At 60.5% G+C, this 52,345-nt stretch carries 66 protein-coding genes and 1 pseudogene; 10 read left to right on the forward strand and 57 right to left on the reverse strand.

Features of this window, described 5'->3' with window-relative positions:
* The 6 genes and pseudogenes from ACIQUI_RS09665 to ACIQUI_RS09690 form a co-directional block, all read right to left on the reverse strand.
* Positions 1 to 249 (reverse strand): transposase (locus ACIQUI_RS09665; protein ID WP_403197563.1); only part of this gene is annotated, 249 nt, incomplete at its 3' end.
* A gap of 256 nt (positions 250 to 505) precedes the next feature.
* Positions 506 to 1,936 (reverse strand): efflux transporter outer membrane subunit, encoded by a 1,431-nt coding sequence (locus tag ACIQUI_RS09670; protein ID WP_403197565.1) that lies wholly within the window; start codon positions 1,934 to 1,936, stop codon positions 506 to 508.
* Positions 1,920 to 3,086, reverse strand: a complete 1,167-nt coding sequence (locus tag ACIQUI_RS09675) for an efflux RND transporter periplasmic adaptor subunit (protein ID WP_403197568.1) — start codon at positions 3,084 to 3,086, stop codon at positions 1,920 to 1,922. Before ACIQUI_RS09675 ends, ACIQUI_RS09670 begins: the two co-directional genes overlap by 17 nt.
* Entirely contained in the window at positions 3,079 to 6,276 is a 3,198-nt protein-coding gene (locus ACIQUI_RS09680; RefSeq protein ID WP_403197571.1) for an efflux RND transporter permease subunit, read from the reverse strand. Before ACIQUI_RS09680 ends, ACIQUI_RS09675 begins: the two co-directional genes overlap by 8 nt.
* 982 nt (positions 6,277 to 7,258) lie before the next feature.
* Complete coding sequence (locus tag ACIQUI_RS09685; RefSeq protein WP_403197573.1) at positions 7,259 to 7,465, reverse strand: hypothetical protein; 207 nt, start codon at positions 7,463 to 7,465, stop codon at positions 7,259 to 7,261.
* Between the two features lie 131 nt (positions 7,466 to 7,596).
* A pseudogene (locus ACIQUI_RS09690) lies at positions 7,597 to 7,979 on the reverse strand (helix-turn-helix transcriptional regulator); the annotation flags it as partial.
* A 504-nt stretch (positions 7,980 to 8,483) separates the two neighbouring features.
* Here ACIQUI_RS09690 and ACIQUI_RS09695 point away from each other — a divergent pair.
* Entirely contained in the window at positions 8,484 to 8,669 is a 186-nt protein-coding gene (locus ACIQUI_RS09695; RefSeq protein ID WP_403197575.1) for a hypothetical protein, read from the forward strand.
* A gap of 389 nt (positions 8,670 to 9,058) precedes the next feature.
* On the opposite strand, the gene ACIQUI_RS09700 is transcribed toward ACIQUI_RS09695, so the two are convergent.
* From ACIQUI_RS09700 to ACIQUI_RS09805, 22 genes are all read right to left on the reverse strand, one after another.
* Positions 9,059 to 9,331: a hypothetical protein gene (locus tag ACIQUI_RS09700; protein WP_403197578.1), complete on the reverse strand. Its 273-nt coding sequence runs from the start codon at positions 9,329 to 9,331 to the stop codon at positions 9,059 to 9,061.
* Positions 9,332 to 9,412: 81 nt separating this feature from the next.
* Complete coding sequence (locus tag ACIQUI_RS09705; RefSeq protein WP_403197581.1) at positions 9,413 to 9,955, reverse strand: DUF2514 family protein; 543 nt, start codon at positions 9,953 to 9,955, stop codon at positions 9,413 to 9,415.
* A complete protein-coding gene (locus ACIQUI_RS09710) occupies positions 9,952 to 10,440 on the reverse strand; it encodes a glycoside hydrolase (RefSeq protein WP_403197583.1) in 489 nt (162 codons plus the stop codon). The genes ACIQUI_RS09705 and ACIQUI_RS09710 overlap by 4 nt, the downstream gene beginning before the upstream one ends.
* A 58-nt stretch (positions 10,441 to 10,498) precedes the next feature.
* Positions 10,499 to 10,729, reverse strand: a complete 231-nt coding sequence (locus ACIQUI_RS09715; protein ID WP_403197585.1) for a hypothetical protein — start codon at positions 10,727 to 10,729, stop codon at positions 10,499 to 10,501.
* Between the two features lie 63 nt (positions 10,730 to 10,792).
* Complete coding sequence (locus tag ACIQUI_RS09720; protein ID WP_403197588.1) at positions 10,793 to 11,398, reverse strand: tail fiber assembly protein; 606 nt, start codon at positions 11,396 to 11,398, stop codon at positions 10,793 to 10,795.
* The gene (locus ACIQUI_RS09725) at positions 11,398 to 11,898 is read right to left on the reverse strand and encodes a hypothetical protein (RefSeq protein ID WP_403197591.1); all 501 of its coding nucleotides are present in this window, start codon (positions 11,896 to 11,898) and stop codon (positions 11,398 to 11,400) included. Before ACIQUI_RS09725 ends, ACIQUI_RS09720 begins: the two co-directional genes overlap by 1 nt.
* An 8-nt stretch (positions 11,899 to 11,906) precedes the next feature.
* Entirely contained in the window at positions 11,907 to 12,638 is a 732-nt protein-coding gene (locus ACIQUI_RS09730) for a hypothetical protein (protein WP_403197593.1), read from the reverse strand.
* A gap of 439 nt (positions 12,639 to 13,077) precedes the next feature.
* Entirely contained in the window at positions 13,078 to 20,253 is a 7,176-nt protein-coding gene (locus ACIQUI_RS09735) for a DUF1983 domain-containing protein (RefSeq protein WP_403197595.1), read from the reverse strand.
* Positions 20,253 to 20,651 (reverse strand): DUF6950 family protein, encoded by a 399-nt coding sequence (locus ACIQUI_RS09740; RefSeq protein WP_403197597.1) that lies wholly within the window; start codon positions 20,649 to 20,651, stop codon positions 20,253 to 20,255. Before ACIQUI_RS09740 ends, ACIQUI_RS09735 begins: the two co-directional genes overlap by 1 nt.
* 2 nt (positions 20,652 to 20,653) lie before the next feature.
* Positions 20,654 to 21,256: a hypothetical protein gene (locus ACIQUI_RS09745; protein WP_403197600.1), complete on the reverse strand. Its 603-nt coding sequence runs from the start codon at positions 21,254 to 21,256 to the stop codon at positions 20,654 to 20,656.
* Positions 21,256 to 21,840 carry a hypothetical protein gene (locus tag ACIQUI_RS09750; RefSeq protein WP_403197602.1) on the reverse strand — a complete coding sequence of 195 codons (585 nt, stop codon included), beginning with the start codon at positions 21,838 to 21,840 and terminating at the stop codon, positions 21,256 to 21,258. Before ACIQUI_RS09750 ends, ACIQUI_RS09745 begins: the two co-directional genes overlap by 1 nt.
* Before the next feature lie 16 nt (positions 21,841 to 21,856).
* Complete coding sequence (locus ACIQUI_RS09755) at positions 21,857 to 25,156, reverse strand: phage tail tape measure protein (RefSeq protein ID WP_403197605.1); 3,300 nt, start codon at positions 25,154 to 25,156, stop codon at positions 21,857 to 21,859.
* Between the two features lie 57 nt (positions 25,157 to 25,213).
* A complete protein-coding gene (locus ACIQUI_RS09760) occupies positions 25,214 to 25,636 on the reverse strand; it encodes a superinfection immunity protein (RefSeq protein ID WP_403197608.1) in 423 nt (140 codons plus the stop codon).
* A 20-nt stretch (positions 25,637 to 25,656) separates the two neighbouring features.
* Entirely contained in the window at positions 25,657 to 26,094 is a 438-nt protein-coding gene (locus ACIQUI_RS09765) for a hypothetical protein (protein WP_403197611.1), read from the reverse strand.
* A 110-nt stretch (positions 26,095 to 26,204) separates the two neighbouring features.
* On the reverse strand, positions 26,205 to 26,525 hold the full coding sequence (locus tag ACIQUI_RS09770; RefSeq protein WP_403197613.1) for a hypothetical protein: 321 nt from the start codon (positions 26,523 to 26,525) through the stop codon (positions 26,205 to 26,207).
* Positions 26,526 to 26,693 (reverse strand): hypothetical protein, encoded by a 168-nt coding sequence (locus ACIQUI_RS09775; RefSeq protein ID WP_403197616.1) that lies wholly within the window; start codon positions 26,691 to 26,693, stop codon positions 26,526 to 26,528.
* Positions 26,694 to 26,846: 153 nt separating this feature from the next.
* On the reverse strand, positions 26,847 to 27,092 hold the full coding sequence (locus ACIQUI_RS09780) for a DUF1799 domain-containing protein (RefSeq protein WP_403197618.1): 246 nt from the start codon (positions 27,090 to 27,092) through the stop codon (positions 26,847 to 26,849).
* 68 nt (positions 27,093 to 27,160) lie between these two features.
* Positions 27,161 to 27,544, reverse strand: coding sequence for a phage tail assembly chaperone (locus ACIQUI_RS09785; RefSeq protein ID WP_403197621.1), 384 nt, complete (start codon positions 27,542 to 27,544; stop codon positions 27,161 to 27,163).
* Positions 27,545 to 27,553: 9 nt separating this feature from the next.
* Positions 27,554 to 28,213 carry a phage tail protein gene (locus ACIQUI_RS09790; protein WP_403197624.1) on the reverse strand — a complete coding sequence of 220 codons (660 nt, stop codon included), beginning with the start codon at positions 28,211 to 28,213 and terminating at the stop codon, positions 27,554 to 27,556.
* Between the two features lie 39 nt (positions 28,214 to 28,252).
* Positions 28,253 to 28,681 carry a phage tail terminator-like protein gene (locus tag ACIQUI_RS09795; protein ID WP_403197627.1) on the reverse strand — a complete coding sequence of 143 codons (429 nt, stop codon included), beginning with the start codon at positions 28,679 to 28,681 and terminating at the stop codon, positions 28,253 to 28,255.
* A complete protein-coding gene (locus ACIQUI_RS09800; RefSeq protein WP_403197630.1) occupies positions 28,678 to 29,352 on the reverse strand; it encodes a hypothetical protein in 675 nt (224 codons plus the stop codon). Before ACIQUI_RS09800 ends, ACIQUI_RS09795 begins: the two co-directional genes overlap by 4 nt.
* 1 nt (position 29,353) lies before the next feature.
* Positions 29,354 to 29,746, reverse strand: coding sequence for a hypothetical protein (locus ACIQUI_RS09805; protein WP_403197631.1), 393 nt, complete (start codon positions 29,744 to 29,746; stop codon positions 29,354 to 29,356).
* A gap of 40 nt (positions 29,747 to 29,786) precedes the next feature.
* Between ACIQUI_RS09805 and ACIQUI_RS09810 the strand changes: the two genes are divergently transcribed.
* Positions 29,787 to 30,011, forward strand: a complete 225-nt coding sequence (locus ACIQUI_RS09810) for a hypothetical protein (protein WP_403197632.1) — start codon at positions 29,787 to 29,789, stop codon at positions 30,009 to 30,011.
* Positions 30,012 to 30,017: 6 nt separating this feature from the next.
* Here the strand turns inward: ACIQUI_RS09810 and ACIQUI_RS09815 are convergent, their stop codons facing one another.
* The 9 genes from ACIQUI_RS09815 to ACIQUI_RS09855 form a co-directional block, all read right to left on the reverse strand.
* Positions 30,018 to 30,395, reverse strand: a complete 378-nt coding sequence (locus ACIQUI_RS09815; protein WP_403197634.1) for a hypothetical protein — start codon at positions 30,393 to 30,395, stop codon at positions 30,018 to 30,020.
* A 3-nt stretch (positions 30,396 to 30,398) separates the two neighbouring features.
* Positions 30,399 to 30,839, reverse strand: a complete 441-nt coding sequence (locus tag ACIQUI_RS09820; protein ID WP_403197636.1) for a hypothetical protein — start codon at positions 30,837 to 30,839, stop codon at positions 30,399 to 30,401.
* Positions 30,840 to 30,886: 47 nt separating this feature from the next.
* Entirely contained in the window at positions 30,887 to 31,864 is a 978-nt protein-coding gene (locus tag ACIQUI_RS09825; RefSeq protein WP_403197637.1) for a major capsid protein, read from the reverse strand.
* Positions 31,865 to 31,867: 3 nt separating this feature from the next.
* Positions 31,868 to 32,641 carry a hypothetical protein gene (locus ACIQUI_RS09830; protein ID WP_403197639.1) on the reverse strand — a complete coding sequence of 258 codons (774 nt, stop codon included), beginning with the start codon at positions 32,639 to 32,641 and terminating at the stop codon, positions 31,868 to 31,870.
* A 90-nt stretch (positions 32,642 to 32,731) separates the two neighbouring features.
* Positions 32,732 to 33,211 (reverse strand): hypothetical protein, encoded by a 480-nt coding sequence (locus ACIQUI_RS09835; protein WP_403197641.1) that lies wholly within the window; start codon positions 33,209 to 33,211, stop codon positions 32,732 to 32,734.
* Positions 33,192 to 34,283 carry a minor capsid protein gene (locus ACIQUI_RS09840; protein WP_403197644.1) on the reverse strand — a complete coding sequence of 364 codons (1,092 nt, stop codon included), beginning with the start codon at positions 34,281 to 34,283 and terminating at the stop codon, positions 33,192 to 33,194. The genes ACIQUI_RS09835 and ACIQUI_RS09840 overlap by 20 nt, the downstream gene beginning before the upstream one ends.
* Positions 34,210 to 35,661, reverse strand: coding sequence for a DUF4055 domain-containing protein (locus ACIQUI_RS09845; protein ID WP_403197646.1), 1,452 nt, complete (start codon positions 35,659 to 35,661; stop codon positions 34,210 to 34,212). The genes ACIQUI_RS09840 and ACIQUI_RS09845 overlap by 74 nt, the downstream gene beginning before the upstream one ends.
* A complete protein-coding gene (locus ACIQUI_RS09850) occupies positions 35,661 to 37,151 on the reverse strand; it encodes a terminase (protein ID WP_403197648.1) in 1,491 nt (496 codons plus the stop codon). The genes ACIQUI_RS09845 and ACIQUI_RS09850 overlap by 1 nt, the downstream gene beginning before the upstream one ends.
* Before the next feature lie 2 nt (positions 37,152 to 37,153).
* A complete protein-coding gene (locus ACIQUI_RS09855) occupies positions 37,154 to 37,753 on the reverse strand; it encodes a hypothetical protein (RefSeq protein WP_167055728.1) in 600 nt (199 codons plus the stop codon).
* Positions 37,754 to 37,821: 68 nt separating this feature from the next.
* Between ACIQUI_RS09855 and ACIQUI_RS09860 the strand changes: the two genes are divergently transcribed.
* Together ACIQUI_RS09860 and ACIQUI_RS09865 are read left to right on the forward strand one after the other, a co-directional pair.
* Positions 37,822 to 38,013 carry a hypothetical protein gene (locus ACIQUI_RS09860; protein WP_403197651.1) on the forward strand — a complete coding sequence of 64 codons (192 nt, stop codon included), beginning with the start codon at positions 37,822 to 37,824 and terminating at the stop codon, positions 38,011 to 38,013.
* 324 nt (positions 38,014 to 38,337) lie between these two features.
* Positions 38,338 to 38,568, forward strand: a complete 231-nt coding sequence (locus ACIQUI_RS09865) for a hypothetical protein (RefSeq protein WP_403197654.1) — start codon at positions 38,338 to 38,340, stop codon at positions 38,566 to 38,568.
* Between the two features lie 47 nt (positions 38,569 to 38,615).
* Here ACIQUI_RS09865 and ACIQUI_RS09870 read toward each other — a convergent pair whose 3' ends face one another.
* Together ACIQUI_RS09870 and ACIQUI_RS09875 are read right to left on the reverse strand one after the other, a co-directional pair.
* Positions 38,616 to 38,933 (reverse strand): hypothetical protein, encoded by a 318-nt coding sequence (locus ACIQUI_RS09870; protein WP_403197657.1) that lies wholly within the window; start codon positions 38,931 to 38,933, stop codon positions 38,616 to 38,618.
* On the reverse strand, positions 38,933 to 39,304 hold the full coding sequence (locus ACIQUI_RS09875; protein WP_403197659.1) for a chemotaxis protein: 372 nt from the start codon (positions 39,302 to 39,304) through the stop codon (positions 38,933 to 38,935). Before ACIQUI_RS09875 ends, ACIQUI_RS09870 begins: the two co-directional genes overlap by 1 nt.
* A 102-nt stretch (positions 39,305 to 39,406) precedes the next feature.
* On the opposite strand from ACIQUI_RS09875, the gene ACIQUI_RS09880 reads away from it, so the two are divergent.
* Together ACIQUI_RS09880 and ACIQUI_RS09885 are read left to right on the forward strand one after the other, a co-directional pair.
* Positions 39,407 to 39,586, forward strand: a complete 180-nt coding sequence (locus tag ACIQUI_RS09880; RefSeq protein WP_060507189.1) for a type II toxin-antitoxin system HicA family toxin — start codon at positions 39,407 to 39,409, stop codon at positions 39,584 to 39,586.
* A gap of 53 nt (positions 39,587 to 39,639) precedes the next feature.
* Complete coding sequence (locus ACIQUI_RS09885; protein ID WP_403197662.1) at positions 39,640 to 40,113, forward strand: type II toxin-antitoxin system HicB family antitoxin; 474 nt, start codon at positions 39,640 to 39,642, stop codon at positions 40,111 to 40,113.
* A gap of 81 nt (positions 40,114 to 40,194) precedes the next feature.
* On the opposite strand, the gene ACIQUI_RS09890 is transcribed toward ACIQUI_RS09885, so the two are convergent.
* The 17 genes from ACIQUI_RS09890 to ACIQUI_RS09970 all read right to left on the reverse strand — a co-directional run bounded on the left by ACIQUI_RS09890 (position 40,195) and on the right by ACIQUI_RS09970 (position 47,512).
* Entirely contained in the window at positions 40,195 to 40,407 is a 213-nt protein-coding gene (locus tag ACIQUI_RS09890; protein WP_403197663.1) for a hypothetical protein, read from the reverse strand.
* 118 nt (positions 40,408 to 40,525) lie between these two features.
* Complete coding sequence (locus ACIQUI_RS09895; RefSeq protein ID WP_403197665.1) at positions 40,526 to 41,062, reverse strand: hypothetical protein; 537 nt, start codon at positions 41,060 to 41,062, stop codon at positions 40,526 to 40,528.
* Entirely contained in the window at positions 41,059 to 41,181 is a 123-nt protein-coding gene (locus ACIQUI_RS09900; protein ID WP_403197668.1) for a hypothetical protein, read from the reverse strand. The genes ACIQUI_RS09895 and ACIQUI_RS09900 overlap by 4 nt, the downstream gene beginning before the upstream one ends.
* On the reverse strand, positions 41,178 to 41,756 hold the full coding sequence (locus ACIQUI_RS09905) for a recombination protein NinG (protein WP_403198090.1): 579 nt from the start codon (positions 41,754 to 41,756) through the stop codon (positions 41,178 to 41,180). The genes ACIQUI_RS09900 and ACIQUI_RS09905 overlap by 4 nt, the downstream gene beginning before the upstream one ends.
* Before the next feature lie 5 nt (positions 41,757 to 41,761).
* Positions 41,762 to 41,992: a hypothetical protein gene (locus ACIQUI_RS09910; protein ID WP_403197669.1), complete on the reverse strand. Its 231-nt coding sequence runs from the start codon at positions 41,990 to 41,992 to the stop codon at positions 41,762 to 41,764.
* Positions 41,989 to 42,459: a hypothetical protein gene (locus ACIQUI_RS09915; protein WP_403197672.1), complete on the reverse strand. Its 471-nt coding sequence runs from the start codon at positions 42,457 to 42,459 to the stop codon at positions 41,989 to 41,991. Before ACIQUI_RS09915 ends, ACIQUI_RS09910 begins: the two co-directional genes overlap by 4 nt.
* The gene (locus tag ACIQUI_RS09920; RefSeq protein ID WP_403197675.1) at positions 42,456 to 42,926 is read right to left on the reverse strand and encodes a hypothetical protein; all 471 of its coding nucleotides are present in this window, start codon (positions 42,924 to 42,926) and stop codon (positions 42,456 to 42,458) included. Before ACIQUI_RS09920 ends, ACIQUI_RS09915 begins: the two co-directional genes overlap by 4 nt.
* A complete protein-coding gene (locus ACIQUI_RS09925; protein ID WP_403197677.1) occupies positions 42,926 to 43,732 on the reverse strand; it encodes a hypothetical protein in 807 nt (268 codons plus the stop codon). Before ACIQUI_RS09925 ends, ACIQUI_RS09920 begins: the two co-directional genes overlap by 1 nt.
* Complete coding sequence (locus ACIQUI_RS09930) at positions 43,719 to 44,702, reverse strand: phage replication protein (protein ID WP_403197679.1); 984 nt, start codon at positions 44,700 to 44,702, stop codon at positions 43,719 to 43,721. Before ACIQUI_RS09930 ends, ACIQUI_RS09925 begins: the two co-directional genes overlap by 14 nt.
* A gap of 1 nt (position 44,703) precedes the next feature.
* Positions 44,704 to 45,177, reverse strand: coding sequence for an ead/Ea22-like family protein (locus tag ACIQUI_RS09935; protein WP_403197682.1), 474 nt, complete (start codon positions 45,175 to 45,177; stop codon positions 44,704 to 44,706).
* The gene (locus ACIQUI_RS09940) at positions 45,174 to 45,425 is read right to left on the reverse strand and encodes a hypothetical protein (protein WP_403197685.1); all 252 of its coding nucleotides are present in this window, start codon (positions 45,423 to 45,425) and stop codon (positions 45,174 to 45,176) included. The genes ACIQUI_RS09935 and ACIQUI_RS09940 overlap by 4 nt, the downstream gene beginning before the upstream one ends.
* Positions 45,422 to 46,216: a Rha family transcriptional regulator gene (locus ACIQUI_RS09945; RefSeq protein ID WP_403197687.1), complete on the reverse strand. Its 795-nt coding sequence runs from the start codon at positions 46,214 to 46,216 to the stop codon at positions 45,422 to 45,424. The genes ACIQUI_RS09940 and ACIQUI_RS09945 overlap by 4 nt, the downstream gene beginning before the upstream one ends.
* A 127-nt stretch (positions 46,217 to 46,343) precedes the next feature.
* A complete protein-coding gene (locus ACIQUI_RS09950) occupies positions 46,344 to 46,556 on the reverse strand; it encodes a hypothetical protein (protein ID WP_403197690.1) in 213 nt (70 codons plus the stop codon).
* A gap of 19 nt (positions 46,557 to 46,575) precedes the next feature.
* Positions 46,576 to 46,782: a hypothetical protein gene (locus ACIQUI_RS09955; RefSeq protein WP_027907143.1), complete on the reverse strand. Its 207-nt coding sequence runs from the start codon at positions 46,780 to 46,782 to the stop codon at positions 46,576 to 46,578.
* Positions 46,783 to 46,844: 62 nt separating this feature from the next.
* Complete coding sequence (locus ACIQUI_RS09960) at positions 46,845 to 47,024, reverse strand: hypothetical protein (RefSeq protein WP_403197694.1); 180 nt, start codon at positions 47,022 to 47,024, stop codon at positions 46,845 to 46,847.
* A gap of 18 nt (positions 47,025 to 47,042) precedes the next feature.
* A complete protein-coding gene (locus ACIQUI_RS09965) occupies positions 47,043 to 47,231 on the reverse strand; it encodes a hypothetical protein (protein WP_027919780.1) in 189 nt (62 codons plus the stop codon).
* Positions 47,232 to 47,263: 32 nt separating this feature from the next.
* Positions 47,264 to 47,512: a transcriptional regulator gene (locus tag ACIQUI_RS09970; RefSeq protein WP_403197697.1), complete on the reverse strand. Its 249-nt coding sequence runs from the start codon at positions 47,510 to 47,512 to the stop codon at positions 47,264 to 47,266.
* Between the two features lie 96 nt (positions 47,513 to 47,608).
* Between ACIQUI_RS09970 and ACIQUI_RS09975 the strand changes: the two genes are divergently transcribed.
* Together ACIQUI_RS09975 and ACIQUI_RS09980 are read left to right on the forward strand one after the other, a co-directional pair.
* A complete protein-coding gene (locus ACIQUI_RS09975; RefSeq protein ID WP_403197700.1) occupies positions 47,609 to 48,451 on the forward strand; it encodes a helix-turn-helix transcriptional regulator in 843 nt (280 codons plus the stop codon).
* 51 nt (positions 48,452 to 48,502) lie between these two features.
* Positions 48,503 to 49,897 carry an ATP-binding protein gene (locus ACIQUI_RS09980; protein WP_403197703.1) on the forward strand — a complete coding sequence of 465 codons (1,395 nt, stop codon included), beginning with the start codon at positions 48,503 to 48,505 and terminating at the stop codon, positions 49,895 to 49,897.
* Positions 49,898 to 49,965: 68 nt separating this feature from the next.
* Here ACIQUI_RS09980 and ACIQUI_RS09985 read toward each other — a convergent pair whose 3' ends face one another.
* Positions 49,966 to 50,292: a DUF1654 domain-containing protein gene (locus ACIQUI_RS09985; RefSeq protein WP_403197706.1), complete on the reverse strand. Its 327-nt coding sequence runs from the start codon at positions 50,290 to 50,292 to the stop codon at positions 49,966 to 49,968.
* 445 nt (positions 50,293 to 50,737) lie between these two features.
* Here ACIQUI_RS09985 and ACIQUI_RS09990 point away from each other — a divergent pair, with 445 nt between their 5' ends.
* On the forward strand, positions 50,738 to 50,923 hold the full coding sequence (locus ACIQUI_RS09990) for a hypothetical protein (RefSeq protein WP_403197708.1): 186 nt from the start codon (positions 50,738 to 50,740) through the stop codon (positions 50,921 to 50,923).
* A 70-nt stretch (positions 50,924 to 50,993) separates the two neighbouring features.
* A complete protein-coding gene (locus ACIQUI_RS09995) occupies positions 50,994 to 51,773 on the forward strand; it encodes a hypothetical protein (protein ID WP_403197711.1) in 780 nt (259 codons plus the stop codon).
* The last annotated feature ends 572 nt before the right edge of the window (positions 51,774 to 52,345 follow it).

Genomic DNA, 52,345 nt, shown 5'->3' on the forward strand with positions numbered 1-52,345 from the left:
CTGCAAGCGTTTGAGCATCTGATCGAATGTCCCCTGGTTTCGCCAACCTCGGAACCGTTGATACACCGTTGACCACGGGCCAAATCGATCTGGCAAATCTCGCCACGCAGCACCCGAGCAGAGCACCCAGAGTACGCCATCGAGCATCAGGCGGTCGCTCAGGCGCGGCCGGCCCCGGCCATGGGTTTCGATGAAGAGATCGGAGACCACATCCCAGGCCTCGTCCGAGAGTTCATAACGCTTTGCCATCACAGAATTCCTTTCCGTAGATGGCGGGCACTCTACAAAATCTCAGCTCCCGAGGCGCGGCGATCGGGTTTCTCGGGATTTCGTACAGAGCCTAGGGTATGGGCTGAAAGCTATCAGACACAACGAAGCCCTGAAAAGCCAGGGCTTTAATGAAATATTATGGCGGAAGCGTAGCAATTTTAGCTCAGTGAGAATTCGCTGACTGCAGCTTATCCTCCGGCTTCCGCCCGCTTGCTGTGGGATAAGCAGGGTTGAGTCATCCTCGGTGAAGTCGCCCCTCTGGAATACTCCAACCACCGCCAAGCGCCACCATCAACCCTATGCGTGCCTCAAGCTGCCGTGTTTGCAGCTCCTGCAACTTCTGCTTCTCCTGCAACGCATCAATCTGCGCCGTCAGCACATCGAGCAAACTCACCGCCCCCTGACGATAGCTCTCAAGGGCAATCTGCTCGGCACGCCCCGACACCTGCGCCGCCTGCCCCACATCACCCGCCTCCTGCGCCAGGTCACGCACCTGCGCCAGGCTGTCCTCGACCTCGCGCACGGCCAGCAGCACCTTGCCGTGGTACTCGGCCGCCGCTGCCTCGAATTCGGCCTTGGCCCGGCGCTCGTCCGCCGAGCGTCGTCCACCGTCGAACAGCGGCAGCTGCAGCACCGGGCCAATCGCCCAGTAGCGGTTGGCCGCCGCCAGCAGATTGCCGGTGCCCTGGGTCTGCCCGCCGAGCATGCCGGTCAGGCTGAAGTCCGGGTACCAGGCGGCCCGCGCCACACCAATATTGGCGTTGGCGGCAAATACCCGGCGCTCGGCCGCGGCGACGTCCGGGCGCTGCAACAGCAGCTTGCCGGGCAGGTCGGTCGGCACCTCTGGCGCAGTGACCGGTGTCGGGTCCGGCGCCAACGAAAAATCACCGGGCAATGCGCCTACCAGCTCGGCCAGCGCATGCTGTGCCAGGGTGCGCTGGGCAACCACATCGTCCCGCGCGGCCTTTGCCTCCGACAGCCTGGCCGCCGCCCGGTCCAGGTCCAGCTCGGAGGCGATGTTGCCCTCGAAGCGCTGCTGGATCAGTGCCAGCAGCTGGGCACGGTCGTTCACCGCGCTGTCGAGCAACTGCCGTTGGGCATCCAGGCCGCGGGCCCTCACGTACAGCACCGCCAGCTGCCGTTGCAGGCTCAGCCGCGCGCCGGCCAGCTCATCCGCCGAGGCCTGCGCCGTGGCGTCGCCGGCTGCCACCTGGTTGCGCAGTTTGCCCCACAGGTCGAGGTCGAAGCTCAGGCTCAGGCTGGCGGTATCGCTGTTGTAGATTGACGGCTGGGTATCACCGCGCAATGGCCGGTGGTCCGACTGGCGCTGGCGCAGCGGCGTGGCACTCGCGCCGGCCTGCGGCCATAGCCCGCCGTGCAGGCCCTGGGCATAGGCCGCCGCCGCGTCGTTATGGGCCACTGCCGCAGCAAGGTTCGGGTTCGAGGCCAGCAGTCGTGCCTGGAGTGCATCGAGGCGCTTATCGGCGAACAGGGTCCACCACTGCTCGGGCAGATGCCCTTTGCCATCGATCATTTGCCAATCGCCTACCCGCTCACCGTAATGGGCCGGCAAGCCGACCACAGGCGCTTGGTAATGCGGCGCCAGCGAGCAACCTTGCAACATCAGGCACAGCGCCAGCCCGGCGCGCTTAAACCGAGGGCGCATGGGCACCTCCCGGGGTCACGCTGCGCACCGCCTCGTTGTCACGCAGGGCGTCGGGCGGGTTGTCCACCACCTGGTCCTTCAGGCCCAGGCCACGGTCGACGATCAATGTGCTGCCCAGGTCCTGGGCAATATGGATGCTGCGCAGGTGCGCGCGGCTCTGGGTGTCGAGCACCGCCACCTGCGGACCCTGCGCGCGGAAAATCAACGCGCTGGACGGGATGCTTACCGCCGTAGCATCGCTGCGCAGCGTGATGCGGGCGCTGGCGTAGTCACCTGGCAGCAAGGCGCCGCTGGCGTTCTCCACCGCGTACTGGGCCAGCAGCGTGCCCGAGGTCTGGTCGACCGCTGTCGAAGTGCCCATCAAGGCCGCCATGTAATGCTGGCCGGGGTGCTCCGGCACCGACAGTTGCACCTGCATGCCGGGCAAAATCTGGCTGGCGTAGTTTTGCGGCACCGGCACGTAGAGGCGCAGGCGGCGGGTGTCGGCGATGTCGAACAGCGAGGTGGCGTTGTCGCTGTCGGCCTTGATCAGCTGGCCGATCTGCGCGTGGCGGGCAGTGATGGTGCCGGTGAACGGGGCACGGATGACCTTGTACGCGGCCAGGTCCTTGAGCCGCGCGTAGTTGGCTTGCGCCGCCTCGGCATCGGCACTGGCCACGGCTGCCGCGGCGACCTTCTCGTCGACCTCCTGGCGCGACACCGAGTGGCTGGCGAACAGGTGCTGCCAGCGCGCGGCGGTGCTCTGCGCCAGCGACGCGCTGGCCTGGTGCTGGGCCAGCGTGGCCTTGGCCTGGGCCAGTTGCTGGTCGAGCTCAGGGCTGTCGATCTCCGCCAGCGGTTGGCCGGCCTTGACCGGGGTGCCGATGTCCGCCTGCCAGCTCTTCAGGTAACCGCTGACCCGGGCGTTGACCCGGGCCATGTTCCAGGCTTGCAGGTGGGCGGGCAGGCTCAGGGTTTCGCCGGCGGCATTCATCGAGGGGTTGAAGGTCACCACCGCCGGGGTCGCCCTGCTTTCGGTCCAGGCCTGCACGGCTGCGGCCTGGTGGTGACGGGCATTCACCCCCAGCGCGACGACCAGGACCGCCAGGCCCAGGCCGGCGCCTCCCATGAGCTTCAGGCGCCGACGATCAGCTACGGAACGGCTAGGCATGCAGGTTTTCTCCAACGACAGCGTGAGGGGTAGAGCGGCGGTGGGCCAGGCTGAACACGACGGGGACGAACAACAAGGTGGCGCAGGTGGCGACGATCAGGCCGCCGATCACCGCACGGCCCAAGGGGGCGTTCTGCTCCTGGGACAGGGCCAGCGGCAGCATGCCGATGATCATCGCCAGGGCGGTCATGAGCACCGGCCGGAATCGCGTGAAGCCGGCCTCCATGGCGGCCTTCAGGGCATCGCCGTGCTCGGCCAGGCGCTCGCGGCAGAAGCTGACAACCAGCACCGAGTTGGCCGTGGCCACGCCCATGCACAGGATCGCCCCGGTGAGCGCCGGCACCGACAGCGTGGTGCCGGTGACGAACAGCATCCAGACGATGCCAGCCAGCGCGGCGGGCAGCGCGGTGATGATCACGAACGGGTCGACCCAGGACTGGAAGTTGACCACGATCAGCAGGTAGATCAGCACCACCGCGCCCAGCAGGCCGAGGCCCAGGCCGTGGAAGGCTTCGTGCAGCGCGGTGATCTGGCCGTGCAGGCTCACGGTCGCGCCTTTCGGGCGCAGCTGCGCGGTGTCGTCGATGGCGTGCTGGATGTCCGCCGCAATGCCGCCCAGGTCACGGCCCTGGACGTTGGCGTACAGGTCCAGGGTCGGGGTGATGTTGTAATGGCTGACCACGTCGGCGGTGTCGGTCCGCGCCAGGCTGGCGATGCCGCCGAGCACGGCGGTGTGGCCGTTGCTGCCGGTGATCGGCAGCGCCTCCAGCTGGGCGATGCTGCTCATGCGGTACTGCGGGGTCGAGCCGACCACCGAATAGGACACGCCGTTGGCCGGGTTCAGCCAGTAGGTCGGCGCGGTCTGCGAGGTACCGGCCAACGAGGCACCGAGGCTGCTGGTGACGTCACGCTCGGTGATGCCCAGTTCGGCGGCGCGCTTTCGGTCGACGTTGACCTGCAACGACGGGTAGCTTTCCGATTGCTGCAGGCGCAGGTCGGCGATGCCCGGTATGTGCTGCAGGCGGCGCATCAGCTCGGCGGCATAGGCGCGGTTGGCGGCATCATTCGGGCCGGAGACTTTCACATCCAGCGGCGCCGGCGAGCCGAAGTTGAGGATCTGGCTGCTGATGTCCGCGGGCAGGAAGGCGAAGGTGGTGCCGGGGAAGCTGTCCGGCAGCACCTCGCGCAGGCGCTTCACGTAATCGGCGGTCGGGCCGTGGCCGGGTTTGAGCGAGACCTGGATGTCGCCATCCTGGGGGCCGACCGTGCCGCTGGTGTTGTAGGCCATGTCGATGCCACTGATGGGCAGGCCGATGTTGTCGATGATCGAGTCCACCTGGTCGGCCGGCAGCACCTCGCGGATACGGCTTTCGATACGGTCGAAGGCCGCCGCGCTTTCCTCGATGCGCGTGCCCAGCGGCAGGCGTACATGCAGGGCCATGGCCCCGGCGTCGGTCTCGGGGAAGAAGTCCTCACCCAAGGTCGGCAGCAGCGCGAAGCTGGCCAGCACGCAGGCGAGAAAGCCCAGCAGGAAGCGCTTGCGCTTGGCCAGGGCCAGTTCCAGCAGGCCCTGGTAGCCATCGCGCAGGCGCGAGAAGCCCGCCTCGAAACCGGCCTGCAGGCGCACCAGCGGGTTGGCCGACTTGTCGCCTTCGTAGTGGTTGAGGTACGCGTCCTCCGGGTGCCGCCCCTCGCCCTGCTCCACCCGGTGCGGCTTGAGCAGGAACATGGCCAGGGTCGGCACCAAAGTGCGCGACAGAATAAAAGAGCTCCCCATGGCGAACATCACTGCCAATGCCATGGGCCGGAACAAGTACCCGGCGATGCCCTGGAGCATGAACATCGGAACAAATACAACGCAGATGCACAACAGCGCCACGAACGCAGGGCCGACGATCTGCTTGGCGCCATCAAGGATCGCATGCCTGACCGTCTTGCCTTGTTCGAGGTGCCAGTTGATGTTTTCGATGGTCACTGTCGCGTCGTCGACCAGGATGCCCACCGCCAGCGCCAGGCCCCCCAGGGTCATCACGTTGAGGGTCTGCCCGCTGACCGCCAGCAAGGCGATCGCCGACAGCACTGCCAGCGGGATCGAGGCGGCGATGATCAGTGTCGAGCGCCAGCTGCCGAGGAACAGCAGGATCATGGCGCTGGTCAGCAGCGCGGCGATGATGCCCTCCCGGGCGACGCTGTCGACCGACGCCTTGACCACCGTCGAGGCATCGCCGAGCAGCGAGGTCTTGAGCTCAGGCGGCAGGGTTTCGTTGATGCGCGGCAGCATGCTGCGAATGCCGTCGACGATCGACAGGGTCGAGTTGTTGCCGTTCTTCAGCGCCGGCATCAGCACCGCGCGGCGGCCATCGACGCGCACGATGTTGGTCTGCGGCGGTGCGCCGTCACGCACGTGGGCCACCTGGCCAATGGTGATCTGCGCGCCGTCGACCACCTTGACCGGCAGGTCGTTGAGTTCATCGATGGCGCGGGGGCTGTTGTTCAGCAGCACGGTGAATTCGTTGCGGCCGATCTTCGCCGTGCCCACCGGAATGATCTGGTTCTGCGCGGCCAGCGCGTTGGCCACGTCCTGGGCCGACAGCCCCTTGGCGGCCAGGGCCTGGGGGTCGAGGTCGAGGGTGATCTGGCGCTGCTTGCCACCCATGGGGGTCGGCATCGACAGGCCCGGCACCGAAGTCAGTGGCAAGCGGATGCTGTTCTGCACCAGGTCGCGGATGCGTGCCTCGGACAGCGTCGGGCTGGAGAACGCCATCTGCAGAATGGGCACGGTCGAGGCGCTGTAGTTGAGGATCAACGGCGGCGTGATGCCCGCCGGCATCTGCTTGAGCACGGTCTGCGAAACGGCGGTGACCTGGGCATTAGCCGTGCGGATGTCGACGCTGGGCTGGAAGAAGATCTTGACGATGCCCATGCCCGGCAAGGACTGCGACTCGATGTGTTCGATGTCGTTGACCGTGGTGCTCAAGGCACGTTCGTAGGTGTAGATGACCCGGCCCGACATGGCATCCGGCGCCAGCCCTGCGTATTGCCACACCACAGCAATGACCGGTATGCCGATGTCCGGGAAAACATCACTCGGCGTGCGCACGGCCGCCAATGGACCGACGATGCAAATCACGATCGCCAGCACCAGGAAAGTGTATGGTTTGTGCAGTGCCGTTTTGACCAGCGCGAGCATGCTATGCTCCTGAAAGTTGAACGGTGCGCAGTCTTCCACGGACTTACTAGGGGGTCGGTTAAACCTCCATTAAAGTATTTTAAGGAAAAGCATCTAGCGTCTTCACTTGCAGCCAAGCGGGTTGCTGGCATCCTATGCGAATCATTCACAGCTGCAATCAAAGGTGTTTTATGCGGACTAATATGAGTACTAAGTGGAAGTTGATGTTACCGTTTCTCGGAGTACTCGGAGTGCTTAGCGGCTGCGCCGGACCAATGCCTAAAGCCAGTTCGGACGCGGCCTGGGTAAGCCTGAAAGAGGAACCAACAACTACCTTGATGGCGGAAAGTCTGGATGGCAAGCGGCTCAACGACGGGCGCTACTTCGAAGTACCCACAGGAAAACATACGTTGGGTGCGACGCTATTCGTTGAAGGGGATGGTGACAGTAACGGATCTACATGCAACGCTGACATCAGCTACAACGATTTCAAACCAGGAAGACGCTATACGTTAGATGAGAGCAGTCTCGGCCACTCATATACACTGAACCTTTATAACGCAAACGAGAAGCTGCTAGCACATGTAGACAACATAACTTGCCCACTGGGATAAAAATTCGGAACTCTTCATAATTAGCCTCCACAATAATCATAAAAGGGGCGACCCCTAACCTCCAGTTCAACGAAGTTCAGACTATTTCCCTATCCGCATCACAAAAAACTAAAACTTAAATCCAGACCTCGATGCTCCAGAAGCTACGAACGAAAACATTGTGCTTTTCATCTAGCTGTGACTGGCAGGTCAAAATCTTCCCATTCTCACAGCGACTGAGTAGACGTTGCGAGGGTTGTAATCGATGTTGCCGGGGTTCTCGTTGCGGACGCCGCATGGTGTAGTCATAGGTTTCCTCCAGGCACAAAATAGCCCGCACTGGGCGGGCTGGCATAGACGAATGGTGTAAAAAAGCCCGCTCGCGGCGGGCATAAGTCAGGCTCAAAGCATTAATTCGGCTGGATGCCTTTAATCAGCTGTAGCCGCATCGGGTAGCCTTGTGCAGGCTGTACGACGGTCTCGGTTTCAACGGTCTGCAGCACTTTGCCTTCAGCATCTTTGGTAACGGCTATTGTCTTGCTGTAGGTGCTTTGAACAACGCAACCCGTCAACGTAGCGCTCGCAGTGATAAGCGCCAGGAAAAGCATATGTTTCATTGTGGCTTTTGCCCCTTGGGAATTTGCGAGGCGTAATGTAGCAATATGCCACTACTCAGGGAAGGGCAATCCGTTGTATTGCGTAGTTACGCATCCCCGTGGGGCAGGGCTGATCCTGGCTTGGCACATGGCTAGACCAGGTAAGCATTCCACACCAGCAGCACCCGAGCCTGGATGTATGTCATGTCCCTGCGGATCAGCCGATCCTTGTGCCTGGCATTGTCCGAAATCATCTCGTAGTGCTCCTCATCGGCGACCTGTAGGCGCTTGATGTAGAGGATATCATCCCACACGAATAAGTAGATCCCGTCGCCTACAAACTCGCGTACGTGAATATTCACGATCAGCAGGTCTCGGTGCTTGATAGTGGGCTCCATGGACTGGCCCCAACCTGTCACCACATTCAGGTGATAGTGCTCTTCAAACTCGACCCCGATCACGCGCAAATGGGTCGGGTTAAGCGGATGTGTTTTAGCATCTGCGGGTAGTCGTGCGGGAGCTGGCCGTCACCCATTGGAGGCTGTGGCGGCTCAAAACCCAGTACGGTCTTGGCTTCGATCCGCGAGACGACGAGATCGTGGTGGACTTCTTCTGCGATGGCGGCGGTGCCGGTAACCCCTTTCCCTACAACTCAACCCCGCCGGCGTGCCGACCAGAAGTGCGTCACTGCTAGCAATGCACCCGGTATGGCCATGCCAAGTCCGCTGTAGACGAAGGCAGGCTGGCTTGTCATCAGCCCACTGAAAGCGAACCCGACGCCAGTTGGTATCAGGGTGACAGCTGCGTAGCCCCACGGCTTTCTTGTTTCGTTGGCCATATCGATTCTCCTGTTGAACACCGATTAAATCACACGAGCCCGCCGCCATGCGCGGGCATGGAGAGCTATTGCCATGACTAAAGAAGAACTGGCTGCCCAGCTGAACGGCCTCGAATACTCAACTCGCTGCGGCCCAGAGTTCGGGCCTGGTGATCCTCTGTGGCGCAATACGGCGGGACCGCCTTTGTCGACGCAGATGGCGTGCTTCCTAACCGCGACTGCCTTGATGACGACGAGGAGATCGCCGAGTACGTGCACCGCCAGAAATCAGCCAAGCCCATCGAGGCGCACTGGTGCAAAGAGGACGGCTACAGCTGGACCTACAAGACCGACATTCCTGACGCAACCTTTGATGTGGTCGACGATGGCGAGCCCTACTGTTGTTAGAGGCGGCAAACAAGGTATCGCCTACCGATTCACGAGGGCCGGTGCTTACGATTCTGAAGAGGAGGATCGGATGACGAAAAAGGCTGAGTCACTCGAAAAGTCACTAGCCCGAGGAAATATGAGAACCCATAAAAAAATCCAGTCACCGCTAAGTGACTGGATTTCTTGGAGTTTTTTGGTCGGGACGGAGTGATTCGAACACTCGACCCCTTGCACCCCATGCGTGCAGCAGACCAAAAACCCCTGTAAACGTTGGATAAACCTTGGCGCTCGCTGCAATCGACTGCTCATAGGTGTTTTCAAGTGTTTCCAAGAGTCACGCAAATCTCACGCAGCATTGATCTGCCCATCCACGGCGTTCTGCCGGCAACTTCCCTTCCTTTATATAGCTACTCACAGGCCGGACTCCGTCCGCTGCCCTTTATCACCTGCGCGCCGCCTGGATGATCCACTGGGTAGTCGCCAAACAGGCCAATCGCCCAGGCCTCCTCATGTTCCATACGCGCCCAGTCCAAGGCCGCATCAGCCAGTTCAAGCATGTCGCCCATATCCTCGAACGACACCTCGCGCCGTCGGTAGCAGTCATAGGCCATCTGCCTGAGCACGACGATGCGCGCATCTGGATCGGTGATCAGAGGCTCGCGGTCTTCGAGGGCGTCCACCCAGGCTTTCGGGTATGGGAGTGGCATGGCCTGTACTGTATGTAAAACCAGTATCGTATATGCCGTAATGCCCTCAGGCAATCACCGGTCAGCGTCTCGATTCATGCCATCCACAATCGACTCGCACGCCAGCCCAGCTATTCGGCTTCGCTCAAGCGCTGCCGAGCAACTTCCCGCCATTCGGTCAGCGTCTTCAAGCAATCCCCCGAGCACCACGACGGCAGAGGTTCCTGCCTGGCGCTGCTGGGCAGCGATGGCACCGCATGTTGCTGATCGGCCGGCACGCAGTCGGGCGATTTCGCCCCGCAGCCCACCAGCAGCAGACTCAGCAGCAGCGGCGCGACCTTGGGCCAGTTCCAGTTGTTGTCGTGCATTCTCACCCTCCTCGTCCGCCACGGCCTGGCGTCGCTGTTCTTCGGTCCTAGCCTGGGCGGAGGCTCGCCGGTCGCGTTCGGCGACCTCCAGTCGGTAGTCGGCCAGGGCCTTGTCAGCTGTGGCGGTTTCCGCCCGGGCATCAGCCGCCGCACCGTCGGCAAGCACGACCCTGTACTGCTGGCCGCCGGCTACCAACACCAGCGCGATCAGCCACCAGCACCAGGCCGGAACCGCGCCGAGCCAGGTCACGCCAGAACCCCACCGAGCTTCTGCCACTCAGCCAGCAGCGCACTCATGGCTTTGGGATTCTGGTCATAGTTGTTTCCCGGGAAACTTGCCCATTCGTTGGCGCACTTGGCTATCGCCTCACGGATCTTTCCATCCTTGATCAAATGAAGCGCGCCGCGTTCTCCCAACCGCTTGATGGCTGCCAAATCCTGTGCCTCAGGCGTAAAGCGCCCCTTGAATCCGTAGCGCTTTACCAGTTCGTCCCACGTGCCGGCGAGAAACTGGTAGCGACCAGCAGCGCTACTGGTGATCGGCTTGCCGTTGGAGAGCCGGGTGATCTTCTGACGAGGGTGATCGGCATACCCCTGAAACAGGCCTTTGCCGTACAGGACGTTGTAGCCGTCGTCGCTACCCTTCACGGATTGGGTGCCCTCGGCGAAGGCGATCAGATCCAGAAACCGGAGCACATTCATGCCTCCGGCCTGGGCTTCGGTGAGTCTTGCCATGTTTTCTCCAGGCACAAAAAAGCCCGCACTGGGCGGGCTTGGGTTGGTTGCAGAGGGGTTAGGCGGTAGGTTCTTCAGGCGCCGGCGCGGTCTCGAGTTCAGCCGGCTCTTTCGCGGTGATCGAAACCTTGGCGCTGTAATCCTTCAGCACCTGAGCGGTGAATACCTGCGCAGTAGGGAACTGGTTCAGGACCGCCCGGGCGCGGGCGTCCGCTTCTTCCACAGTGGCGTATCGGGTGTTGTTCTCGGCGTCGTAGGCGTTGCTGAGATTGATGGCGATGAAAGGCATGGTTTTCTCCAGCCAAAAAAATACCGCCAGGTGGCGGTTGGATTGGGGGGGTGAGGTGGTGGATCAGGCCGGCAGCGCTGGCCAGTCGATCGCGTTGGGGTAGTCGGGTTGATCCTGCAGGCGGTTGAGCGCTACGCGGTAGCGCTTCCAAGCTATTAGGGCCTCCGCCTCGGCCGGGGTAGCGTCGTCCAGGTCCACTGCATCCTGCAGCGGAGCGATAGCCACATCGGCCGTCCCGCGGCGTTGGGCAATCTCAGCCATGGCCGTCGCCTGCAACTGTTCGATAGTGGCTTGAGCCTTGTCCTCAGCAGTGACAACCTGGCTCCAGTCGATAGCCGCGTAGCCCTGAGCAGGCGCAGGCTGTTCAGCATCAGGGATCGGCAGCGCGACTACGCCATCAGCCGGCGAAACGATGTCGCGCCGGAAGCAGGCATCTACCGACGCATCTATCGAAATTGGCAACAGCAGGACAACGGTCAACTGCCCGGCCACGCGCTCAACTGTTTCAATAACCCAAGGGCAGTGGGCAGCCTCACCGGGCAGCGTGGCACCGTCCGGCAACTTCGAGAAATCCAGTGTCAAACCATTGATGGTCAAACTGTCGCCCTGCTTGTAGACAGTCAACGATTGAGGAGCTATCGGAATGATTGGGCTGAGTTTAATGAGCATCAGTACCACCGTCCGATTGCGAGCATACCGCAGGCAAAAGACTGAGCTCCCGCCGCACCATTTCTAACACGGAAAGTAACGCCGGTTGCGGTCTGCGTCCAAACCCCTAGACATCCGTAATAGTCCCAATGATTTACGGGTGTCGCTTGGCAGGTTGCTGTGTACACCGACGAGGCGAAAGCTATCGGTAAGGTAAATGACACATCGGCATAGCCACCTGCTGCAGCTGACGCGCTCGATCTGGAAGCCCAGCAGATCTGCGTTCCGTCAGCGTATCGAACATATTCACCATTCGCATTGCTGCCACGTTGAATGATTGCACCTGTTGGTACTCCCGCACTTTGACCCACCGCGCCGAGAATATTTGCTCTGTTGAATGCGGTGGCAATGAAGTTGTAGAGCTCATCAAAGTTGGCGATCGCCTTGAGCCAGGCGCTTCGACGGTCGTCGCCACCGGCGCCAGCAGGCGCAGTGCCGAGATTGATCACTTGCTTTGCCATTATCCCTCCTAATTCGTGTAGCGACTGGGCGGAAACTTGCAGACCGGAACGGTGAAATTAGTATCGTTCGTACCCTGCCAATACCAATACCCACCCGCAGTAATCCTCTGTACATAGGTGTTAAGGTTAGGCGCCCAGCCAAGCCAAATATTGAATGAAGAGAACTGACTGTTACCGGTAGCCCAGTTAACCCCACGATCAAACGCAGACACACAGACAAAATCATCTTGCTCAATACTGACGTTTGGCACAAACACCCTGTAATCATCAGCATTCGTCACCATAGTCCAGCTGGTTGCAAACTTCGAGTACCTGACAATTTTGTCCTGCGCCGAGAATACAGGCAGGCCTCCTTCATCCCAGATATTCATACCATAGCCGTTAGTTTGCACGCTGTCTGCAAATTTGCAGGCCACATATTCGAGTGTAAAATTCTGCAGCGGAGAACTACCCGGAGCTGCTGAAAATGTCCTGAAGCCGGTCCAGCCCCCTGGCGACCCCAGCATACTTATGTATATACCGAGGTTGGCATGCGATGCCGTAGCCACTCTAACAAATACCTGCGGCGCTTCCTTTGTAGTTATTGGCTTTACGAACGAAACTGATCCTTCACCCCCGCGATCAGTATATTGCGAGGTTACCTGATAGCTCCCCCGCTCAGAAAACACTAGCACCTTATAAGCACTGGATATGGTTACAGACCCAAAATCATTGATAGCTCTAAATCCGTACTCAGCCATTGGATGATCTTATCGCCTCAAGAATGCACGCTACCGAATTGGAGACCCACTCATCTTGATAGTTACTACCCACCCCTGTAGGCCGGCGTCGGTTGACGTAGTTATAGATGGCAATGGAACTGCCGCCGAGGTTTCGGTAAGTAGGCAACATGGGATATGTGCCCCTCCCGTCTTGCGGGTCTTGAATGTAGATTTTTGGAGTGATCAAGACAAAGCAATTGGCCGGATCATAGCCAGGAATCGTCCAAGTTATGTAGTCCGTGCGAGTGCCGGAGCCATAGAGATTCCCCGACGCGGGAATCTCCATTGACCCGATTCTAGAGATCGTAAAGTCCTGCATCCCTAGCGTCTCAACGTTATTGGCATTACGTATTTCTACGCCATATATAGACATACGAACCTCAAAATAATCAGCACCTCAAAGAGGTGCCGAAAAAATTCACCCAAGGCGACCAAGAGCAGTACGGCGAGTACCATTTGCGTCGTACGCGTATACGCCACCGTTATTGATCGCCAGACTTCCGTCTGCATCCTGCCCGCGCAGACTGAACGCCCCGGTAACCATATTGAGTTCGATCAGCGGCAAACCTTGAGCGTTAACCGCCTGGGACTTCAGCGTCATGCCCACGATCAAATTCTGGATGAACGCCTGGTTGATCAATGCCGAGTTCAAGAACAGCTGGCCATCCTGGAACACGAACAAGTTCGCCTCAGGCCCATTCAACCCGTTGATGATCGCCACGCGGTCAGCCGACAGCAGGATCTCGCCAACCGACCCATCACTTCCTTGAATGATGCCGGTGGCCACCTTCCTGCCATTGGCATTGGTCTCGGTCTTCCAGGAAGACATGGCAGACACTTTGCCATCGACACCCGCGACCACCTCGCTGACCTGCTGTACCGAAGCGTTGGTCTGCCCCATCTGCGCCTGGACCGTTTCGACCTGCCGCCCCATGGCAATGCCGTCCTCGATCCGAGCCGATTGCTCAGTCCATACCCCCACCAGACCACCCGTGGCGCCGGCCAGGCCGGTGCTGTCGCCCTCCATTTCCGGGTTCACCTGGACATACAGCCCGTCCAGACGCGTGGCTGCCGCAGTGATCGCCGTGCCCTGCTGCTTGACCGTGGTGTCCATCTGACTGATGGCCGTGGCCTGGGCGCTGTTCACCCCTTCGGCATCGGTCATGCGGTTGGTCAGACTCAGCAGCGATTGCCCTTGGCTGGTAAGCGTCGTGCCTTGCTGCGTAACCGTGGTGCCCAGGGTGCTGATCGCTTCGCCGTTGGCCGCATCCGCTGCGGTGACCCGGCGGGCAACGATGTTGCACCACAGCGAACGTCCGGTGCCGTCTGCCGGCTGGATCCGCGTGACAAAGCGCGCCGATACAGCAGCAGCCGGCGCCGTGAGCCGCCCGCTGAACGTCTGGAATCCACCGCCCGCCGAGAAGGTGAAGGCGTTGAAGTAGCCCAGGCTGGTGTCCGTCTTGTCGAAGTACTGCACCTGGAAGTTGCCGGTCTGCCCTGCCGTCATGTAGGCGCGATACACATCCGCCGACAAGTCCAGCTGCTCGCCTCCCGAGATGATGAATCGCCCGGTGCCGCAGAAGCTGTTGGCATAGAAAGCGATCGCCTTGCCGGCGGACGGGTGGGCGGTCAGTCCTGCAATGCCCGGGTTGCCCGTCCATGGGTCAACCAGGCCATCTTCAAACGTACCGCGCAGCACCAGGTTGTCCGGCTGCTGGCTTAGGGAAGCCTTCAGCTGGGTCAGCGCAGTGCCCTGGCTGTTGATCGTGGTGCCCTGGCTGGTGACGGTCGACTGCAGCGTCTGCAGTGCCGATGCATCTGCCTTTGAGGACAGTTGCGTCAGCGCTGACTGTGCTGCTGCGGCGGCATCCGTGGCCACCTTGTCGGTCACCGCCACCCACGCCGAACCATTCCAACGCTTCGGGGTGTTGGCAGCGCCTGTCGTGTCGATCCACAGGTTCTCGGCCTGACGGTCAGCAACGGCCGGCGTGGCAGTCTGGTAAAGCACCTTGCCCTTGCTACCCGCCAGGTCAGCAGCCGCCTGCGCCGCCTGTTGGGCGGTAGTGACGTTGCCGTTGGTGGTTTGCAGGCTGTTGCCCAAGGTCGTTACAGCCGCGCTGGCCGAGGACAATCCGCTCTCGGTTTGCGTAACACGCACATCCAGGGCCTGTTGGGCAGCCGCCAATGCACCTGCTGCCCGCGCCGTTGGCCCCGCCACGAATGGCGACGGGACGTTGCTCTCGCCCACTCGCTTCTCGACCATGACCGAGTCGACCACAATCGCAGCACCAGAAGCACCATGGCGGTTGGGATATACGTACAGTGCGGCCTTGGTGGAAATGGGTACCGCGATAACGAACGTCAAGCGAGTGCGAGTCGTCGTGTAGCTAAGGGTCGCAGTTCGAGAAGTCGCAGCGTCGTATAGGTTAGCCATGGCCTGCCCTGCCGCATCCCCCTTGATGTACATCGACACCAAGTACGTGCCTGGCTCCAGTGCCAAGTTGAAGCTTGCGGGCTGGTTACCCGGGGCCAAAATCGCATATGAGAAAATGTTGGTGTCGGTGGCGACCAGACGATAACCGTAGCCCGAATCAGCCTCCGCTACCGCTACCGAGGACCTAACCAGCAGAGAGGACAGCATGGTCGGTAGAGTGCTGCCGAGCCAGCTGTACGCGCTGTCGAGCAGGTTTGCCCCGTTCCCAGCAAGGCTGCCGATTGATGCCTGCAGCCCGGTGAGCGCATTACCCTGGCTGGTCAGGGTATTGCCCTGACTGGTCACGGTGTTGCTCAACGTCTGCAGCGCGGCTGCCTCAGCCTTGGTGGCCACCTGCGCCAAGGCGCTGGCAGCCGCCGCGGCAGCGTCCGTTGCAGCCTTGTCCGTTACGGCTACCCAGGCCGATCCCGTCCAGCGCTTGGGTGTATTCGCCCCTCCCGTGGTGTCGATCCAAAGGTTCTGCGCCAGGCGCTTGTCAGTGGCCGGCGCCGCGGTGCCATAAATCACCTCACCCTTGGCGCCAGCCTTGTCCGACGCAGCCTGGGCAGCCTGCTGCGCTGTCGTCACGTTACCGTTGGTGGTCTGAAGGCCACTGTTCAGCTGGGTGATGCTCGCGCCCTGGCTGCTCAGGGTGTTGCCCTGGCTGGTGACCGTGTTGCTCAGCGTCTGCAAGGCCGAGGCGTCTGCCTTACCCTGCGCAACGCTCTGCAGGTCGTTGTTCAGCTGGGTCAGGGCCTGGCCATGACTGGTCAGCGTGGTGCCCTGCTGGGTGACCGTGCTGGTGAGGTTGCTCACCGCTTCAGCGTTGGCCGCGTCAGCCGCCGTCACCCGGCGTGCCAGGATGTTGCACCACAGCGAGCGGCCGGTACCGTCTGCCGGCTCAGTCCGGGTCACGAACCGGGCCGAAACGGCTCCCTCCGGTGCAGTGATGCGACCGGTTTGCGTTTTGAAACCCGTGGTTGCCGCCGGCACCGTAAACGCAGTGAAGTAGCCCAGGTTGATGTTGTTCTTGTCGTAGAACTGCATCTGCAAGCGGGTAGTCTGCCCCGCCGTCATGTAGTTCGGCCAGATATCGGCCGCCAGGTCGAATTGCTCACCGCCCTTGGTCAGGACGTTGAAGCCCACACCGCAGAAGCTGTTGCTATAGAACGCGATGCCTTTGCCAGCCGACGGGTGCGCCGAGATGTTGTTGATCACCGGGTCGGCCGTCCAAGGCTCGACCAGACCATCCTCGAAGCTACCCCGAAGGATCAGGTTGTCAGGCTGCTGCCCGATCGAGGCCTTGAGTTGGGTGAGCGCCGTACCTTGACTGGTCAGGGTGGTGCCCTGACTGGTCACGGTCGAGTTCAGCGCCTGAAGCGCCGAGGCATCGGCCTTGTTTGCTACCTGCGCCAGCGCGCTGGCAGCCGCGGCAGCTGCATCGGTCGCCACCTTGTCGGTGACGGCCACCCAGGCACTGCCGTTCCAGCGCTTGGGCGTGTTCGCGGCGCCGGTCGTATCGATCCACAGGTCCTCGGCCTGACGGTCGGCCACTGCTGGAGCAGCCGACTGATACAGCACCTTGCCCTTGCTCCCGGCCAGCGTGCTCGCCGCCTGGGCTGCCTGCTGCGCCGTGGCAACGTTGCCGTTGGTGGTCTGCAGGCTGCTGTTGAGCTCGGTGAGGCTGTTGCCCTGGCTCGACAGCGTGTTGCCCTGGTTCGTCACCGTGGTGCTGAGGGCCTGCAGCGCCGAAGCATCGGCCTTGCCGGCCAGCTGCGACAATGCCGACTGCGCAGCCGCAGCGGCATCGGTGGCCACTTTGTCCGTTACAGCCGCCCAGGTGGTACCGTTCCAGCGTTTCGGGGTATTGGCATTCCCGGTTGTGTCGATCCACAAGTTCTGCGCCAGGCGGTCGGCAACGGCCGGAGCAGTTGCCTGCACCAGCACCTTGCCCTTTCCACCCGCCAGCGTGGCCGCGTCCTGTGCAGCCTGCTGGGCAGCGGTGACGTTCTGGTTGGTGGTGGTCAGGCTGCTGCCCAGCGCGGTGACAGCCGAGGCGTTCGCCTCATCACCACTGATCCGGGCAGTGCGCTCATCCACCACCGAAGCCACCGACGCCGACGGTGCGATCTGGCCGACGGCAATCCAGTCGATTTCGAACACATCACCCGCAGTGCCGCTGATCCACAGGTAGAACCTGGTGATCGTGCTGTCCGACCAGTCGCTGCCGCCATTGGTCAACTGCGACATGTCCCACTCGAACACCATGGTCTGGCCAACCGCCAGACCCGGGTTGGGCAGGATCTTGTTGTAGGAGGTCGACGAGCCGTGCGCCGCCGTAGTGTAGGTCACCTGGCCGGTCCAGCCGCTACCCGCCCGACGGGTGATACGGCAGCGGATGCGGTCATGGTCGCGCCCCTTGATCGCGACCAACGGCGCACTCAGGTAAGCCCCAGCGGCGTCATTGGTCACGACCAATCGGCCGTTCTCGACGGTCAGCGTGCAGCGAGTGCCCACCCAGCCCTCAACGGTCGAGGCAAAGCCGTAGTTCAGCGTCGAGTCAAACCCGCCAGACTCGGCGCGCAGAGTGGCGATCTGCGAAGCCAGCGCATTGTCGGCGGTCGTTCGAGCAGTAACCTCGTTACCGATCGCGGCCGAGTTCGATGCGGTGCTGGCAGCTACGGTGTCGATTCGCTGGCCAAGGGCATTGTCCGCATTGGTGCGAGCAGTGACCTCGGTCTGAATCGCCGACGCGTTGTCGCCGGTCGATGCGGTGACTGTATCGATGCGCTGGCCAAGTGCACTATCTGCGGACTGACGGGCTTGGGCCTCGCTGGTAATCGCCGCACCGCGCGCTTGGGCCTCGGACAGCAAGCCTTGGGCACGGGCCGCAGACTCGTCGCTGATGGCCTGGGTCCGCGCCTGCGTTTCGACGGCGATCGCCTTGTTGCGGTCCACCACCTCCGTGGCGATCGCCTGGTTGCGCGCGGATGTTTCAGCGGCAATGGCCTGGCCCCGGGCCGTCGTCTCAGCTGCGATCTGCTGGCCACGCGCCGTCGCTTCAGTAGCTATGCGCTGGGCAACCGAGCCGGACTGAGTCGGTGGTCCGGAGATCAGCGAAATCTCTTGGCGCAGCGCGGGCGCCAACTGGCCACCTTCAATCTTGTCCTTCAGCGCATCAAGCATGGTCTTCACGTCGGTCGACGTGGAGGCCACCACTTTCAGGAAGGCGCTGACGCCGTAGGCGTTCTTCGAGCGGATGAAGTAGGCGTAGTTGGTAGCAAATGCCAGTCCAGTGTGGGTCAGGGACAAGCCCTGGCCAACATAATCACCCGACGCAGCCTGGGGGTTGGTCGAGAAAAAGTACTCGTACGTGCCGCCATTCAGGCCATGCAGCGTGTTGCCCGGGATCAGCGTGATGGTGTCGATGGTAGCCTGAACCACGCATGACTCTGGGATAGGAGGACCATCAATGCTTATTGTAATGCTGGCCTCGCCAGATCGAGTCAACGGACCGAGCGCGGCCACGCTCATGGTATAGCTGCCGGACGGCAGGCCAGCGATAGGCAACTGCAGCGTGGTGGCCGGCACCTGCTGGGCCTGCATAGCGATGGCGCCTTGGCGCACCGTAACGGCGTAGGCTGTCACGATCCCTACTGGCTGTGCCCAGCTCAACACACCCTGGTTCACCTCGGCGGTATCGTCTGGGGTCCAGGCGATATTGGTTGGGCTACCCAAGCCACCAGTAGGCAGGCTGATGAAGCCGATCGGGTTGTAGGGCTGCCCTACGGCATCGTCGAACTGTGCACCGTCGTATTGCTGCAGTTGAGCGGTGCACCCTTGATCCGTGCCCATGCTCCAGTTAGTGACGATGAACTCGCCAAGAATGTTCAGCGAAGGCAGATTCACGCGCACGGCCCGACCAGGCCGGCAGTTGTAACCCAGGAAATTCATCGGCACGCTGATGGTGCCGCCAGCGCGCCGGCGGCGCAGCTCGATGTTCGCGAGGCGCTGGGCTTGGTAGGCATCTGTTACGTAGGTAAAAGACAGCGTTTCGGCGGCCTCGCCGCCGTCCTCGATCACCCATTCGGCAACGGTGACCTCGGGATAGTCGGTTTCAGTCCACGATTGCGAGGTGTCTATGAAGGTGCCCCGCACCGTGTTGATCGCAGCATCATTAGTCGGCTCGGTACTGCCGGTGATGGTGCCGATCACCATGTCCTCGGTGACTTCGAAGTCAAAGGGACCGTAATAGGCCCCCGCCTGGAACATCCAGCGCCCACCGACACGAATGGTTCGGCCGCCGCACGCAGCCTCGAGCTTCTGCAACACGCTGGTGCGCTGCTCATCGGCGCCGATCACGCAGCTGCTGCGGTAGCGCGGGCTGGTGGTTTCGTCAGGGTTGCCGACTGATTCATCGCAGACGTTGGCGCCGCTGGCGAAGGTCTCGAACACGATCTCATCGTCCGGAACGCCGCAGCGATTACGCAGGAACCAAAGGATGTGCAGCGCGGTGTTCTCCGTGTACACAGCCATGCCGGTGCGCGGGTCGTAGATATCGTTGCGTCCGCGCACGATGAAGCGCGCGTCAGGGATGCCGGACGGGAACTTCTCGGCGCTGTACTTGAGCGACATGCGCACGAACGACAGCCCCCGGCCTATCTGCTCATCCTTCCAGTCCGGGCAGTTTGCCTTGAGGAAAGCGTTCACCTGGGTAGGATTGACGATCAGCTCATAGGAGGCGTGCTCGCCGTAGGTGGCGATCTCCTCCTCGCCCAGGTAGATATTCTCCAGAGCATCGACCGGGCCTTCACAGAGGACGTAGACCAGATGCAGCCACTCGCCATCTGTTTGGTCGCCGGCCTGTTCCTGCGCCCACACCAGCACTCCGCCAGTACTGACGCGGCCGAGGATGAAGCGCGCGGGAGCCTTGGACGAGCGGACGGTCTGCGCCGAAGGCTCGTTGTCTCGCAGAGGCGACTTGGTGTTGAGCTTTTCCTGCTGCTCGGCCATGTAGAATGCCATGCCGGCACCGATAGCCGCGCCCACTGGGCCGCCCTGGATGAAGCCAATCACCGCACCAACAGCTACCTGAGCAATCTTCTTGACGCCACCGGACATTATTCAACTCTCCAGACTGCAAGCGGGTCGCACACCACACGGGCCACCCCGTCGTCAGTGGTTGCCCAGAATTCGTTTGCCCAGTACACGGCCATGGAGAGGCCGCTGGGCGCCTCGTACATGGCGATGTCGCCGCGCTGGATGAATGCCGGCGCCACCCGGGTGAAGTAGGCATCCCAGGCTGCCTCGAGGCTGCCGTGCCGCTTCTTCAACACTCGCTTAGCCCCGACCTCGGTCTTGTAGGTGCCGCGGTACGCCTCAGCCGGGTCGGTACCGCACACCGCCACCGCGCAGTCCGCAGCGAACAGGCAGCAGTCGAATTCGCCCCATGAAAAAGGCCGCTCTAGGGCGGCCTTGATCACTTCGCTGAGGCGTGTGGTCCAGTCTCGGTAGCGCATGGCTATTTCTCGTAGTTGAACGTCGGGGCGTCCTTCTTGGAGCCCCAGTAGATGGGCCATTCGGACATTTGGGCGATGGCATAGAAGAAGCGGTCACCCTGATGCCGGGCCCGGTGGTTTTCGTCGGTGAAGCGCTCAGTACCCGTGCGGCTCCATTCGGCCATCCGGTCAACGATCGGGACAGTGATCTTGTTGCCGCCCTCGCCATTGCCGGCGTAGGAAAAGGTGGCGGCGTCCATGCGGCCGGAGAACAGGATGTCGGCGGCGTAGTTGCCCTGTTCGTCGAAGACGACAAACATCAGCTTGCCCGATCGCCCGCGGCAGCCACGGATGTTGGTCTCTGTGATGATGTAGCTGTCGAGGCCGGTGAGCGCTAGGTCGATCGACATTGGCGAACTGGAGTTGTCGCTCTCTTGCGACTGCCCGACCTCGCCGAACTGCCCTACCCCGAGGTACGTGATGCCGCCGATCACAAGGTCGCCGGTACCCGTGTGTGCGTACACCGGACCATCTTCGAAGTCGAGCTGGCAGGCGTACACGCTGAGGAACCTGCCAGTGGCGATGATATCGACCACGCTCTGGCTGAATGGAAACGTCGAGGGCATCAGAAAGCCTCCCTAAACTGGTAGCTGCCGTTTGACACGGCCTGGCGCACGGTCATGTTCCAGGTGTCCTGGGTCATGCGCATTTCGGAATACGGGTTGAGGTATTCGATGGGCGAGCCAACCGCCAAGGTTTGGCGAATACGCTTATTCACCTGCACAACCGCTTGCCCTTGGGCGTTGGCCAAAGCCGGCTTAATCACTTCGAACATCTCGCCGGCGATCGTCATGTAATCACCAACCGAGAACATTTGAGCGTTCGGCGTGGCACCGCCGACCTGGATGGAGCGGGACTGCGACGGGCCGCTGACGACCTTCAGTGCGCCTACGCTATTACCGCGGCGCCGGGTGAATGCCGGCACGTTGATCGTGCCGAACATCCCGTCCAACTCCCCCAGGAGCGATGTCAGCTGCCGCTCCTGCTTGCGCGTGAGCAAACCGAACGTGATGGTGCACTGCCAATACGCGCCCGGCTGCCCCACGATCTGCTGGGCGTTCGAGAGCGTCGAAGTGAAGGCGCGGCTGTTGTTGACTAAGCCCCACGTCATTTCAGACGGGCGCAGCGAGGCCGGCCATTGGATAGCCATGCAGTACTCCTTATTGCTATCGGTTGCGGGCGATCAGCTGTCGAGCCGGGCCGTTCATCTTGAGGTCACGCAGCACCAGGTTGTAACCATCCTGCGCGCCCTTCTGGGCCGCCTGCTGAATACGCGCTAGCGTTGCGTCATCGGCAGTGCCCTGGACGGTGATTTCCTGCTTGATCGCGGGCATCACGCCCGGTGCTGCATCTGATTGACTAGCCGCCATCGACGGTGCAGTAGAGGCAATACGCGGCGTCACGAAGCCGCCGGACGCATAGCCCCTGACGTTGAGGCCTTCCAGGTAGTTGCGCATGCCTGGTTTAGCAACGACCTCCTTGCGAAGGACGAACTCACCGCCGTGCACCACACCCTTTGGCTCGAACTTGCCGCCATCGCCGGTGTAACCGCCACCAGAGAAGCCTGAGCTCGATATCGTCTCGCTGAACCCTGTCATGGTTCCTTCGCCCATCGCCGAACTACCGCCGCTCAGAAAGCCGAAGGCTGTGCCAAGGAACCCGGCAGCAGCCTGGCGCACCTGGATGCGGATCAGGTCCTCTACCACGCCGTCGGCAAAGTCCCTGAAGGACAGCTTGCCGGTTTTCACGAAGGTGACGACCGCATCCTCCATATTGGAGAAGGCATTGGTGAAGAGGCTTCTCGTCTGCCCGGCAACGTTCTGCGCTTGCTCCAGGTAGGTGTTGAATGCTGCCCGCGCGCCTAGCGACCAGTCAGATTGCTGCTCGTCGACACGGAGGTAGTACTGCTCCTGCATCGCCAGGCGCTGGTCCAGCGCATTCTGAAGTGCAGCGTTTTCCTTCTGGTACAGGCTTTCGCTGATCCGTCCTTCGTTTCGTTGCTGCAGCAGGTTGTCCATCTGCTGCTGGTACTGCTGCTCAAGGCTGAAACGCTCCTGAAGACGCTGCTGGGCCTGATCGCCCAAGCCTGCTCCGGCAAGGTCGTTGTTCAGCCCTACCGACGACCTCTGCAACTGGCTGTTCAAGTTGGCCTGAAACGCAGAAAGCTTCTGCGCCTCCTCGGTGGCCACCTTGCGCAGCTGCATCTCCTTCTCCAGCTCGGCGTTCTTCTTCAGTTGGGCAGTGATCTGCTGCTGGTTGGCCAACAGCGACTTTTGATCGGCGGTCAGGACCTTTTTGTCCTTGATGTCAGCCAGTTGCTGCTCCCATTTCACCAAGGCCTGGCCAGCCTCGCCTAGTTTCTGCACTTCTCCGCGCTGGGCGCCAATGAGGGTATTCTGCTGCTGGAGGACCGAGTATTGCTGCCGAGCCTGATCAAGGGAGCGAGCACCGGCGCTTTCCCTATACGCCGGGGTTTTGGGGTCTTTGTACTTTTCCTCGATGCTTGCCTTGGCCTTCGCGATTGCTTCCGGGGCGAGTCTAGCGTCGTTCGGGTTCGTTTTTCGGATGATGGCAAGGGAGCGTTCGTAGTCTTTAATTGCCTCGCTGCGCTTCCGTGCGTTGTCCCAGGCTGACTTTTCGAGCGCATCAACCTCTGCCATGGCCTTGACAGTTCGCTCGTTGGCATCCGCCTCATCCTTATCGAGCTTTGCATTTTCCTCTTGGGCTGCCTTCTTATCCTTCAGAAATTGCAGCTGATCGGTGTAGAGCTCGATCATCTCGTTCTGGTCTTGGAAGTAGCCGACATCTCCTCGTTGGGCGCTGGCCAGGTTTGCCTCTGCCTTGGCGATATCGTCATCAATGCTTGCCCTGCCGATGTTCTTCAGCTGGTCAGCAGCTCTTGCCACCGCGTTGTATCCGCGCTCCCAGAAGCTCAGGTTCTCGATGATTTTTGGCGTTCGTTCGTTGATGGCGTCAGCAAAAGCGTCAGTGGCAAGCTTGACGGCGTCGGCATGCCTTCCTTGCTGCTCCAGAGCGGCGATCTGTGAGTAAACGGATCCAGTCAAAAAGTGGTACTGCTCATTCAGAGCAGCTGACGCTTTGACTGGATCATCAGCGAGCTTGCTGAACTCGGCAACCGTGTCAGACACAGCCTTACCAGTCGCGACCTCCATGGAAATTGCAGCCTGTGCCACCTGCTGGAAGCTGTCGCCTGCAATCTTTCCACTACCAGCAATGCTGGTCAGAGCAGCCGCAGCGGCGCCAGTCGTACCCACAGTGCTGCTAATCTGCTTGGCCATGGCGCTGAACTGATCGGTGGTCAGCCCAGCTGAATTTCCGGTCAGTATCAGCGAGTTTGCGTACCCGTCTGCCTCTTCAGTCCCCTTGTAAAATGCGTAACCAAGAGCTGCAACCGCAGCCCCTGCAACTGTTAAAGGGGTGAAAAGCCCCGCAATGTATCCTCCCAGGGCCTTGGCAGCAGGACCGATACCGCCGAACATGTCTTTCAGCTGACCCCCTTGTTGCAGCAAGACCGTCAATGGCGCCTGCCCTCCCTGCAGCGAAACGACGATGTCCGTGAATTGAGCCGGGACGTTTCTCAGCGCTGCGGCTGTCGCCTTAGCAGTCATGCCAGCTCTATTCAGGGAGGCATCTGCTCCGCCAAGGGCTTCGCGGGCTTGATCGACCTTCGATTTGTACTCGCTGAAGCTCTCTCCATCCAAGGCACCCGATGCCTTGAATCCCTGGAGCTTCTTCTCCATCTCATCCAGGCGCCCTAGGGCTGCCACTGTCGGGTCGATCTTGCCGAGTAACGCATCAAGCTCTCTGGCCTGTTCCCGTTGTGCGTTGGCCGCAGCCTGGCTGGAGTTCGCTAGGCGCTCCTCTGTAGCCATCATCGCCTGCACTCGCGCGGCGACTGCGGCCTGCTGACTGGCCCGGTCCGACAAAACAGTGCTGGCCTGTCGGTTGGCATCGGAGGTCAGTTGGGTAGCTGCAGTCAGTTTCTGGGTGTAGTCACTGGCCTCAAGCGCAGAGCGTGCAACGGCTAGCAATCTAGCCTGCTGTTCTTCTGCGCTTTCAGCCGAACGACGCCCTGCTTGCGCAGCCGTATCAGTCTGGGCGCTCAACACCGTCTGCGCCTGGCCTGCCTGCTCTGCCCCCGATCGAATCGAAGCAAGACTTGTGGCGGCACTGCTAAAAGCCGTGGAGGCTGCACCCATGACCCTGCCCACTGTGGTCATTTGTTGCGCAAGTTCAGCCTGCTTTGCATTCAGGGCCTGCAACTCGGTCACAATTTGCTTCGTGTCCCCGCGCATGCCGAGCACCGCAGATTCCCACGCGCGACCAGTCTTGCTCGCAGACGCCTCAGCCTTGCCGCCTGCGTCGACCAACTGCTCAAGGTTGTCTGCAGCCTCAACAGCATCTCCGGAATCTATTCGAATGCCGAGGCTTGCAATTGTCGTCATGGTTTTCTCCGGGCAAGAAAAAGCCGCCCGGAGGCGGCTTAGATTTCGTGGTGCAGGCTATGCTGCTTGCAGTTCGCTTCCGCAGTGCTTGCACTTGATTGCGGCAGCCTTTACCTGCTCAGCACAGAAGGGACAGGTCTTGTGCTCATTAGGTGATGGGGGAGTCTCTGCCAAGGCCGCCTGGGCTGACAAGGCGGGGCCGACCTGAGGTGCATGCTCAGGCTTCTTGAACGCCCAAATTAGAGAGCCCGCCCAGCCGATGATGGACCAGCCCAGGAAAAAGTTCAGGGCGGCTATGGACGGCAGGTTCTGCTGATTGCGCCTCCAGGCTTCATAGGTTGGCAGCATGTACAGGCATGGCACAAACACGAAAGCGCTAAAAGCGATTGTTTCGCCAATAGCGTTCAAAGCCACTTCTCGCCCCATCGAAACGCTGTAAGCGCTGAGAAACGCCAGAATCACGAACCTGACAAAGAACATCCATTTCCCTCTTCGAAAAATCAACGATACCTGAACGGCTCTGGGGTTGTGAGCAATGGCTCGGCCTTATCCCAGGTGCCGCGGTAACCGCGCACCTGGTAAGAATACCTCGGCTTCAGATCCAACAGCAGCCCTCGCAGATCTCCGCCGGCGCAGCCCATGTTGTTCTTGATGCTCAGCTGCACCGGACCGGGCTGATGGTAGAGGGTCACGGATTTCCCGCTGCTGGTTTCGGCCGCAAGCTTCTCATTCAGGAAAACTTGCATTCCGGCGCCAAAGCAACTGATCACGCTGGCATCCTGCGTGAAGACGATCCTGGCATCCTCAGGTCCCGTAGGTCGGCTGAAGGCGTACACATCATCAGCTGGCACAAGCGCAGCGCTGCCCGGCGAAACCTTCGTTGTCTCGCACCCTGCGACCGAAATACAGGCCAGGCCTATCAGAATCCAGTGCTTCACCGCTCGCCCTCCTTGAAATTGGGGCAATCTACCACAGGCTGGCGAAGCAGGCGCCAGACGCAAAAAGCCCAACTCTGGGCTGGGCTGGGCTTAAGACGAGAATTTCTTGGTTACTCAGTGCTGAGGGATTTTTTCAGACTTGATGGCGAACACACTTCCCCGAGAACGAAGAGCAACCCAACCCCGCCGGCGATCGCTAGCGACAGAGTGGAAGATGAAGCAGCCTTGAGCATATCGGTCGAGAAGACCGCGCCAGCCATGGCGCAAAATGGAAAGATAGAAGCTCCATTGAGCAGCGCCATGACCAGATCACCAGTTTTGATCGTCTTGCGATGTAGCAGCTGCTGAATCGCATTGACCACCACACATCCAAAAGCGAGGATGATGGTAACCCCTTCAAAGCTGATGGTCTGGCCCAGTACGGTATACACTTAGACGATCGCAGTCAGCTTCATAAGGGCCAGCGCACCGCCAGCACCTACGAACCCGGCCACGATCTCGCCGGGGAAATTCACTCCGAAAAATGCGTTAGCCGCAGCAACTCCTAGCAACGCACCCGAGAGCACCAGTCGCATGGTTTTGAAGCTGAGCTTTTTCATTCGCACTCCTATGCGGTTGATCGCAGGCATGATTTAGCAACCTGCTAATGACCATAAGAGTATAAGGATTGCTCATATTTGAGCAATTTATTTCGTATCGAAATGATGTCGCATAGCCATAGTAACGCCATCATTTGATAGACGCTTTGTGCCTCATTTTGCTGTCTCGGCCATGATGGCCAAGGCCTCGCTCTCCATGACCCTGAGGTCGGGGAACGCCTCCTCCAGTCCACGACGCTTGATCCCAACCATCATGGCGGTGCCGGGAATGGCCGTGTAATCGAGGCCCGACGGTCCGCCTGGCCCCAACCTCCATTGCGTGCCCAACGCCTCGAACAGGCAGAAAGCCGGCCATGCATCTGGCCAGACCTCTACGTCCTCGATTTCGATGTCGTCCAACGTGAGGCCTAGGAAAGCCAACTGCTCGGCGGACGGACCCTGCTCGTACAAGGCCCGCGCCGCCGCCCTCAGTTTCCCAAGCGGGCCGGGTTGTAGGCTTCCTGGTAGGCATCCAGCACCGCCTGGGGCGCACCGACGCAGGTGGTCACCAGGTCGAGAATGGCCTGATCGGTGAATTTGTCGTCGAAGGCCCAGCCAGCGGTGACGGCCTGGATCTGATCGGCCTGCAGCAGTACCTGGCCGGCTGTGAACTGCTCAAGGCTTGCACCTTCGGTCTTGCACTTTTCGGCGTGCGCTTCGAAGGCTTTGTTCCAGCCGTCGTACAGCTTGGCCAGGGCGGTGCGGTCCATGTAGCGGAACGTGAACTCCACCGCCACCGGGTCACCTCCCACGCGCGGGATTTTCACCTCAGCAGTGAACGTGGGGTTCTGCGCGATTTTGATCTTTGCCATGAGGGCTCCTTACGCGCCGGCCAGGTAACGAAGCGAGCGAGCCGACAGCCCGACGCTGATGGTGCGGGTCATCACGTTGTTCCGTTCCATGGTCGGGTCGGGAGTGATGCTGACGTAGCCCGGGTACAGGATCTGGTCACCGTTACGGAGCTTCATGCGGATCACGGCCAATTCCTTGGAGGTGTCGTAGCCCTCCACGGCCTCGACGTACGCAGCGGTCGGCTGATCCTCGACCACAATCGACAAGCTGGTTGGGTTCCGGTTGGTGGGGAACTGCTTGTCATCGTCGTCTTCCAGGTATCCGACGGTCGCATACTGTTGCTCGCCCCCCGAGGAGGTGAACGAGGTGACCTTGGAAATCTGCACCCAGTCGGAGACAGGAAGCACAGAGCCGACACCAGCGCCGGCGGTGAAGCGCTCAACATTGCTGGTGTCCAGGCCGCCCAGAGAGAACGCATCGGCAGCGACATTGGATGCCTTAACGGCGCGGTCATTGATCAGCGCCCAGCCGGAGTTGACCAGGAGAACATCGCCGTTCTGGATGTTGTGATCGGCTGAAGTCGCAACCGGCGGCTTGGCGTTGGTCAGCGCGGTGAATGGGACGGCAGAGCCGATGACACGTGCAATCTCCAGCACTGCGCCGTTCGGCAGCGGGAAGCGTGCGGCCATGGTGTATTTCCTCTTGATAGCCCGCCGGGCGGCGGTTAGTTACGCCCCAGCGGGCGGTTGGTCCGCGACGCCGCGGTAGGTGAAGCTGGCCGGGACCGTGTAGGTCGCCGACTCGGTAATGGTTGGGCCCTGGTCAACCGGATCGGTGATCAGGCCCTCGAAACCTTTGTGGCTCAGCTCAGAATCAACCCGGAACAGGGCGCTGAGCTCGTCGACCAGCGCTTCGGCAGTCGCCAGGGCCTGGCCCGCCGGGCAAGTAATGCTGACCTGGTACACGCCGGTGTAATCGTAGGCCTCGCCGCCCAGGTAGCGGCAGGTGGTGGCCCCAGGTAGCTGATAGGCCTGCAGGTAGGTTTCGCCCGGCAAGGCAGCAAATTCTTGTTCGAAGTTCGCGACGCGGATCGGGCGCGCCGTGGCCCAGGCCATCAGCTTGATCTCGATGGCCTGGCGGGCTCGTGCATGGCTCATACGCTGTTGTTCCTGATGGCTTCGTCGACGATGCGCTGGAAGTTGGCCAGGGTGACCCTGACCATGCCGGCCGGCGCCTGGGTTGAGTGGCCGTATTCCAGCGGCACCGCATACGCCAGGTTGTTCACGATGTACGCCGTCTGGCCTATGGTCAGCGCCTGCACCTGCGTGATCAGCGCGGTAATGGCCTCGCTACCCGACGGGTCGATGCGGTCGAGCTCTTCGGTCGCCGGCGAATCAATGGAGAACTGCCAGTTGCCCCGGAACCGCCCGCCGACGTAGCCCTGCCCAGCTACCAGGCCATTGGTAGCGAAATTCTGCTCGCGCTCGGTCTTGGTCAGGGGCTTGGCGTACTTCACGCCCTTGCGCAGCTTGCCGGCCTTGGTGAAGTTGTCCTGGTTCAGGTTGATCAGCGTGTTGCGGACCGCGACCTTGAAGTCGTAGTCATCTGCGGCCTGGTTGGCCTTGGCCCGGTGCGCGACGTTGGCCGCCCACAGTTCCGGGTTGCCCACCGGCGACATGCGAATAACGCTGCTGCCTATCTCGATCACGATCTCGCGGAAAGTGGCATCCAGGGCTTGCTCTGCCTGCTCGGCGAACGCCCGAATAGCCTCGGCGAAACCGCCCTGCTGCCCGCCATACCGCTGGGTCATGTATGAGCCACGCGGCATCTCATTTCCTCAGTTGAATGGTCCAGGTTGCCCGGGCCGGATCTTCGGTGACGTTGATGGCTCGATGGCCGCTGATCTGGTCGCCAATCTTGGGCGTAGCCGGGAAATCGGTGACAGCGCCTTCCCGCACCTCGAGCAGTTCGCTCTGCAGCACCAGCAGCTTCGCGTCCTGGGTCTGGATGCGGGAGCCGTCGATTTCCTTGGCCAGGTAGCTGCCGTACATGCCGCGACCGGTGTAGTAGATGATCGAGTCCGGGACGGTGCCGCCGATTACGGGGTCATAGCCGCCTTTGACCGTGCGGCTACCTGCAACAGGCTTGATGGCATCGGCAAGGCCGTCCGGGTCGTCGAACGCTTCGGCCAGCTCGGCCTGGAGTTCTTCTCGCATGCCCATTTCAAATAAACTCCAGCCAACCCCCTGACAGAGATCGGACATGACAAAAAAAGCTGAATGCGAAATGGCGATACGCCAACTTGCTCATACTTGGGCGGGCACCAAGGCGCAGCCGCCAGGCTGGCATCCGAGTTTCGGAGAGTTCAAAGACTGGCTTAGGGCCCAAGGTTATGGGCACTACCTAGAGTTCAGGAGCGTGATGTCCGCGAACGATGTAGCTGAGCAGTGGTTTGATCAGGAGCTGAAACAGACCTGGCGAAACTGAAGGCAGTTACACCCGCTTCAGCATTACGGTGCCGGCGCGGCGGGTCCAGGGTGCGATGAGGTCTAGGGCGAAGTTCTCGCCGGTAGAGCGATCGACTGACCCCGCGACATAGGTCTTGCTGGTCGAGGTGCCAGCCTGGGCCGACACAGTCTTGCTCTGCACCTCGCGATGGGTGTCCTTGTAGAGCTGGCCGGCCGCAGCCAACTTGGCTACCTGTGCGCCGGCATTCGCGATGGCGTCCGGCACCGGTTCTGGCACCGCCCGCTTGATTTTGGCCGTCAGCCAGGCATTGGCCATGGAGACGGCGAGGACCGCATCACCGTCACCTTCCCAGCCCTGCCCGAGCCTCTGGTCAACATCAGCGACGGTAATGAAGTCGGTCATGGCTTATTCCTTCGACGGGATCAGGGCCTGCAGCTCGGGCTTGTTGAGGGCTGGATCGAAGTTGATGCCCTGGGCCGTCAGCCACTCCTTGAGTTCTGGCACCTTCATCTTGTGAGGGTCGGTTTCGGGATCGCCGTCGCCCTCCTCTTCCAGCGCCTTCGCGATCTCTGCCGCAGTGCTGGTGGCGGCATAGCCTGCAGGTGGGTAGGCCGATGCCTTGTAGCCCTGCTCCAGCCACTGGGCGATGGTCGGGCCATCCAGACGCAGACCTTCCTCGATCTCGCTCACGCTGACGCCCTGACGCTGGTACGCCTCGCTGATGTGAGGGGCCTCGCCCTGCACGGACACCGAGGTGGCACCGTCGATCACGCCGAAGAACTGGTCCAGGCGGCGATAGCAGGTGCCGCGCTCGCTGCCCGGGGTGTTGGTGTAGATGACTTTCATGCTGATCTCCTGTGCAAGGCGCCAGGCCGGCGCCCCGCATCATGGGGTCAAGGGGTGGCGGTGCCGCTGATGACTGCGGCGAACGGAACCTGCTTGCGGTCGAACACGCGCTTCCAGTTGGCTGCCGAGGCGTACTGTGCGGCGGTCGGGCTCAGGTTGCGGTTCTCGCTGCCCTGCCAGCTGAAACCGGCGGGCTGGAGGATGTAGGTTTTGCGCTCCCACAGAACTTCGGCGCCACCACCGTTACCGCCGCTGGGTTTGCGCTCCAGCTCTACGGGCTTGGTGGGTTCGCCCTCGCCGTAGCCGAATGCGCCCTGGCCGAAGAACAGCGACAGGTACTGACCCGGCGCGTAGGTCAGGGCGTCGTCCATGAATATCGGCTTGCCCAGGTAGGTCGCCAGGATGATCTTGCCCTGCGAGTCGCGTAGGTACTCGATCATGTCCTGCTTCACCATCTGGTTCATGACGACGGAGTGCACGCCGATTGCAGCGAACATGTCGGCAGCATCGCCAGCGGTGAAGGCGGCGTCTTGGAAGGCATTGGCGCTGATCGAGGCGCCAGAGTCCTTGACCATGTCGCCGCCATTCTGCGCGATGTTGGCAGCGATGATTCCGCGAGCCGCCCCCATCAGGTAGCGCTGCCAGCGGCGAGTCCAGTACATGCCGAAGCGGTTGCGGATGTGCTGCATCGGCTCGGAGTTGGCCAGTTCGGTGGTCAGGTCGGACACACCGTAGGCTTTGTTGAGATACAGGGTTCGAGCTCGCATGCTGCCCTGCTCAGCCTTTCCGACCGCGCCCTGGTCATCAGGGTCATCGTTGGAGATGTTCGGCTCCTCGTCGGCATCCAGATCCTGCCAGTAGCTGATTTCGGAGGTGCCCTGGCCGTTCTTGGCGACGTCGTCCAGGGTAGCGGAGCGAGTGATGATTCCCGACTCGTAGACCGCGGTCTTCTCCGGCGAATTCACGGGGTCCAGGGTGCCGTAGTAGTCGGCTACGAAGATGTCCGACAGTTGGGTAGATGCCATGGGTTAGGTTCCTCGGGTGGCTTGGAGTTTTTTGAATGCGTCGGGGTTGTCACGAGCCATCGCTGCACGCTCGGTCTCGGTGTACTCGCCCCATTTCTTCGTGGCCTTGCCACCGTTGTCGCCGGTCTGCCCGGCACCCTGAGCCCTTGGCCACAGGTGGGTAGCGGTTTCGCGCAGCGATTCCGCCCATTCGAGGGGAGACAGCGGGGTCTTGCCGTCCTTCCCGTACACGACTTCGCCGGCACGGTCGGTGGCAACGGGCTCGCCGTCTTCGCTCAGTTTGAAGGTGCCGCGGGCGCGGAGGATGATGTCCTCGGCAGCCTCGGGCAGCGCGCCAGCCTTGATGGCGGCAGCGCGGATGGAGTCAGCCAGCACCTTGTCGCTGTACTTGGCAGCGAAGGCTTCGGCCTTGTCGGCGCGCTCGTTGGCAGCCTTGACCTGCTTGTCCAGGTCGGTGCGCAGGCGCTCGGTGCGGCGGCTGATGACTTCGTCCAGCTTGCCCTCAGCGATCAGCTTGGTCTCTTCGTCTTGGCCGGCCTTGGCCAGCAGGACCTTGACCGCTTCGATGTCCAAGCCGTCGAACTGGCTTTTCAGCTTGTCCAGCTCGGTCTTGATCGCCTTGTTGGAGCCGATCAGCTCGGTGTTTTTGGACTTGAGGCCCGAGACCTCGCCGTCCAGAAATTTCTGCACCTCGCCGCCGAGTGCTGCTTTCAGCGCAGCGGTTTGGGTTTCGTCGAGGGTGAGGCCGTGGGCGGCCGGGTCGAAGTCAAAAGGCATTTGGCTATCCCCTTGGGATTTGGATGGGCCCGCCTTGCGGGCATAAAAAACCCCGCACTTGGCGGGGTTTGTAATTCCAGGTTGAGTTAATCAGTAGGTACTGAGCTTCAATAGAAGGCGCTCAAAAATCGAATCGGCAAGATGATGGAAATCCATCGCCTCATTGATCACTTGCGGATCCATGCCTGACACCTCAATGAGGACTCGGTCTTGGTGATACGAAAAATTGATGTCCAACATGAAGCTGGTCTGAGGCGCAGCAGAAATCCCTTTGATTGCGATTTCTCCTCGAGCTTGAAGAACATCTCCTATCTCAAGCTTCGCCAGTTCGGAAATCAAAATCCCGCCATTCCGCGCCTTCATCTCAACAACTTCAGAATCTTGATTGTTGATCCCGAGTCGTTCAAGCAGAGCGACTCTCAGTGCATTCACCGCGTCGCGTGTCAGTTTTCGACGAAGAACAGTCACCTCGTGATTGTTTTCGTATGCTTCCTGCAACTCTCGATACCCAGACATCCTGCCACCATTCTCAATAAGACGAGTGGCGAATCTATAGTCTGGCTCGCTCAAATGCCAGAGGCTCCAGCTCCTTGAGCTGGTCCAGCGTCAGCGGTTTGAAGTTCTTGTCCAGTTGCAAAGCGGCGAAGCGCTCGGCCGTCAGCCCACCATCGCGGAATAGCTTGCCGCGCACCGGGCCCAGGGCGGCGTCCTGGAAGGCCGCTGGCTGTGTTTTTAGCCACTGGTAGTAGCTGAGGCTTGCCGACACCTGACCGCCGCCATCAGCGCCCACAGCTGCCCTCGTGGCGCCCTGCCCGAACAGCGCCGACAACCTGGTGATCGGCGTTATGGTCGTCCGGCAGTGGATGTGGAACGGGGGCACAGGCCCCTTGCCCACCTCGAACTCGCGGCCATCCAGGCTCCGGCACTGCACGCTGGTCTTCCGATCAAGGGTGGCGACGATCCGGTAGCCCGGCACCACCTCGGCATTCGCCTTGAGCGTTTCCATGCGGGCCGTCGTGGCCACATGCTGGACTGCGGTCTGGACGACGGCCCGGGCGCTCCGGTTCGTGACCGCCAGCACACCATCTGTGAAGTTCTGCTCCGCGGTGCCGCGAATGGCCTGGGTGATTTCGGCGTTGGTCTGGCCCTGCACGACACCCATTCGGATGGCGTTGGTTACCCGGTCCGACTCAGTGCGAGTCCAGCCGCTCAGGAAGTGCTTCAGCAGCTTGCCGCCATCGACGCCTGCCACCTGCAGGGGCTGCGTGTTGATCGCCGCCCTGAGCAGCGAGTCTGCCGGCATGACCGCATCAATCAGCAGCGCCTTGGCCAGGCTGCGGCACTCGAACGCTGCCTCGTACTGCGCTATGTCCACCAGGTCGGACTGCATCCGGTCGCTGAAGGCCTTGTAGATCTCCAGCAGCTTGCCGCCCACCCGGCCCAGGAACTCTTCCAGCCGGCTCCGGCCGTAGGTCGTCAGCTCCTTGCGGGTCAGCTGGTCACGAACATGGCTGTCAGCCCGGCGCAGGTAGGTTTCGAACTTCTGGACCTCGCCGGCCTTCAGCCGCTCAAGCAGTACCGAGTGGCGGCTGACCTGCTCCATCAGCTTCTCGTCCGCTGCCTGCTCCGGTTTCTTCGCCATCGTCTTTGTCCAGGTTGACGCCGCCGGCGCCGTGGTCGTCGCCGATCAGCTCGGCCTCTTCGTCGTAAGGTCGCTCGGGCAGCTTGCCGGTTGTGAGGTACTGCCAGTAGGTTTCGGCGCTGATGGTGCCGGCCATGACACTCTTCTGCAGCTCGGCCAGCACCTGTGCATTCACCTCAGGGATCACGAACTCCGGCTTGACCGTGAAGACCACCTCATTCGGGTTGAAGCCGGTCCACTCTGCCGCGTACCGCAGGGCCTGCTCAATGGCCTCAGCCGCGGTAATGACGATGCTGTGCAGCGTGGCGTGCTGATCGTTCTGCCGAGTCTTGCGGGCCTCGCCCGACTCGGTGCCCGAAACGTCCATGACCTTGGCGCCAGCTTCGAGCGCGGCGTTTTTCTGGTCTTCCATCGCGGTGCGAACGGCCTGGATGCCCGCGCCCTGGAACTCCAGGTAGCCGCACGATCCATTAGGGCCCAGGTCCCAGGCCGCCGATGGGCCTGTCACGCTGAGCTCCACGCTCTCGTCCAGGCCGGACACCCACGGCTGCGGATGGCTGGTCTGGTGCAGCGCGGTGAAGTAGTCGGCGCTGAGCTGGTAGGACTTCAACGCGGCCCGGGCCATGGTTAGCAGCGGGATCTCGTCCACGTCGGGCGAGTTGTCGGTGGACCCGCAGTAGATGACCGGGATGTAGTCCAGACCGCGCACCAGGTTGTTGCTGCCGTCGACGGTGCCCAGCGGGCGGTCATCCTCGATCAGCTCTCCGGCCTCGTTGCGCACGCCAGTACGGCACACCGCGCCGTCCATGTAGAACTCGCGGTACACCGTCTCGCATTCGTGGCTGTAGCGGTCCTGCTCCTTGCGCCTGAACTCGCGGAACACGGACAGCACCAGGTCCTGCCGGCCGCCTTGGTCGGCAGTGTCCCAGTTGATGGCGTTGCGCACCGCGTAGGTGGCGAAGTACGGCTGGCCCTGGTCATCGATGTTGACCACCAGCGGCACCCGTCCATGGGAGATGGCCTGGCGCACGATCCGCAGGAACAGTTGGGTCAGGCCGAAGCCATCGGCGGTGGCGTTGCCCTCCAGCCCCTTCAGGCCCGAGGGTAGCTTCACTTCGGGGATCAGCCGGGAGACCAGGCCCATCATCGAGCGCAACGAATCCCGCACCCAGTGCTCATACTGGGCCCGGTCGGTGTAATTCCGGTAAAGGTAGGCATTGCCCGCGCCGTCCAGCTTCTCGGCCTCGGTCATGCCACTGGGCTTGGGCAGGTTGCGTGGGCTGCGCTTGATGGCGCCCTCGCCCTCCAAGGCGTCGTCCATCATCCGCCACTCTTCGATGTGAGCGTCGTAGTCTGGGTTGGTGGATTGAACAGGCATTACGCCAAACCTCCGATGCGGCGGACACCGCCTGTACGTTTACGTCGCGCCATGGCAACGGCGAAATAGCGGAACCCGTCAGCCGGGTGGGATGACCAGTCATGGAGCGGCTTGTCCTTCCAGCACCCGCGCTTGTCGTCCCATTCCTTGCGGTAGCTCTCCAAGGCGGTGATGCCCTCGCTGCACTTGGCCTCGTCGAAGGCGCAGTTGGGCAGGATTTCCCGCGCCTGCTCAATGCCCTCGTCCACGCCGAGTTTCGGGACCACCTGGAAGGTCATGCGGTACTTCTCTCCGTCGATCTCGTAGCCCTCTCTCGCGAGTTCGCGGCGAGTCTTGCCGTCGCTACCAAATTCCCGGTTGTCGATGTCGTGTGGGCCCCAGTGCTCGCCGTAGGTGTATCCACGATCCTTCAGCACCTTCATGTAGTGCCGCAGACCCTCGCCGCTGTTCTGGTAGAAATCGACAACGTGGTACTCCTCACCGACGATCCGGACGAACCAGATGGCCGTGGAGTCGCCCACGCCGATATCCCAGAAGGTGTACACCGGCAGGTGGCTGTTGTCGGGCAGCTTGCCGATGCGCTGGGCGGCGTAGAGCTTGGTGAACTGTTTGGCGTAGTAGGCGCCCTCGATCGTCTGCTGGAAGGCTTCGGCAGGTATCGACGGATACTCGCGCTTCATGTCGTCGCCGAGGGTCTTTTCCTTGGCGGTGTACCAGGCGCGCTGGCCTGGGTTGGTGACGATCCCGTTCTTGGCGCCCAGGTCGTCGAAGTACTTGGTGAGTCGGTCCGGGATCAGGACGCCGGTCGGGTCCAGCCAGTACAGCGGATTGCGCCACCAACTGAAGAAGAAGAACTTCCAGTCCAGTAGGCCCAGCGGCACGCCGGCCAGCTGCTGCTTCTCGGCAGACTGGCTGTAGTCGAAGAAGTAACCGGCCCGGCCCTCGGCAGTTGACTCAATGGTGACGAAGCACTCAGCGGCCACGGCCTCGAATGCACCGGTGACGATCTCCCGCGCCTTGTGCGGGAACTTGGCGCAGATCTTCCCGAACTCGGAGACGTGCAGGTAGCGCAGCGTGCCGCCCCGGAAGGACGTGGACACGTAGAGCGACCCGCCCTTGCTGAACACCAACTCGCCCGCGGCGTCGTTGCTCGCCGGGTTGGCCGCCTTGATCTCCTTGGGAAGGTTGTCATAGGCGTACTTCACCTTCTCCCGGAAAAGGCGCTTGGCGTCGTTCAGCGTGTGCGCGATTAGGGCGCACTTGGCAGCCTCGAACAGCGCGGCGTCGAGCTGGACGATGCAGACCAGCGTGGTGAAACCCAGCTGCCGGGCCTTGAGAATGATGTTACGGGTGTGCATCCCCTGGAAGTAGTCGATCTGCTCCTGCGTCATGCGGAAGCGAACCTTCTTGCCCTGCTTGTCGGTGATGAAATACAGGTTGTTCAGCCGCCAGAACCGATCCCGGAGCAGTTTCATGTGCTCGGGCTTCATGGTCAGGCATCCTTCGATAGTTCATCCATCAGCTGCGACAGCTCGTCGGCGTCTTTCGACTGCTCCTTGTCGTCCAGGCCGAACGCGGTGCGCTCAAGCACCTGCAGGTTCTTCATGGCCGAGGACAGCTGGAAAAGGGTCTTGGCGTTGCTGGGCAGCGCCACGGCGGCGAGCATTGAGCTACGGCGGAAGCCACTCTCATCGTCGGCCGTCTCGCGCTCAATCTCGTCCTCGATGTCCTCGCGGCGCTTGATGGTGGTCAGCAGATCATCCATCAGCAGGTTCGCAAGGTTCGCGGCTTTGCGAATGTCGCGGCGGTGGCTGCGAACAACCGTCGCGCCCTCTTCTGCCGCCTCTTCGATGATCTCGGCGTCCCGCTCAGGGTTCGCACATTGATCTTCGCGAACCTCGCCGCGAACCAGCTTGTTGCGAACCTCTTTACGGACTTGCTCGGAAAGGTCGCGCTCCCAGCCCAAGGCCTTGGCCTTCTTCCTGATCGCGGTGTCGCTCACCCCGTTGCGGTCAGCGATGGTGCGGATGGAAAGCGCCCCGGCCCGGAAGGCTCGTTCGATCGCCTCCCAGTCGGGTTGCTTGGCTGTCATGACCTTAGTCATCCTTGTTTAACGTGGCTAATTGAGCAAATCTGGCAGCTTTGAATGGAGGCCTTCCAATGAAACCCCGCTTTGTTGTTCTTCCAGAGAAAGGAATCGAAAATGGCAAGTGGACTGGCAAGCTCGTCTACGAGGTCCACGATACTCAGGGGCTGCACTCGCCAACGATTATTTTCTCGCATGACTCAGAAGAATCGGCTCAGCGCCACTGCGGCCGCCTGAACGATGAGGAAGCTGGAAGGAAGCAGTAAACCCGCATTTAGGCCCCTTACCCGCCTGCTTGTTAGCCCGTAAGATGCCCGCGGCGCCCCGATGTTGGCGTGGACCAAGGGATATGCTCCGGGTTATGGATGAGGACCTCGCGCTGTATCCACTCCCACACATCAGGCGCAGGGCTATGGGTAACAATCAGAGGCTCAATCAACTGCTGAGGAGGGTACAGTCTTGGCATAACTTGCCTTCTCTCGACTTGAAATAACGTCGTCATGCCACCATGTGATAAGCGCTAGCCAGGGAAGGCTGGTGCCCACCTCTTCCTGCGGCCAGCCATCATCAACCTGCAAAGAGCAAGAAACATGGCTATCAAATGCAACGACACCGTATTCCTGATCGACACCGTGCGTAGAAAGCATCCGGATGCAACCGAAAAACATCCGACCGCAACCCAGCACCAGTTCACTTTCAAATGTGGGCTGATCATGAACATTTACAACACTGGATCGGTAAACTTCCAAGGCAATAGCTTTGAAAACCACACTGCTACTGACCTCGTGAATGTTATCGAAATGATCAACCGCGCGGCTTAATCATCGACTGATCTTCACGACTGCGATCACTGCAACCAGGCGAGTTGTCACGGCGATACCCGATTGAGGGCCTCATCAGCCTTGTCTGCAGCCTGGTTGGCGGTGGTCGCAGCCTTCGACGCTTTGGCTGCGGCGCTCTCGGCCTTACTGGTCAGGTCGTCCAGGCGCTTGTCGCGCTCTGCAATGGCAGCATCGTAGGCTTCACGGATCTGCTTCACCTGGTTGGCCTGGGTGCTGGCCATGGCCCAGTAGGCCGACTGCCAGCCCAGCACCGCGCCGCCGGCGACCAACACCAAAGCGATGACCCAGATCTCAGCCCGTCGCCACCAGCGGCGAGCAATGAATTCAAGTGCGCATCTGTTCATCACGCAACACCTCCAAGCTGAGCGCGTAGCCGGGCGATTTCGGCGCTCTGGCTCGTCACCTTGTCGGTGAGCTGGGACACCTGCCCTGTCAGCGCTTCGATCTTTCCCTCCATCCGGCCAACTGCGGCAGCGAGCTCATTACGCTCCTTAGCGAACTGGTCGGCGCGGGCCTCGGCAAGCTTGCGAGCCTCGCGCTCGGAGTCGAGCAGTTCGTTCAAGCGGCGGACGGTACCGATGTCAGCGTTGTCCATGGCGCGGTCGGCGGCATCCTTCGAGAGGAACTTACGCAGCCACAGAAAGCCACCCAGCAGTACGGTGCCCGTTCCACCCAGCCAGGTGGCTGTGCCTGGGCCGAGGTCGGTCGGGTCCATCCAGATTCTCCGGGCGAAACTCTCACGAGAAACACCACATAAATGTTGTATTACCACAAATCTGTTGTATACTGGACTCATCCAAACAACAGAGACGAGGTGATGAAGTTCAGCGAGTTCAGACGATGGTTGAAGGCCCACGGGGTGACGTTCGAAGCGGCAAAAGGAAGCCACTTCAAGATCACAGCCCCAAACGGCAAACAAACTGTCTTCGCGGACCACGGTGCTAAGGAAATGCCAGAACCGACCCGCAAGGCGATCATCAAGCAACTGGGGCTCTAAGAGCCCCCTTTCGCCATGCTGATAGCTGAACACATCACCCGAGAGGAGTGGCCATGTACGACTTTGCAATTCGCTTCGAAGAGGAAGCCGGTACGCCAGGCGTTGCCGTTTTTTGCCGTGACCTGCCAGAACTGAACAGCTTCGGCGAAGACCGGGTGCATGCCCGTGGCGAGGCGCTGGATGCTATCGAGTCGACGTTGTCACTCTATGTTGATCAGCGACGACCGATTCCAGTAGCCACGCCAGCGCAGGAAGGCGAGGTCCAGATCCACTCGCCCGCGGTTACCGTGGCAAAAATCGCGCTGTGGAACGAGATGATGAAGCGCGGCATGCGCAAAGCTGACTTGTGCAGGCTACTTGGCGTATCGCAGACCCAAGGCGACCGACTGGTCGACTTTCTCCACACTTCGAAAATGGAGCAGCTTGAGGACGCGCTTGACCGACTTGGCTTGTATCTCAGCGTGGAAGTCGTGAGCTACCTCTCGCCCACCGGCCAGGTTCTGTTGCCGACGAAGGCTCAAGCTTAACCACTCGGCAGGGCCTCATCAGGGCCTCTTTCGGCAATAAAAAACCCGGCACTTGGCCGGGTTTACCGAGGCCGATTGGCCTCAAATGGAGCGGGGAACTGCACCAGCAGCGATGCAGCTACACCAGATGGCGGATACCACGATTGCAACAGGCTTGAAGAACAGCATGGTGAAGCTTGGGATCTCGGTCATCTTTCTACCCTCATCCGCGAGCGAAAAAACTGTCGCGGTCAGCATTTCTGGTGTCGTGGAAAGCACGGCCATGAAGACCGCCAAAACTAACAGCAATGCCATCTGGGTAGCCGGTAGAGCTGCCGGAATCGAACCGTTCGCCCCCCGAAGCCATTCGCCATTCCTCAATACACGCAGGAATGACAGGATGGGGATATATTCGGCAAAGCGGCAAAGGATGTCAAGCGGCCATCTTCACAAATAGCTCCTCCTGCTCCAGAAGCTCTACTCCGGCAGTTATCGCCTCCCCCGCCATCCCGTCCAAAGCCTTGTAGATCTTGCTTCGCCAGTCGCGCCGGGTACGCTCCGGGGTGCCCTTGTTGTCGTCCCACTGGTTCATGTCGTAGATGTTCGCCTGCAGGATGGCCGATGATCGCTTGCCATCCGCTCCTGGCTTTTGCGGCTCTGCCCAGGTCAGCACGGCGTAGAACTTGAAGTGCTGGTGAGCATGGGTAGCGATGACGCGACCAAGCCCCTTGATGGCCTGGCCACGCTCACCAGCGTCCAAGGTGTAGCGCGCAATGAGGGCATCCCAGTGGCGTGGCAGCAAGCGCTTGTGGAGCAAGCTGCGGTACTCGCAGTCCATCTCGAACCGCTCCTGGCGACTCATTCCACCGTAACCCGCGCAACCCTGGTCGGCGTCGACCCAGGCAGCCGTGGCGGTCTTACCCTCGGATCCGGCCAGCAGGATGCGCACCAGAACGGCTGTCTTGTTCATACTCCCTCCTCGCGCTTGCGCTTGGACTTGATGGCGATACCACGCACTAAGGCCCAGCCCCCGAAGATGATCACCCCCAGCAGGAGCAGCTTTGCGGTATCGATTGGTGTCCAGTTCATGCGGCCTCCTTCAGCTGCTTGATCTTCTCGCGGTACTCGGCCTTGATGGCCTTGAGGTCGTCGATGGTGTAGCGCTGGGCCTCATGAGGGCCTTCAAGCCACTCAACTCGGTCAGCACCGATGCGGCGTACCAGCTCGATCCGGTAGTTCACGATGTCGCCCGACTTGTGGTTGTTGCACGGAGCGCACTGCTTCCAGACGTTCAGCGGCTCGAAGCGGAGCTCTGGGTTTGCCCCTACCGTCCTGTAATGGCCCGCGTGATATTGGCCGTCGTGATGCCGGCCGCAGCTCACGCATGGCAGGGCCGCGTCGCGCAGTCGAACCCATTGGTTGAAAATGGCCTGAGCCTCGCGCAGGTAGTCCGCCCGGCTTTTGATCTTCTCCTTGCGCACCTGGATCTCGCGGCGCTCGCGCTGGGCAATGGCTTTCCGGGCTACCTGCTGGTTGGCCGGCTCTTTGGCTATGGCCAGGCCGCACTGCCAGCCGCAGACCTTCTGGCCCAACTGCATCGGCGTGAACTTCTCGCCGCAGGCAGGGTTACTGCAGGCCTTCTGCCGACGCTGCTTGATGGCTATCCCTGTCACGCCGACCTCCAGATCTGCGACCGTGTTTTCTTTCCGTTCTTCTTCGCCTCGCGCTTCACCTTGTGCAGCTCCTCCTGCACCTGGGCTAGGGTCATTTCTCCGGATTCAAGCTTGGCGACCAAGGCCTGCCTGAACTCGGTGCTGTCAGCGACCAACCCTTGCTCCTCGGCGATCTGCAATGCCACACGCTTGTCTGCCCGGCGGTCGCACCAGTCGCGCCTTCTCATGCGGCAGCCTCCCCCAACAAATCAGCGAAGTGCACGCCACGCGCGGCGAACTCCTCGACGATCCGATCGGTGTACTGGCAGCCCTGGGCGCGGTTGAACAACCGGGTTACAGGGAAGCCATCCGGTCCAAACATGGCGCACGGCCCCATCCAGCGCAGCTTGATCTCGTACGGAAGGTTCAACAGGGCCATGTTGTAGCCGTCGCGGAACTCCTCGCAGGAGGCGCGCATGATCGGCACACCGTGGTGAAGCTTGCAGTAGCGTCGCACCTCCTCCACGCCGCCCATCTCGGTGCTCTTGGAGATTCGTTCGTATATGGCGAACCACAGAGCGTTCTGGTCAAGGGTGCGGTCCTTGCCCGGCCGCATACTGACCACGACGAACTTGTTGTCGCGGAACAGCCGGTTAAGCATGGTGATAGCCTCTGAAAGCTTGGCCTGGCTGTTTACGCTGATCTTCTCAGTCATGCGGCCTCCACATGGCGGTCAGTCCTAGCGGCCGTCACCTGCTCCCGAGAGATGAAAGCGTCGACAACAAAGCCGCCGAGATCAACAGCCAAGCCGTTCTCTTCGCCAGCGCCTCGGGACACGTAAAACTTTCGCTCCTCGCGGCCCTGCACCGGGTCGTGGACGAAATAACCGTCATCCGTGACCTCAATGAGGATCTGGTGGTTGCCAGCCTGGATGTTCAGCGACGGCGCCGTGCAGAGATAGACGCCTTCATCGGCCAGCGGCGGGCAGTCAACGCTGTAGAACGCGGTGTACGTGACGCCCAAGTAATCGAGCATGTTGCGGAGAGTGATGTCCCCGTTGCGATAGGCGTGATGAAACTCACGGATGAGCTCTTCCGCCGGACGATCAACGATCATCGCCATGCAGGTGGAAACGCAGCTGACTGGGCACGGTTGCATCTGCAGCTTGATCTGTGAATCCATTACACCCCCTCCCCGGCCGGCTGCCCGGCGCGCTTGATGTTCAACTGAGCGACTGCGGCGCGTGTCTGCCGCTTGCGCAGATAGGTTTCGATGCGGCGGCGCTGGACTTCCTTGGCGCGCTCGCGGTCTTTCTTGGCCTTGGCTGCCGTGAGGATGCAGCGCACCTCGGCGAGCTTCTCCCGCGTCTTCTCGCTGGCCTGTGGGCGAACTGCACCGGTCAGCAGGCCAGCAATGGCCTCGCCGTCTTGGGTGGTCGGCGCAATGCGTAGGTCCGCCAGATACTTGGCCCCGGTCTCTTGGGTGATGAGCTGGGCACGAACGGCGGTCTCGATGGCCACCACCCGGCGCCCAGCGTCGTAGCCAAGTGACACCTCCCACTTGGCCGGCTGATCCTCGGCGCGGGCGAAGCTGACCAGGCGCTCGTAAGCGCTCATGAAGGCCATACGGGCGCCGATCTTGTCCCCTGCTTCTAGGATTGGCTCGGAGGCGATCATGGCCTGACGGATTTCAGTGGTGAGCACGACGGTTTCATGCTCGTCACTGGCCGCCAGCGCGATCGACCACGCCTCATCCTTACCCGGGCGGGAGTCAGCCGCATGGATGTGCTTGAGGACCATGCCGAGAGAAAGGCGCCCAGAAGGCTCTCTACGGCACGCACGCAGTGCGCCGATGATCACGCCAGGCTCATAGGCCGAAAGGTCCTCAGCAATGAGCTCAGCGCCTCCAGCGCTGATTGCCTGCCCCATTGCCTCGGCAGTAGCGCAGATGGCAACGGCCAGTTCGGCTTGTTCGTCAGAGGAAAGCATTGCGCTTACCTCCCTGACGGTTGCGGATTGCGTCAGCCGCTTCCTGCGCCGCGTTCAGGTTCGCCTGGGTCTGCTCCTGCTGGCGGGCAGTCGTGGCGTTCATCTGGCGGTTGGTGACCCACTGGGTGTGATAGGCCTCAGCCTTGGCCAGCAGGTCGCCCAGGTTGTGGCAGCCGTTGATCAGCTTGGCGTCGTTGATCCGCAGGTAGAATGCGGCCACGTGGTGGGCAACTTCAATCCCGAGGCGGTTAATCAGCTGGCCCATCTGCCCGCCGGCCTTGGCATTCCATACCGGCCAAGTGTGGTAGCGCTTGCGGTAGGCCATGGCGTAGTTGGCCCAGGCCTTGAAGGTCTTGCAGGACTGGTCCTTTGGCCCTGGCATGTCAGCCGGGATTTCGCAGCGTGGCTCTTCGCCCCCCACAGGGATCAGTGCAACCACTTTTCCGGCAGGCTGGTTCGGCTCGTCCGAACCTTCCTGCGAACACTGACTGGTACCCTGATAGGTATCCTGATTATTGGTATCCTGATTTGTCGGATTTTTTTCCGACCTTGGATCGGATTTTTTTCCGACCTTGCTCGGATTTTTTTCCGAGGTAGATCGGATTTTTTTCCGACCTTTAGGCCCGGCAGGTGGGGTCGGATATTTTTCCGACCCATCCAGTTTCTGGTTCCACTCGGTAGCCTTCTCCGTCAGGCGGAACAGGGTGATGCTGGAGGTGCTGGAAAGCTCGATCAGGCCGACCTCTTCCAGGGCTTTCAGCATGCGATAGGCCGTGTCTGGCTTGCCAGTGAGCAGAGGCAGCTCGTCGGTGATCTTGGCCTTGCTCAGGGCGAAATAGATCCCGTCAGGCGTCTGCATAGGCTTGGCCCAGCTCGGGCAGCCGTAGACGAACGAGAACAGCAGCGCCTGCTGGGAGTTGAGCCCCCATTCCAGAGCTTTCACCTGGTTGATGGTGAGGGTGAACTGCATATCAAATACCCCCTTTGGCTTTTTCGCTGCGGCGCTTGTCGCGGTAGGCGTAAACCTCTTCCAGGCCTTCCTCGATCATCACGACTTCGCGGTCGAAGTAGGCCTGGGCCTGCTTTTCTTCTTCCGGAGGCAGCTCGCCCGGGCCGGCCAGGCCATTCCAAATCCACTGCATCGCGGCTTCGGCACCTTTCCCGTGCCGCCACTCGACCACCGAGGCGCGCATTCCGAGCAAATAGCGCCCGAACATCAGGTCCATTTCCTTCGCCAGCATGCGCAGTTCCTCGTTCTCGGCGAGCAGTTCCAGAATCGAAGCTGGGCTGGCGGCGGCGATGAACGCGGCATCGGGCATAGAGCGGCATTGGGCAACGCGATAATCTTCAATATCGTCGTTATGAACTTCGAAGCCGTCCTGATCCCAGTGGCTCTGACTTGCAGCCTGGGCAAGCGCCTTGAGTTGATCCTTGTCGATATTCATGACGGCTCATTCCCCGCACGCATGGCGCGCAGCTTGTCGCGCTGGATGATTTCGGTGCACTTGGCGTTTCCGTAGAAGCAGGCGTCTGGCATGCCTTTCGGATCGGAAAGGCAGCAGTCGGAGCAGATCCAGCCACACTCGCCACGGGCGGGCTGGTCGGTCCAGTCGCGCATCTGCTTGTTCATCCCATCCAGATGGGCTGGGAACTCGCTGGCCGGCATCTCGGTGACTTTCACGAGATCGCTCATGCTGCACCCCGCACGGCCTTGTCGTGGGTGTGCAGGCCGTCCCAGTTCTTCTTCATGGGCAGCTCTCCGGCCAGGTAGAGCTCGTACAGGCGAACTGCACCCTTGCGCAGCAGGATCGGCGTGTAGCTGATGAAGGGCTCCCGGCCGTGCGGTGTGATCTCCTGCTGATGCTCGGTCATGTATTTGTCGCGGGCGTAGGCGGCCACGCGGTACCGGGTACCGGACTTGCTCTCGTTGTAGAGCCAGTTGCGGCGCTCGAGGAAATGGCCGACCTGCATCACGTTGACCCCATTGAGGCCCTTGCAGAACTGGACGTGGCTCATGCCTTCCTTGAACAGGTTCTCCAGGTGGTCGATTTTCTTGGCCTGAGCCTCGACCTGGACGGTGAGCAGGACGCGGGCTTTTTCCGACTCCAGGGCCATCTGGAGGATTTCCAGCTTGCTGAGGTCGGTGGGCTTGGCGACTTGGGACTCAAGCTCCTGCCAGCGATCAACCAGAGCACCAGTGAATTCTGGGCATAGCTGGGCGACGACAACAAACGTGTCGCGCTTTCCCTTCTCGCCGGAAAAGACGTACTCGGCCGCAGGTCGACCGGCTGTGGGCTTTTCCTCAATTTGAGGAGAAGCAATGACGCCGCTTTCGACAAGGCTGTCGATGGTCCGCTTAACGTTGTCGTGACGCTTCCCGGTCAACTCCGCGATTTCACGGGACGACATCGTGCGCGCCACAGAATCGCTTCTGCCATTTTGTGGCGCGGCCCTTGAGAGGGCCTGTACACTGTGGGTCTGCATATGCATAATTCCCCTACTGAGTTTTGTATTGCAGAGAGCCGGGCCGCAATCCCGGCTTTTTTGTGTCTGCGATTTGGCGTCCCTTATGAGGGACTGGGGCCCGGGTCCCTAATTAGGGATCGGACGGTTACCTCGGCGCCGCGAACGGCACCACGTTGTTGCCCTTGGGCTTCCCCCGCTGACCGAGGAAGTGCGTGGCCTTTTTCAGGATCTGCGCGGCAAGCTCATCGGTGCTCACACCGACCTCCTCCGCCCAGGCCTCCAGGTCCGCGAAGTCATTCCGGCGGAACCGAGCGATCTCCACGTCGTGCTGCTGTACTGCTTCGTTTGCAGGCGACATCTGTCCTCCCATGACCTATTCAGGCCCTGGCCTTCTTCTCGTTGATCAGCGGCAGGTGGCCGTGCTCTTTCTTGAACGCCAGCGCGGCCAGGATGATTTCCCGGGCCAGCACGCTGTGCTGCGCCTTGAGCTCCAGGGCGTAACCCTTCAGCTCGTTGAAGTCCTCGTCATCCAAGCGGACCTTGACCTGGTGGTCGTGGCGGTGGGCTTTGTCGTCGTAGGCCATCGGGTAATCCCCTGCCCGCTGGGTCAGTCGGTCGGGCTTATTAGTTACGGGTCAGGGCCTATTCAGGCCTTCCGGTGAAACGGCATTACTGCTCCCCGCGGGCTGCGAGGTTTTGTTCGGTTGGCCAGTTCTCGACGGATCAGCTCGGATGCGAGCGCTTCGGGACTGATGCCCCTTCGCTTAGCCTCGCGCTCCAGCTGCTCCATCAATCCCTGGTCCAATCCGATCTCTTCAATCGGCATGGGGCCTCCTACGGGCCTTCAGGCCACGTGCTGATCGCCGGTATTCTCCGAAGCCAAGGCGGCCAGCTGAGCCTCAAGCAGCTCACGGCAAAGCACAGCGCGCTGAGTACGGTGAAACTTGGCCAGCGCCTGGATCAGTTCAAAGGTGTCCTCGTCGACCCGGACCTTGATCTCGCGGTCATGCAGGTGCTTGGGGTTGGCGTACATGCTTGGGTGGCTCCTTGCGGCTAAGAAATTGGTTACGCGGCGGAACGCGTCTGGCCTGCCTGATGGTCAGCTTGCGTCCACGGGAATGATGGGCAGAGGTCTGCTCGCCCAACCGCCCCATTCGTGAGCGCCTCGATCTGTAGTGCGCGCTTGGCTGGGACTGAGCGCTCTCCGGAACACCATTGATTGACGGTTGGGGCCGCCACGTTCAGCCGGCGCGCCATTTCCGCCTGGCTGCCCAGCAAGCGGGATGCTTCTTTGGCTGCTTCTGCTGATTTCATGAGTTCTCTCCTGGAGATTTACGGGTGAATATAAGGCAATACCTTATCGCGCACAAGCCATTGCCTAATCGCAGCTACGAAAGGCCTAATTAGGCAATGCTTACCGGACCGGAATTAGGCGCAGCTATTGATGCCGCGCGGATCGCCAAGGGCGTATCGAAGAAACAACTCGCAGACGACTTCCAGGTGAAGCCTCCGTCGGTACAGGGCTGGGTGAAAAACGGCCGGATCGACAAGTCCAAGCTAATGGACGTGATCGCTTACTTTTCTGACGTGGTAGGTCCTGAGCACTGGGGGCTTCGCGCTGGCTTCTCCTACGAGAGCATCCCGGACATCACTTCGGAGCCTGCCGCAGAGCCGGCGCCTACCTCAGCTGCCGATATGGTTCGCGCGATGCTGGCCAAGCAAGGCAAGAACTTGTCGGATTCGGCGCGCGCGCAGTTGATTGCAGCCGCCGAAGCGACAGATGAGGGAAATGTGATTACGGCAGACTTCTCCCGCCCAGGCCTGGTCGGCGACGAGGTCCGGATCGCGCATTACGACATTCGCGCGGCCATGGGTGGTGGCCAGCTCCCGCACGACTACCCGGAAATGCTGAAAGACATCCGCGTCAGCCCGAGTCACCTGCGTGAGATCGGGGTCGAGTTCGAGGAGCACTACCACCTCAAGGTCGTCACCGGCTGGGGTCAGTCGATGGAGCCCACGATCAAGCACCGCGATCCGCTCATTGTGAACATCAATGTCCGCGACTTCGTGGGCGACGGGATCTACCTATTCGTGTGGGACGACCTGCTCTACATCAAGCGCCTGCAAGTCGCTGACGAAGAGCACTACGAGATGATTTCGGACAATGCCAGGCATAAGGATCGACTGATCCGTCGGGACATGACCTACATCCAGGCCCGGGTTCTGTTGGTGTGGAACGCTCACATAGTCTGAGAAAGCGCTAAATTTGGCGGATGGCTGTTAATCGATTCAAAGGAATGTGTCATGTATCCAGTGTACAAAATAACTGAAGAGCAAGCACTTAAGATCCTTAGCACCCCTGAAGACTTCCTCAATGATGTAAAGGCAAAAGAGATTAAGCCATCAAAGCTGTCTGAGACAGTTTCGGCATTTGCCAACGCTTCCGGTGGCGACATCTACATCGGCATCGCTGAAAACAAGGTAAATCGCACTAAAGAGTGGAATGGTTTTTTAGAACCTGAAGAAGCCAATGACATCCCTCAGGTTCTTCTACAAGCTCACCCTTTCGGAAACCATTTAATATTTGAATACCTCGAATGCGATGGCTATAACGGATTAATACTCCACATAACTATTAAAAAAGTCAAAGAACTTGTAAAATCATCCTCAGGCGACATCTACATAAGAGTAAATGCGGGCAAGCAGAAAATAGACAGCCCGGATTCCTTGAGGAAGCTTGAAATGGACAAGGGGATCATAACTTTCGAAAATGAATGGGTTGAAGTCTCGCCCCAAAGGATAGAAAACAGCCTTTCTATCTTAAGCTTTTTACTGAATGTTATTCCTAGCGGAGAGCCAAAAGTCTACCTTGAAAACCAAGAGTTGATCAAACCTGGCCACGCCAAGGTTTGCGGGGTATTATTGTTCTGTGACGAGCCAGCCATTTACCTCCCCAAGCGCAGTAGCATCAAAATCATGCGCTACAAAACCAAAGAGGATGATATTGGCCGTGAGTTTTTGGACGGCAACCCTCTGACCATAGAGGGTGACGCATATAATCTCATTTTTAGTGCCGTCAAGAAAACAAAAGAAATTCTTGAGGGCATCCAAAAGCTTGGCGATGGTGGCTTGGAAACCATCAAGTATCCTGATGAAACTCTACATGAGATCATCACCAACGCTGTGCTGCACAGAGACTATAGCATCGTAGCAGATGTTCAAATACGTATTTTCGACAACCGTGTGGAGGTCGAAAGTCCTGGCAAGCTACCTGGCCACGTAACTGTCAGAAACATTCTTCACACTCAAAGCGCTCGAAACCCATCCCTAGTTCGCTTAATCAATAAATTCCCCGACCCACCTAACAAGGATGTCGGCGAAGGACTGGATACTGCGTTCCGAGCAATGGAAATGCTTCGTTTAAAAAAGCCCATTATTTCCGAGCTTGAGACTTCGGTACTGGTCGTAATCCGTCATGAATCACTTGGCTCCCCGGAGGAGATCGTGATGGAATACATGACTCGTAACGAAGAAATCACAAACTCTATCGCTCGCGAACTTACGGGGATCAAAAGTGAAAACTCGATGAAGAACGTTTTCCTTCGCCTGAAGCAGAGCAATTTGCTGGAACCTATCCCAGAGCGGCGCGGGTCTGCGTCAGCATGGCGGAAGACAATCAGGCCCACCGTAGATGAATAATGACTGATTGACACAGCCCACCGGTTAGCAGTGCATGCTAACCGGTGGGCATAGACCCGAACTCTCCTTTAAAACGGCGCCACCTCCTCCGCTCCTTCCTCCTCCCAATCCCTCTCCGTGACCAGGTCGTCTCGATCCTCTGCGCTCTGCGGCTCCCACCGCACCGTCACGCTCTCGTCATCATTGAACGTCAGGTCCAGCTCCGGCGTTTCAGCCAGCAGCCCCATCACCTCCTCCCACTCCATATCCCCATCCGTGTCCAGGCGATGGATTGTGACCCAGCGCTGCGACTGCGCGATCGGGTGATTGATCATCGACGACACGCGTAGGCCCAGGCGTTCCAGCCCCGTCATTTCCTGGCGCGCTTGCGGCGTCGACTTCTTCTGCTTGGCCATTCCTTCCTCCGATAACTGTACATCCATCCAGTATTAGGCAGAGCTTACCCGAGCCATCGAACGATGCAAGCCCCGGAAAAGAAATAAGGCACTCATGAAAAAAGTTAGGCATTACCTATTTACAAGAATTAGGCATTGGCTTATCGTTCATCCCATGCAGTCACTCACGAGGGACTGCGGAGGCCCTCAAGCCTCACCGCTCTTTAACAGCCAGCGCAACAACCAACAGACCGCATTGCCTCTACCAGCGACCGGCGCCAGACAGCCCCGAAAGGCTGCCCACGACAGGGACAACCCTGTACGGCTGACGAAGGTGAAACGCCTAAACCGAGAGAACGACCCGGGCATGCAATGCGCCCCGCCACCCCGGCGGTAATGGGACAGAACGATTCACCTCTGCCGGCTCAGTGAGCCGGCTTTGGGAATCCACCTGGAGTACCACTGAATGAACAAGGTCCTTCGCATCACCCTTGCCGGCGAGCGCGAGGTATTCGCCGACAGTGACCTGGCCGCCTGCATCCGCGAGGCGAACCGGCTCAACACGGAGCGAGGCTACCGCAACGGCGTGTGCGTAGTTGAGCTGGAGGACGGGCAGCGGATGACGGCCGCTGACTGCAAAGCTGCAGCATGACGATTTCACTGGCTGGCCTTGGCGACAGGGCCAGACGGGAAATCAACCGAATGCACGGAGCAGTCAACAAATGAGCCAGCAAACCCTGCAAGAGCTTCTCGCGGAACGCGTCACCGTCTACGCCCAGTTTGACCGCCCGCGCGAGCTGATCGACGAAGGTATCGACAAGCTGTTCAAGGAAGTCGTGAGCGATGCGTTCCGCTCCTACGGCGACTTCGGCGGCGCAATCAAGGAGGCCATCAAGGCCGCGCTGCCGGCCAACGTCTCCGATGTTTTCGAGCTTCAGCGCTACAACGGCCTGGTGGCCAACGCCCTGCGCGAACGCTGGGAGGCGGCAGCTGTTCACTCGACCATCATCGAGCAGGCCGACAAATCCATATCCGAGGTGCTGGAAGGCAAAGGGCTGATCACCGGCGAAGTATCGCTACACGATCTGCTCAAGGCCTTCATCGACGAACACAAGGACAAGGCCGCCGAAGAGCAGTGGGAGCGCCCCGAGATCCGAATTGAAGAGGGTGATGCCTACGGCACCGGCATGAAGTTCCTGCACATCTACTTCGACGAAGAGCCCGAAGATCGAGGAAGCAGCTACTCCCGTCGCCGAGAAAACCACCAGCTGAAACACAGCATGCATGTGAACATTGCCGGCAAGCGCGAGGCGGCAAACCACTGGCGCAAGGCCGACGAGTTCGGCGAGGTTTATTCGGCGCGGCTCGACGAGAAGAAGGTGGCTGTCAACATGCGAATCCGTTCGGACTGGGAGCGCATGCTGGCGTCCCTGTACTTCGGCAACGCCATTCTGGTGATCGACTGCGACCCGGATGACCTGAGCTACGGCTTGTACGACTGAACAACCAGCGCCACGTCAGCCTGACGTTAACTGCCCGATGCCCTGCTCCCCATCGCAGGCTGCATCGGAGTGTGATCTGAATGCGCAGGCTGATGCGCGAGTGTAAGACCTGGTGGATCGCGGGAATCATGGCCGGCAAAGTGAGTAAGCGCCCAGATGGCCATGGCGAGTCCAACAATAAGCGGCTGAAACCTTCGCCCCGGTGAAACCCCGGTGTCACTGAGGCCGCCAATAGCCAAGCCGGAGATCAGCACCGGCCAGATCACACCCCGATGCAGTTTTCATCGATTTAAAGCGCATCACCGTGAGCCTTATGAAACGTAACGCTCACCAGCATCGACCTTAATCGACGTTCACAGCAGGCGAATCCGGGGCCTACCCGGCAAGACCAGATGCATGTGAGGTAGCGCTCACCGCCTGCACCAAAGCACTGAGCTGATCAGTGAGGCTGCTTGATTAAGCAGTCTTCTCCTTCGACCCTAATCCCGGCGGGTATCAGCAACGGGAATCGCACTGCTGCAACAGTGCGCACGGCATCCGCTGTTGGTAGCAGCGGCCTTCAATCACCAGCC

This window comes from Pseudomonas sp. NPDC090592 (assembly GCF_044769185.1).
In the GTDB taxonomy this organism is placed as follows: domain Bacteria; phylum Pseudomonadota; class Gammaproteobacteria; order Pseudomonadales; family Pseudomonadaceae; genus Aquipseudomonas.

Bases quoted from the DNA above. Each gene is read 5' to 3' on its own strand.
- ACIQUI_RS09935 (WP_403197682.1), bottom strand. From the start codon at position 45,177: ATGAATATCGACAAGGATCAACTCAAGGCGCTTGCCCAGGCTGCAAGT.
- ACIQUI_RS09830 (WP_403197639.1), bottom strand. From the start codon at position 32,641: ATGCCTTTTGACTTCGACCCGGCCGCCCACGGCCTCACCCTCGACGAA.
- ACIQUI_RS09855 (WP_167055728.1), bottom strand. From the start codon at position 37,753: ATGACAGCCAAGCAACCCGACTGGGAGGCGATCGAACGAGCCTTCCGG.
- ACIQUI_RS09735 (WP_403197595.1), bottom strand. From the start codon at position 20,253: ATGTCCGGTGGCGTCAAGAAGATTGCTCAGGTAGCTGTTGGTGCGGTG.
- ACIQUI_RS09930 (WP_403197679.1), bottom strand. From the start codon at position 44,702: ATGCAGTTCACCCTCACCATCAACCAGGTGAAAGCTCTGGAATGGGGG.
- ACIQUI_RS09815 (WP_403197634.1), bottom strand. From the start codon at position 30,395: ATGACCGACTTCATTACCGTCGCTGATGTTGACCAGAGGCTCGGGCAG.
- ACIQUI_RS09900 (WP_403197668.1), bottom strand. From the start codon at position 41,181: ATGAACTGGACACCAATCGATACCGCAAAGCTGCTCCTGCTGGGGGTG.
- ACIQUI_RS09720 (WP_403197588.1), bottom strand. From the start codon at position 11,398: ATGCTCATTAAACTCAGCCCAATCATTCCGATAGCTCCTCAATCGTTG.
- ACIQUI_RS09740 (WP_403197597.1), bottom strand. From the start codon at position 20,651: ATGCGCTACCGAGACTGGACCACACGCCTCAGCGAAGTGATCAAGGCC.
- ACIQUI_RS09840 (WP_403197644.1), bottom strand. From the start codon at position 34,283: ATGGCGAAGAAACCGGAGCAGGCAGCGGACGAGAAGCTGATGGAGCAG.
- ACIQUI_RS09880 (WP_060507189.1), top strand. From the start codon at position 39,407: ATGAAGTTCAGCGAGTTCAGACGATGGTTGAAGGCCCACGGGGTGACG.
- ACIQUI_RS09685 (WP_403197573.1), bottom strand. From the start codon at position 7,465: ATGAAACATATGCTTTTCCTGGCGCTTATCACTGCGAGCGCTACGTTG.
- ACIQUI_RS09965 (WP_027919780.1), bottom strand. From the start codon at position 47,231: ATGTACGCCAACCCCAAGCACCTGCATGACCGCGAGATCAAGGTCCGG.
- ACIQUI_RS09865 (WP_403197654.1), top strand. From the start codon at position 38,338: ATGGCTATCAAATGCAACGACACCGTATTCCTGATCGACACCGTGCGT.
- ACIQUI_RS09725 (WP_403197591.1), bottom strand. From the start codon at position 11,898: ATGGCAAAGCAAGTGATCAATCTCGGCACTGCGCCTGCTGGCGCCGGT.
- ACIQUI_RS09805 (WP_403197631.1), bottom strand. From the start codon at position 29,746: ATGGGCATGCGAGAAGAACTCCAGGCCGAGCTGGCCGAAGCGTTCGAC.
- ACIQUI_RS09995 (WP_403197711.1), top strand. From the start codon at position 50,994: ATGAGCCAGCAAACCCTGCAAGAGCTTCTCGCGGAACGCGTCACCGTC.
- ACIQUI_RS09710 (WP_403197583.1), bottom strand. From the start codon at position 10,440: ATGGCAAGACTCACCGAAGCCCAGGCCGGAGGCATGAATGTGCTCCGG.
- ACIQUI_RS09670 (WP_403197565.1), bottom strand. From the start codon at position 1,936: ATGCGCCCTCGGTTTAAGCGCGCCGGGCTGGCGCTGTGCCTGATGTTG.
- ACIQUI_RS09810 (WP_403197632.1), top strand. From the start codon at position 29,787: ATGACAAAAAAAGCTGAATGCGAAATGGCGATACGCCAACTTGCTCAT.
- ACIQUI_RS09970 (WP_403197697.1), bottom strand. From the start codon at position 47,512: ATGAAATCAGCAGAAGCAGCCAAAGAAGCATCCCGCTTGCTGGGCAGC.
- ACIQUI_RS09860 (WP_403197651.1), top strand. From the start codon at position 37,822: ATGAAACCCCGCTTTGTTGTTCTTCCAGAGAAAGGAATCGAAAATGGC.
- ACIQUI_RS09755 (WP_403197605.1), bottom strand. From the start codon at position 25,156: ATGACGACAATTGCAAGCCTCGGCATTCGAATAGATTCCGGAGATGCT.
- ACIQUI_RS09850 (WP_403197648.1), bottom strand. From the start codon at position 37,151: ATGAAGCCCGAGCACATGAAACTGCTCCGGGATCGGTTCTGGCGGCTG.
- ACIQUI_RS09940 (WP_403197685.1), bottom strand. From the start codon at position 45,425: ATGAGCGATCTCGTGAAAGTCACCGAGATGCCGGCCAGCGAGTTCCCA.
- ACIQUI_RS09945 (WP_403197687.1), bottom strand. From the start codon at position 46,216: ATGCAGACCCACAGTGTACAGGCCCTCTCAAGGGCCGCGCCACAAAAT.
- ACIQUI_RS09925 (WP_403197677.1), bottom strand. From the start codon at position 43,732: ATGCTTTCCTCTGACGAACAAGCCGAACTGGCCGTTGCCATCTGCGCT.
- ACIQUI_RS09955 (WP_027907143.1), bottom strand. From the start codon at position 46,782: ATGGCCTACGACGACAAAGCCCACCGCCACGACCACCAGGTCAAGGTC.
- ACIQUI_RS09950 (WP_403197690.1), bottom strand. From the start codon at position 46,556: ATGTCGCCTGCAAACGAAGCAGTACAGCAGCACGACGTGGAGATCGCT.
- ACIQUI_RS09675 (WP_403197568.1), bottom strand. From the start codon at position 3,086: ATGCCTAGCCGTTCCGTAGCTGATCGTCGGCGCCTGAAGCTCATGGGA.
- ACIQUI_RS09795 (WP_403197627.1), bottom strand. From the start codon at position 28,681: ATGAGCCATGCACGAGCCCGCCAGGCCATCGAGATCAAGCTGATGGCC.
- ACIQUI_RS09920 (WP_403197675.1), bottom strand. From the start codon at position 42,926: ATGGATTCACAGATCAAGCTGCAGATGCAACCGTGCCCAGTCAGCTGC.
- ACIQUI_RS09875 (WP_403197659.1), bottom strand. From the start codon at position 39,304: ATGGACCCGACCGACCTCGGCCCAGGCACAGCCACCTGGCTGGGTGGA.
- ACIQUI_RS09980 (WP_403197703.1), top strand. From the start codon at position 48,503: ATGTATCCAGTGTACAAAATAACTGAAGAGCAAGCACTTAAGATCCTT.
- ACIQUI_RS09750 (WP_403197602.1), bottom strand. From the start codon at position 21,840: ATGGCTATCCAATGGCCGGCCTCGCTGCGCCCGTCTGAAATGACGTGG.
- ACIQUI_RS09825 (WP_403197637.1), bottom strand. From the start codon at position 31,864: ATGGCATCTACCCAACTGTCGGACATCTTCGTAGCCGACTACTACGGC.
- ACIQUI_RS09790 (WP_403197624.1), bottom strand. From the start codon at position 28,213: ATGGCCGCACGCTTCCCGCTGCCGAACGGCGCAGTGCTGGAGATTGCA.
- ACIQUI_RS09870 (WP_403197657.1), bottom strand. From the start codon at position 38,933: ATGAACAGATGCGCACTTGAATTCATTGCTCGCCGCTGGTGGCGACGG.
- ACIQUI_RS09730 (WP_403197593.1), bottom strand. From the start codon at position 12,638: ATGGCTGAGTACGGATTTAGAGCTATCAATGATTTTGGGTCTGTAACC.
- ACIQUI_RS09820 (WP_403197636.1), bottom strand. From the start codon at position 30,839: ATGAAAGTCATCTACACCAACACCCCGGGCAGCGAGCGCGGCACCTGC.
- ACIQUI_RS09845 (WP_403197646.1), bottom strand. From the start codon at position 35,661: ATGCCTGTTCAATCCACCAACCCAGACTACGACGCTCACATCGAAGAG.
- ACIQUI_RS09885 (WP_403197662.1), top strand. From the start codon at position 39,640: ATGTACGACTTTGCAATTCGCTTCGAAGAGGAAGCCGGTACGCCAGGC.
- ACIQUI_RS09975 (WP_403197700.1), top strand. From the start codon at position 47,609: ATGCTTACCGGACCGGAATTAGGCGCAGCTATTGATGCCGCGCGGATC.
- ACIQUI_RS09680 (WP_403197571.1), bottom strand. From the start codon at position 6,276: ATGCTCGCGCTGGTCAAAACGGCACTGCACAAACCATACACTTTCCTG.
- ACIQUI_RS09990 (WP_403197708.1), top strand. From the start codon at position 50,738: ATGAACAAGGTCCTTCGCATCACCCTTGCCGGCGAGCGCGAGGTATTC.
- ACIQUI_RS09910 (WP_403197669.1), bottom strand. From the start codon at position 41,992: ATGAGAAGGCGCGACTGGTGCGACCGCCGGGCAGACAAGCGTGTGGCA.
- ACIQUI_RS09745 (WP_403197600.1), bottom strand. From the start codon at position 21,256: ATGCCCTCGACGTTTCCATTCAGCCAGAGCGTGGTCGATATCATCGCC.
- ACIQUI_RS09985 (WP_403197706.1), bottom strand. From the start codon at position 50,292: ATGGCCAAGCAGAAGAAGTCGACGCCGCAAGCGCGCCAGGAAATGACG.
- ACIQUI_RS09775 (WP_403197616.1), bottom strand. From the start codon at position 26,693: ATGAAAAAGCTCAGCTTCAAAACCATGCGACTGGTGCTCTCGGGTGCG.
- ACIQUI_RS09890 (WP_403197663.1), bottom strand. From the start codon at position 40,407: ATGGCATTGCTGTTAGTTTTGGCGGTCTTCATGGCCGTGCTTTCCACG.
- ACIQUI_RS09915 (WP_403197672.1), bottom strand. From the start codon at position 42,459: ATGACTGAGAAGATCAGCGTAAACAGCCAGGCCAAGCTTTCAGAGGCT.
- ACIQUI_RS09800 (WP_403197630.1), bottom strand. From the start codon at position 29,352: ATGCCGCGTGGCTCATACATGACCCAGCGGTATGGCGGGCAGCAGGGC.
- ACIQUI_RS09715 (WP_403197585.1), bottom strand. From the start codon at position 10,729: ATGCCTTTCATCGCCATCAATCTCAGCAACGCCTACGACGCCGAGAAC.
- ACIQUI_RS09785 (WP_403197621.1), bottom strand. From the start codon at position 27,544: ATGGCAAAGATCAAAATCGCGCAGAACCCCACGTTCACTGCTGAGGTG.
- ACIQUI_RS09895 (WP_403197665.1), bottom strand. From the start codon at position 41,062: ATGAACAAGACAGCCGTTCTGGTGCGCATCCTGCTGGCCGGATCCGAG.
- ACIQUI_RS09960 (WP_403197694.1), bottom strand. From the start codon at position 47,024: ATGCCGATTGAAGAGATCGGATTGGACCAGGGATTGATGGAGCAGCTG.
- ACIQUI_RS09760 (WP_403197608.1), bottom strand. From the start codon at position 25,636: ATGTTCTTTGTCAGGTTCGTGATTCTGGCGTTTCTCAGCGCTTACAGC.